Raw genomic sequence first — 57,027 nt, forward strand, 5'->3', positions numbered from 1 at the left:
GTCTTCCTCGTGGTTCGGAAGACGGAAGATATCGGCGGGCGTTTTCAGAAGTCCGTCCGCGTGGAATTCGGTGATCGTGCGTTCGCCCAGGCCGTCGATGTCGAAGGCGTCGCGGGAGACGAAATGGATCAGCCGTTCCACGACCTGCGCTGGGCAGGTCAGGCCGCCGGTGCAGCGCCAGACGACCTCGCCGGGCGGGCGCTCGGCATGGGCGTGGCAGATGGGGCAGGTGTGGGGGAAAGCGAAGGGCTCGCCGCGCGGCGGGTCGCCCTCCTTGCGCGGGACCACGCCGAGGATCTGAGGGATGACGTCGCCCGCGCGCTGGATCTGCACCAGGTCGCCCGCGCGGACATCCTTGCGCTGGATTTCGTCTTCGTTATGCAGCGTGGCGCGGGTGACGATGACGCCGCCGACATTCACCGGCTCCAGGATCGCGACCGGGGTGAGGGCGCCGGTGCGGCCCACCTGGATGTCGATATGGGTGAGGCGGGTGATGGCCTGTTCGGCGGGGAATTTCCACGCGATGGCCCAGCGGGGGGCGCGGCCGACGAAGCCCAGGCGATCCTGCAAGGCGAGATCGTCGATTTTATAGACTACGCCGTCGATGTCGTATTCCAGGCCCGAGCGTTCGCGGGCGATGTCGTCCATGAAGGCTTCGGCTTCGGTTGCGCTTTCGACGATCTTCGACAGCGGGTTGACCGTGAAGCCCCAGTCGCGGAGCCGGTCGAGATACCGGGCGTGCGTATCGGCCACGCGCTCCGACGAGAAGCCCTGGGCGTAGGCGAACAGCGAGAGCGGGCGGCGGGCGGTGATGGTGGGGTCGAGCTGGCGCAGCGAGCCGGCTGCCGCGTTGCGCGGGTTGGCGAACAGTTTCTGGCCCGCGCTGGCCTGGGCCTCGTTGATCGCCAGGAAGGCGGGTTTGGAGAGGAAGACTTCGCCCCGGATTTCGATCAGGGCGGGGGCCGGGCCCTTGAGGGTGTGGGGCAGGTCCTTCAGCGTGCGCAGGTTGGCGGTCACGTCCTCGCCCTCGGTGCCGTCGCCGCGTGTGGTGCCGCGCACGAAGCGGCCATGTTCGTAGGTGAGGCTGATCGACAGGCCGTCGATCTTGGGTTCGGCGACGAAGCGCAGGGCGCGCGTCCTGTCCTCGTCCAGGCCGAGGAAACGGGCTGCGCGGGTCACGAAGGATTCGAATTCCTCGCGGTCGAACGCATTGTCCAGCGACAGCATGGGCACCAGATGGCGGTGCCGGCTAAAGGTGGGGGCGGGGGTGACGCCGACTTGCAGCGAGGGGCTGTCGGGGCGGCGCAGTCTGGGGAAGCGCGCCTCGATCGCGAGGTTGCGGCGGCGCAGCGAATCATATTCGGCGTCGGTGACGGCGGGGGCGTCGTGTTCGTAATAGGCGCGGTCGAGCCTGGGGAGCAGGTGGGCCAGGCGTTCCAGTTCGGCGGCGGCCTGGGCTGCTGTCAGGTCTGTGGGGTCGATTGCTGCGGAAACGGGGGTGTCGGCGCCGGGAGCGGGGGACATGGGGGCAATTACCCTTGCAGGAGGCTGTCGGCCGCCGCCCGCGCGGCCTCGGTGATGGTGTCGCCAGCCAGCATGCGGGCGATTTCCTCGCGGCGTTGCTCGGTCGATAACGGTTCGGCTCTTGTCTCGGTTCGGCCCTTGGCCACCGATTTGCTGATGCGCAGATGGGCGTTGCCACGGGCCGCGACCTGCGGGCTGTGGGTGACGACCAGCACCTGGACATCCTGCCCCACGCGCGACAGGCGCTCGCCAATGGCTGACGCGGTGGCGCCGCCGACGCCGGAATCGACTTCGTCGAACACCAGGGTGGGGACGGCGGAGCGGCCGGCCAGTACCACTTTCAGCGCCAGCATCAGGCGGGACAGTTCGCCGCCTGATGCGACCTTGGCCAACGGGCCGGGGGGCTGGCCGGGGTTGGCGGCGATCTGGAAGGCGGCCTGTTCGCGTCCGCGCGCGTTCCATGCCTCCGGCGGCAGGGCGGGCAGGGTGACGAAGAAGCGGGCGCGTTCCAGCCGCAGGGGCTTGAGTTCGGCGGTGACGGCGGTTTCCAGCCGGCGGGCGGTCTTCTCGCGCGCCGCCGACAGCAGGCCGGCGGCGCCTTCGAAGCGGGCGCGGCGTTCGCGGACCAGTTGTTCCAGCGCGCCGATGCGGACATTGCCGGAATCCAGCGCCGCCAGCCGGTCGCCCAGCGCCGTGAGCAGGCCCGGCAGTTCGGGCACCGAGACGCCGTGCTTGCGGGCCGCCGCGCGCAGGGCGAACAGGCGTTCCTCGGTCTGTTCCAGCAGGCGGGGGTCGGAATCGGCTTCGGCGGCGAGGCGGGAGAGCAGGGTTTCGGCCTCGCCCAGGGCTTCTTCGGCGCGTTCGAGTGCCGACAGGGCCTCGTGCGCCAGTCGATCGGCGCCGTCGGGCGTGCTGGTGTCGCCGGGTGCGGGGAGCAGGCGTTGCAGGGTGCGGCTGGCGCCGCGCAATGCGGCGGCGGGGCCGGAGGAGCGGCGGTCACGCGGCGAGAGTTCGGACAGGGCGGCGGCGATGGCCTCGCCGCGCCGTTCGCCCTGTTGCAGGCTCTGGCGCATGCCGGCCAGTTGGGTTTCCTCGTCCTCCTGCGGGGCGAGGGTGGAGAGGTCTTCGACCGACTGGCGCAGCCATTCTTCCTCGCGCGCAGCACTTTCCATCGTGGCGCGGGCGGCGGCCAGTTCGGCCGTGGCGGCCATCCACGCACGGTAGGCGGCGGCGGTGTCGGCCCGCAGGTCGGCGGGGACGCCGAAGGAGTCCAGCAGGTCGAGATGGGTGCCCTGATCGGCCAGGCCCATCTGTTCGTGCTGGCCCTGGATTTCGACCAGCAGGGAGGCCGCGCGGCGCAGCAGGCTTACGCCCACGGGCTGGTCGTTGATATAGGCGCGCGACCGGCCGTCCACGGTGACGATCCGGCGGACGACCAGGGGTTCGCGCGGGTCGTCGATGACGATTCCCTGTTCGGCCAGTTGGGCGGGGAGCGGGTGGTCGGCCGCCAGTTCGAAACAGGCGGTGACGCTGGCCTGCTCGGCGCCGGCCCGCACCAGCCCGGCGCTGGCGCGTTCGCCCAGCGTCAGGCCCAGGCTGTCGAGGAGGATCGACTTGCCGGCCCCGGTCTCGCCCGTCAGCACGGTGAGGCCGGGGGCGAACGGCAGGTCCAGCCGTTCGATCAGTACGACGTCGCGGATCGAGAGATGGGTCAGCATCGGGTTGCCCCGTATGGCGCGAGGAAGGCCCCCGCGCCCGTCAGAAGACGGAGTGCCATACGCGCGAGAAGAAACCGCGTCGGGCACGGACCTCGGATGGCGGCGGCGGGGCCTTGGCCAGCGGACTGGCACCGTCGGCATCGGCCGACTTCGCGGATGCTTTGCCGGAGCCGGTATGCGGCGCCGGGGTGTCGGCGGAGAGCAGGTGCTTGCTGCGCAGCGTATCGTATGCGTAGCGGTACCATTTGCTGCCCGGATAATTGTAGGACAGCACGGAGGCGGTGCGGCGTGCCTGGTCGGTCAGGCCCAGGTCGAGATAGACTTCGACCAGCCGTTCCAGCGCTTCGGGTACATGGTTGGTCGTCTGGAAGTCCTGCACCACGCGCTGGTAGCGGTTGACCGCAGAGTGATAGGACCGCTGCTGCTGGTAATAGCGGCCGACCAGCATTTCCTTGCCGGCCAGATGGTCGCGGCAGAGATCGACCTTGAGCTGGGCGTCACGCGCGTAGGGCGATTGCGGAAAGCGGGTGATGACCTCTTCCAGCGCGTTCATCGCCTCGATCGTGCCTTGCTGGTCGCGCTGCACCTCGGCGACCTGCTCGTAATAGCAGAGCGCGCGCAGGTAGAACGCGTAGGCGGCATCGGGGCTGGTGGGGTGCAGTTCGAGGAAGCGGTCGAGCTGCTGCACGGCCTCGGGGTATTTGTCTTGCAGGTAATAGGCGTAGCCCGCCATCAACTGCGCGTTCGCGACGTAGGCGGAATAGGGGTAGTTCTGTTGCAGAACGTCGAATTCCGCCGCCGACAGGGCGTAGCGCTGGTCGCGCAGGGCGTCGATGCCGTTATTGTAGAGCGTATCGACCGGAGGCACGTGCGATTCCAGGTCGTTGATCGTCTTCTTGTCGCCACTGCATGCCGCGAGCGACAGGATGACGGCGATCGAGGCGTATCGGGCGGCGCGACGGCCGGCCGAAGGGTCAACGGAATGGTTTCGAATGCTGCGCAGGGACATGCCGGCTCTTCCAGTTCGGTCTGCCTTATATCATGCGGCGGGCCGGGGTGAAGGCCACGGCGTCGTTTTCAATGCGATCCGGCCTGAATTTGGTCGATTGAGGGAGGGAGCGGCCTTGATGGCCGCACGCATGGCGGCATGGAAAATGCGCGCCGAATCGCCGCCGGCGCGCATTTTCCGATAGGGGTAGGGGGATCAGGCCGCGACGCGGAGGGGCTGGGGACGGAGCGTGCGCGTCTGAAAACGCCAATTGCCGGCCTCGGCGAACAGCGCCCGGAGCAGCCGGTTGTTCAGCGCGTGGCCGGATTTGTGGCCGGTGAAGACGCCGTTGATGGTGGCGCCGGCCAGATAGAGGTCGCCGACCGCATCGACCATCTTGTGGCGCACGAATTCGTCGGGGCGGCGCAGGCCGGCGGGGTTGAGGATCGCGGCGCCATCGACGACGACGGCATTGTCGAGCGAGCCGCCGCGCGCCAGGCCGGCGGCGTGCAGGGCCTCGATTTCCTGCCGCAGGGTGAACGTACGGCAATTCGCGATCTCGTCGCGGAAGCTCCGGCGGTCGAGCCGGGCGGTGAAGCTCTGTTCGCCGATGGCGGCGGCGGGGAAGGCGATGGACATGGCCAGAGCCAGTCCGGGCTCGCGCGCGGGCCGCAACTCGGCGAAGGCGTCGCCGTCGGTCACGCGGACGGGGCGCAGCACGTCGATCGCCGCGCGGGGGGCGGCCTGTTCGGCCAGCCCGGCGCAATCGAGCAGGAAGACGAAATCGGCCGCCGAACCGTCGAGCACCGGCAGTTCCGGCCCGTCGACGTCGATCAGCACATTGTCGACACCGGTGGCCGACAATGCGGCCATCAGGTGCTCGATGGTGGCGACGCGCAGGGCGGGGTTCGTCGGATCGCCGATGACGGTGGACAGCCGCGTGTCGACGACATGATCGAAGCGGCCGGGAATGGCGCGGCCGTCGAGATCGACGCGACGAAAGAGGATTCCGCTGTTTTCGGCCGCCGGATGAAGGGCCAGCCTGATCCGCAGGCCGGTATGCAGGCCGACGCCGACGCAGGAAATGCTCTGGCGGAGCGTGTGCTGGCGGGCGGCGCGCGTGGGGAGGGGACGGGCGGAAACGGTTTCGCCAGTCCGTGACGATTCCTGTTCCGACATCATCAGCATTCCGTCCATTCCAGTCCCCTGCCGTTATTTCCGCTGCTTCTTGCTTGGTCGTTACAGAACCGACAGCACGACAGCATGATCTGTAATCGTATGAAAGCGGGAGAGCGAGTCACTGTTTATTGCCGACTATTACGGCTTAACAAGTTGAAACAAAAAGAAAAAATAAAGTCACAAAATCGACGCGGTGGGAACCGGGACCGGTGATTCGAGTTACCGGCGGCCGGTTCGGAAGTTGGGGCGGGGAATGGGGAGGCGTGGCCGGAAAGGTGGGCTGGCGAGCGCGAGTTGTCCGTGAGGGTCGTGCGTGCCCGGCGTGTATTTGCGGGCCTTGTGGCGGAGCGGCCTTGATGGCCGTGGGCAACGACGCGCGGAAAGGTCGGGTCCGGAACGGGGGACCATGGCCGGAAATGTGGGCTGGTGAGCGAGAGCGGCCCGTCAGGGCCGCGGCCGGCGTTGTATTTTGAGCATCGCAGCGGAGCGGCCTTGATGGCTGTGAGCAGCGAAGCGCGGAAAGGTCGGGTCCGGAACGGGGGGACCATGGCCGGAAATGTGGGCTGGTGAGCGAGAGCGGCCCGTCAGGGCCGCGGCCGGCGTGTATTTTTGAGCATCGCAGCGGAGCGGCCTTGATGGCCGTGAGCAGCGAAGCGCAGAAAATGCGCGCCGGATCGCCACCAGCGCGCATTTCCGGCCATGGTCAGGGTTGGCGGCGTAGGAAGGCGGGAATATCCAGCCCGACTTCCTCACCCGAGGCCGGGCGGACCGTGGCGGCGGGTTCCTGTTCCGGCAGGGCGGGTTCGGCGCGCTGGGCATCCGCTGCCGGGGCGGGACGCCCGCCGCGCAGGACGCCGGTGACGATGTTGAACAGGCTGCCGCGCTGGGCTGCCGGCTGGGGCTCGGGCGCGCGGGGCTGCTCGGAGAACAGGGACGAGCGCGGGGACGGACGGGCGCCCTGATGCAGCGTCTGCTGCGGCATCGAATGGGGCGAGGGAGCCGCGACCGGCGGCGTGTTCATGAAATTCGGCGCCGGGTGACGGGCGGCGGCTTCGGCCTGGGCTTGCGCATGGGCCTGGGCTTCGGCGGCGGTGGGCTGTGCGGCGGCCGGGGCGGCGGCCTCGGCGGGCTGCGGGGGGGCGGCTTCGGTGGGCAGCGGCTCGGCCACGCGCGGCGGCGGGCTGTCGATACCCGTGGCGACGACCGAGACGCGGATGCGGCCGTTCAGCGTCTCGTCGATCGCCGAGCCGAAGATGATGTTCGCGTCGTCGGCCACTTCCTCGCGGATGCGGTTGGCGGCTTGATCGACCTCGTACAGCGTCATGTCGTCGCCGCCGGTGATGTTGATCAGCAGCCCGCGCGCGCCGGCCATGGAAGTATCTTCCAGCAGCGGGTTGGAGATCGCGTCCTCGGCGGCGGAAATGGCGCGGTTGTCGCCCTCGGCCTCGCCGGTGCCCATCATCGCCTTGCCCATTTCGGCCATGACGGTGCGGATATCGGCGAAATCGAGATTGACCAGGCCGGGGGCCATCATGAGGTCGGTGACGCCGCGCACGCCCATATACAGGACGTTGTCGGCCATCTTGAACGCATCCTTCCAGCTCGTCCGTTCGGTGGCGAGGCGGAACAGGTTCTGGTTGGGGATGACGATGAGCGTATCGACATATTGCTGAAGCTCGGCGATGCCGGCATCGGCCGATTTGGTGCGGCGGCCGCCTTCGAAGGTGAAGGGCTTGGTGACGACGCCCACGGTGAGGATGCCGCGCTCGCGCGCCATGCGCGCGATGACCGGCGCCGCGCCCGTGCCCGTGCCGCCGCCCATGCCGGCGGTGATGAACACCATGTGCGCGCCTTCGAGATGGCGCGCCAGTTCGTCGGCGGCTTCCTCGGCGGCGGCGCGGCCGATTTCAGGCTTGGCGCCGGCGCCAAGGCCCTGGGTGAGGTGCGGGCCAAGCTGGACGCGGCGATCGGCCTTGCTGTGGGACAATTGCTGCGCGTCGGTGTTGGCGACGACGAATTCCACCCCCTGGAGTTGCAGGTGGATCATGTTGTCGACAGCGTTGGTCCCGCCGCCGCCGACGCCGATCACGGTAATCCGCGGCGTGAAATCGGAGTGGCTCTGCTGCGGAATGCTGAGATTCAGGGTCATGGACGTCTCCCAGGACGAGTCGTTAGTGTCTCGATGCCGATTCGCGTGTAACATTTTAGGGGATATTCTGAATTATCTTCCTATACCCTGTCTCGTATGAATTCCACGACGCGGCGAACGAAACCGCGTGGCCGGGGCTCGGAAAAATCCATGTCGCCCAGTGCGCCGCCGCCGCCCGCCGCCCAGGCCAGCAGGCCGGCCGACGTTGCGAAGGAGGGCCAGGCCGCCGGGTCCTCGGGCAGCCCGCGAATGCCGTTCGGCCGGCCCAGTCGCACCTGGCGGTTGAGGATGCGCGCGGCCATGTTGCCCACGCCGTCGAGCAGCGACGCGCCGCCCGTGAGCACCACGCGCCCGTCGGTGGCGCGGCCGACGCCCGCCGATTCCAGCCGGTCGCGGACCATCTCCAGCGTTTCCTCGATTCGTGGCCGGATGATGGAAACCACCTTGGAGCGGGAAATCGTGACGAATTGATGTTCGTTGTCGCCGATGAGCTGCACCGGCAGGAGGTCCATGTCGTCGTCGGCCGAGAGTTCGGCCGAGCCATACATGGTCTTCAGCCATTCCGCGCTGTCGATCGAGGTGGACAGCACATGGGCGATGTCGCGGGTGACGTGCATGCCGCCGACTGGCAGGCAGGCGGTGTGCAGCAGGTGGCCCTCGCCGAAAATGGCGATCGAGGTGGTGCCGCCGCCCATGTCGACCACGGTGACGCCCAGTTCGCGCTCGTCTTCGTCCAGCACCGCCAGGCCCGAGGCGAGGGGGGCGGAGACCAGTTCCTCGATCTTGAGTTCGGCCCGTGAAAGCACGGTTTCCAGATTGCGCAGGGCGGTGGTCGAGGCGTCGATGACGTGCAGCCGCGAGGTGAGCTGGTCGCACAGATGGCCGCGCGGATCGGGGACGCCGGCGGTTTCGTCCACCGAGAAATCCAGCGGGATGGTGTGGATGGTCGAACGGCCTTCGGACATTGCCCGCATCTGGCCTTCGGTGACCACGCGCCGGACGTCCGAAGCCGTGATCTCGCGCCCGCCGACCGGCCAGCGGACATTGAACAGCCGGCTTTCCGGGTGGCCGCAGGACAGGTTGACATAGACGCGGTCCAGCCGGCGCTCGGCGGCGTCCTCGGCCTGGCCGACGGCGGCGCGGATCGCGGCCTCGGCCTCGTGCAGGTTGACGATGCCGCCGCTGCGCACGCCGTGCGAGCGGCGCCAGCCATGGCCCAGCACGCGCAGCGAGCCGTCGGCCTCGCCGCGCCCGATCAGGCACATGATCTTGGTCGAGCCGATATCCAGCACCCCGAACGTGCCCTGCCGCCAGGCGCGCGGCGGCGTGGGGTCGTCGGGTGGCGGCAGGGCCACGCTGCGGCCGGAGTGGGTGGCCGGCACCAGGGCCTGTTCGCGCCGGCGGGCACGGCGGCGGCGCGCCGGGCGCGGGGCGGGTTCGGTACCCTGCGGGACAACGACCAGATCGTTCATGTGCGCCTCCTCGCTTCGGGCTCGCCATTCGGTGGCAGGTTGGGGACTGGGGGAGGCAGGGCCTTGCGGGGCTGGGCCTGTCCGGATGGGAACGGTGGGATGGCGGCTGGCGGGGTCGGGGGTGGGACGTGCGGCCCGGCGGTCGGCGGGTGGGTGGAGGCCCGTTCCTCGGCCGGCGGGGCGTTGGGCGGTGCTTTGGGGGCGGGCCTTGGCGGCGCGGCGCCCTGCGGGCCGTCATGGGCGGCGGTCGGTTTCGACGCGCCCGGATTGGCCGGGGATTGCGGGTTTGCCGCCGGCTGGCCCTCGGGAGCGGGGGCGGCCGGAGGAGGCTGTTCCACGACCATCCGGTCGGGCAGGCGCAGGTCGATGCTGATGACCGGGCGGTCGAGCAGTTTCATGGCGGCCTGGAGCTCGGCCAGCCGTTTGAGGGCCGGGAGGTCCTCGCCTTCGGGGAGCAGGACGGTGGTGCCGTCGTGCAGCGTCAGGTTCCAGCGGCGCAGGCCGACGCGGACGGCGGCGGCCACATGGTCGCGCACCACGGGCTGGGTCGCCAGCGCGTCGACCAGCGATGCGGCGGCGGTGTTGGCGCCCAGCCCGACCACCAGCGGCAATTGGATGAACGCCTGCGCGTCCTTGCCCGTCATGCCCTGGTCGCGCACCTGGTTGCCGGCGCGGTCGATCAGCATGAAGCGGCCCTGGTTCTGCCACACCGCGAAGGGGCTGCGTTCGGTCAGGCGCACGACGATGGTGCCCGGCAGGTGGCGTTCGACCACCGAATGATCGACGAAGGGCAGGGCGTCGATCCGCTCGCGCGCGCCCTCGACCGAAAAGCCGAGGACCGGATCGCCCACGCGCACGCCCAGGGCCTCGCGCAGCGAATCCTCGTTGGTGAGGACGCGGCCGCTGATCTGGATATCGGTGATACGCAGTGGCAACATGCTGACCAGCCGGGCGCGGATCGGGGCGAACCGTTCCTCGGACTTCATGTCGTGCACCACCACCGCGCCGCCGGCCGCGACGGCGAGCAGGACGATCGCCAGCCCGAGCGGGCGCACCATGCGCCGCTGCCGCCGCAGGAAGATCGACAGCCGTGAAGGGCGATCGTCGCGGTTTTCGCCTGGCCGTCTCATCGAGGGGGCATGGGGGGGGTCATGGGAGCGTCAGTTGCCCGGCCGCGTGGTCATGTGCGGCATGTGGCGTGCTCGACCATCCAGCGGCAGAGCGGGCCGTAGCCGATTCCCTGCGTCTGGGCCTGTTCGGGCAGCAGGGAGGTGGGCGTCATGCCGGGTTGGGTGTTCACCTCCAGGATCACGAGGCGGCCGGGACCGTCGCCGCATTGCGTGTCGTCGTAGCGGAAATCGGTGCGGGTGGCGCCGGTGCAGCCGAGCGCGCGGTGAGCGGCGGCGGCGAGGTCCAGCGCCTGGGCGAAGGCGTCGGGATGAATGCGCGCGGGCAGGACGTGCTGCGATCCGCCGGCCTGGTATTTGGCGGCGTAGTCGTAGAATTCGTGCCCCGTGGCCGGGTTGGGGGTGATGTCGGTGACCGTCAGGGCGCGGTCGTCCATCACGCCGACCGTCAGTTCGCGGCCGGGGATGAATTCCTCGACCAGGGCGTGCGGGCCGTAGGTCCAGGCAGCGGTGATGGCGGCGCGGCGGTTGGAGCCGGTGCGCACGATCTCGACCCCCACGGACGAGCCCTCGTTCAGCGGCTTGATGACGTAGGGCGTGGGCAGGGGATCGGCGGCGGGGAAATCGGCGATGTCGATCACCGTGCCGCCGGCCACCGGCAGGCCGGCGGCGAGGAAGACCGCGCGGGCGGCCGCCTTGTCCATCGCCGTTGCCGAGGCGCGGACGCCGGAATGGGTGTAGGGGATGTCCATCCAGTCCAGCACGCCCTGGATCGCGCCGTCCTCGCCCAGGCGGCCATGCAGGGCGTTGAACACCACGTCCGGCCGGTGGGTGGTGAGGTCGGCCACGATCGCGCCCAGGTCTGGGCCGGCATCGAGCACGTGGACCTCGTACCCTTCCTCGCGCAATGCGGCGCTGATGCCGGCCCCGCTGGAGAGGCTGACCGTGCGCTCGGCGGAGATGCCGCCCATCAGGACGGTGACGCGCCGTGCCGGAGTGCGGGTGGTCATGGTGTGTCTCCCGTGTCGGGCGATGCGGCGTCGGCGGGTGGGGTGGCGCGGCCGATGCGCTTGATTTCCCATTCCAGCAGGATGCCGGTGCGGGCCTGCACCCGCGCGCGGACCGTCTCGCCCAGTTCTTCCAGGTCGGCGGCGCTGGCGTGGCCGGTGTTGAGCATGAAATTGCAGTGTTTTTCGCTGATCTGCGCGTCGTGCAGGGCGAGGCCCCGGCAGCCGGCGGCGTCGATCAGTTCCCACGCCTTGCCGTGCTCGGGATTGCGGAAGGTGGAGCCGCCGGTGCGCGCCCGCGTGGGCTGCGACTCTTCGCGCGACTGGCGGATGGTGGCGATGGCCTGGCGGATTTCGGCCGGGTCGGCCGGGGTGGCGCGCAGGCGGGCGCGGGTGACGACGGCGCCGGCCGGCAGGCGCGAGCGACGGTAGCCGAAGCCCAGCGCCGGGCCGGACAGGCGGGCGGTGCTGCCGTCGCGGGTGACGATGTCCGCCCAGTCGAGAACGGTGGCGATGTCCGAGCCGTAGGCGCCGGCATTCATCGCCACCGCGCCGCCGATGGAGCCGGGGATGCCGGCGAGGAATTCCAGCCCCTTGAGGCCGGCGCCGGCCGCATGTTCGGCCACCACCATGTCCAGGGACGCGGCGCCGACGACCAGTCCATCGGGCTCGACCGTGATGTCGGCGAAGCCGCCGCCGAGGCGGATGACCAGCCCGTCGATGCCGCCGTCGCGCACGATGACGTTGGAGCAGGCGCCCAGGATCGTGACCGGCAGGTCCGGCGGCAGGAGGCGCAGCGCGTCTGCCAGGTCGTCGGCGTCGGCCGGTTGCAGCAGCAGGTCCGCCGGGCCGCCGACGCGGAACCAGGTGCGCGGGCCCAGCGGCGCGTCCGCGTTCAGCCGGCCGCGCAGGCCGGCGAGGCTGGCGCGTACGCTGTCGGTCCAGCTCTGCTCCGTGGTGGCGGCCGGCGTGGTCATGCCGCGCAGTCTCCCTTGCGGGCATTGGGGTTCTGCAGGGCGGCGAGCTGGGCGGGGAGGGCCTGTGCCCAGTTGGTGATGTTGCCCGCGCCGAGGCAGACCACGAAATCGCCCGGCTTGGCGATGGCGTGGACCATCTCCGCCAGATGTTCCGGGTCGGGTAGCGGCACCACCGAACGGTGGCCGCGCTCGCGCAGGCCGTCGACCAGCGTGTCGCGGTTGATGCCGTCGATCGGGGCTTCGCCGGCCGCGTAGACATCGGCCACGATGACGGTGCCGGCGTCGTTCATGCAGGTGCAGAATTCGCCGAACAGGGTTTGCAGGCGCGAATAGCGGTGGGGCTGCACGATGGCGATGACGTCGCGGGCGCCGGCCTGACGGGCGGCCTTGAGCACGGCGGCGATTTCCACCGGGTGGTGGCCGTAATCGTCGATGACCGTGATGCCGCCGGTTTCGCCCGTGCGGGTGAAGCGGCGCTTGACGCCCCTGAAGCCGGCGAAGGCCGAGCGGATGGTGGCGTCGTCGATATCCATCTCCACTGCCACGGCGATCGCGGCCAGCGCGTTCTGCACGTTGTGGTGGCCCAGCATGGGCAGGCGGAACGGCCCCGCGCGGCGGGTGCGGTTGCGGTTGCGGTTGGTGACCACGACCTCGAACGTCGCGCCCAGCTTGTCGGTGATGACTTTCTCGGCCCGGATGTCGGCCTGCGGCGAGAAGCCGTAGGTGACGATGCGGTGGTCGGACAGGCGGGGGATCATCTGCTGCACCGCCGGATGGTCGATGCACAGGACCGCGAAGCCGTAGAAGGGGATGTTCGACACGAACTGGTCGTAGGCCGCCTGCATGGCTTCCGCCGTGCCCCAATGGTCGAGATGTTCCGGGTCCATGTTGGTGACCACGGTGATGACCGAGGGCAGGTGCAGGAACGAGCCGTCGCTCTCATCGGCCTCGACGACCATCCAGTCGCCCGAGCCCATGCGGGTGTTGGTGCCGTAGGCCTCGATGATGCCGCCATTGATGACGGTGGGGTCGAGCTTCGCGGCTTCCAGCACCGCCGCGACCAGGCTGGTGGTCGTGGTCTTGCCGTGGGTGCCGCCGACGGCGACCGACCAGCGCAGGCGCATCAGTTCGGCCAGCATTTCGGCCCGGCGCACGACGGGGATGAGGCGGGCACGGGCGGCCACGACTTCCGGATTGTCGCGCTTGACGGCGGTGGAGGTGACGACGACCTGCGCCTGGCCCAGATTGGCGGCATCATGCCCGATGGCGACCGGGATGCCGGCCGCGCGCAGGCGCAGCACGTTGGCGCTCTCGGCGATGTCCGACCCCTGCACGGCATAGCCCAGCATGTGCAGCACCTCGGCGATGCCGGACATGCCGATGCCGCCGATCCCGACGAAATGAATGGTGCCGATGGAAAGGGGCAGGGCTCTCATGAGGTGGTCTCCGTCTTGGCGGCTGTCGTCGATGCTGGCTGGGCGGCTGTCGGATAGGCGGGGTCGGGGCGGTGATGCAAGAGTCCTTCGACCAGATCGGCCAGGCGTTGTGCGGCATCGGGTCGGCCCAGGGATCGGGCGGCGGCTGCCGCGCCGGCCAGGATCGTGGGGTCGGACAGCAGGGATTCCAGTTGCTTCGCCAGGGATGGGGCGGTGAAATCGGGCTGGCGGATCATCCACGCGGCGCCGGCGGCGACCAGGGATGCCGCGTTGGCGCCCTGTTCGTCGCTGGCGGCGATGGGCAGGGGGACCAGGATCGCCGGGCGGCCGGCGTCGGTCAGTTCCGCCACCGAGGAGCCGCCGGCGCGGCCGATGACCAGATGGGCTGCCTTCAGCAGGTTGGGCACGTCGGCGAAGAAGGGGGAGATTTCGGCGGGGATGCCCAGCGCCGCGTAGGCGGCGCGCACGCGCTCGATGTCCTCGGCGCGGGCCTGCTGGGTGATGCGCAGGCGCGCGCGCAGGGCGTCGGGCAGGCGGGCGATGGCGTCCGGCATCACGTCGCTGAAGACGCGGGCGCCCAGGGAGCCGCCCCAGACCAGCAGGCGGATTTCGGCCTCCGGCGGGGTGTAGGGTTGGTCGTGCAGGGCGGCGATGGCGTCGCGCACCGGCATGCCGGTCAGGGTTGTTCGGGCACCGTTGGGCAAGCGGGCGACCTGCGGGAACGAGGTGGCGATGCCGTCGGCGAAGCGGGCGAGTTGGGCGTTGGCCTGGCCCAGCACGGCGTTGCCCTCATGCAGGACGATCAGCGGGCGGTGGCGGCCGAGCAGGCGGGCGCCCAGCAGCGGCGGCACGGAGGGGTAGCCGCCGAAGCCGACCACCGCCGCCGCGTCGAGCCGGCGCAGGATCGTGCGGGCCTGGAGTGTGCCCTGTGCCAGGGCCAGCGCGGCGCGGGCGGCGCGGGCCAGGCCGTGGCCGGCGATGCCCGCGCCGGGCAGGACGAATTGCTGCCCCTGCGCGAAGATGCCGTGGTCGCGGGTGCCGGCGCGGCGGTCGGTCATGAGCGCGATCGGGTGGCCACGGTCGGCCAGCGCGCGGGCGAGGGCTTCGGCGGGAATGAAATGGCCGCCGGTGCCGCCGGCGGCGATGACGATGGGGCGGCGCGCGGTCGGGAGAGGCATGTTCATGCGGTGGCCTTTCGTGCCGCGAAGCTGGACCGGCCGCGTGGAATCCGGCTTTCGCCCATGCGGTGCCGCGTCAGGGCCAGCACCATGCCGATGGTCAGCGCCACCGACATGGCCGAGGAGCCGCCATAGGAAATGAACGGGAGCGTCATGCCCTTGGTCGGGATCAGATGCAGGGTCGAGCCCATGTTGACGAAGGCCTGCAGGCCGAAACCCGTGATGAGTCCCACGGTTGCCACCACGATGAACGGGTCGTCCTCGCGCAGCAGTTTCAGCAGGGTGCGGACCACGATCAGGCAGAAGACGCCGATGATGAACAGGCAGACCAGCATGCCGAATTCCTCGCCCGCGACGGCGAAGACGAAATCGGCGTGGGCGTCGGGCAGCAGGTCCTTCACCCGGCCCTCGCCGGGGCCGCGGCCCATCAGGCCGCCATTGCCGAAGGCGCGGAGTGCGGTGTCGATCTGGTAATGGTCGCCGACATTGGGGTGCAGGAAGCGTTCGACGCGCGAGCGGACATGGGGGAAGGCCACGTAGGCGCCTAGGAAGGCGGCCACCATGCAGCCGGCCCCGGCGCCGACGAAGAAGATGTTCAGCCCGTCGATGAAGAGTTGGGCCATGAACACCGTGGTGATGACGCTGAGCATGCCGATATCGGGCTGCGATTTGAGCAGCAGCAGAATGACCGCGAACAGGCCCAGCGCGATGGGCATGCCCGGCAGCATGCGGCGGTAGCGGCGTTCGGTCAGCAGCCACGCGGTGACGACGGCGAAACAGGGCTTGAGAAATTCGGAGGGCTGGACCGACATCATCGGCAGGGCGATCCAGCGCCGGGCGCCCTTGATCTCGATGCCGTGGACCAGGGTGAGCGCGGTTGCGGCGGTGGCCAGGACGAAGCCCGCCAGCGCCAGGCGCCGGATGCCGCGCGGCGAGAGCAGGGAGGTTGCCACCACGATCAGCCCGGCCAGGGTGAGGAAAACCACCTGCTTGAGGATGAACATGTCGCGCGAGGCGCCGATGCGCGTGGCCACGGCCGGGCTGGCGGCCAGCATCAGCACATAGCCGAAGCCGATCAGGATACAGACGCACGACAGCGTCACCCGGTCGACATTGCGCCACCAGCGGGCCAGGAAAGAGGTATCGACGCGCGAGATGGCGGGCATCAGCCTTCTCCCTTCGTTCCGGCCAGTCCGTGGACGAGGTCGGCGAAATGCCGGCCGCGATGTTCGAAGCTCTTGTACTGGTCGAAGCTGGCGCAGGCTGGGGAGAGCAGGACGGTGTTCGCGCCTGTCTGGCGGGCCAGGTCGTGCGCCAGGGGGACCGCGGCCTCCATTGTGCCCGCCAGCGTGTACGGGACGTGATGCGCGGCCAGCGTTTCCGCCAGGGCCGGGGCGTCCTGCCCGATCAGCACGGCGTGGGTGATGCGGGGGAAATGGGGCGCCAGATCCGCGATGCCGCCGGCCTTGGCGACGCCGCCGGCGATCCAGACCAGCCGGTCGTAGCAGTTCAGGGCACGGGACGAGGAATCGGCGTTCGTGGCCTTGCTGTCGTCGATGAACAGGACGCCCGTAATGGTGGCAACCGGCTTCTGACGGTGGGGCAGGCCGACGAAGGAGCGCAAGGCGGGGGCGATGGCGGTGCGGGGCACGCCCAGCGCCAGGGCCATGGCGGTTGCCGCCGCCGCGTTTTCGGCATTGTGCGCGCCGGGCAGGGCCGGGGCTTCGGCGAGATTGGCGATTTCGCCTGCCGCGTCGCGCAGGATGCCGCCTGCACCGGACAGGTCGGCATCCGGGGATTGGCCCGAGACGGTCAGCACCCGGTCGCCGCTGGCGGCCAGCTTGTCGACCATGCGGGGGACGGACGCGCCCGGTGTTTCGCCGAAGCCGATCACAGCGACGTCGCCGCTGCGCTGGCTGTCGAAGATGTGCCATTTGGCGTGCAGGTAGCCGTCCATGTCGCCGTGGCGGTCCAGATGGTCCGGCGTGAGGTTGAGCAGGCAGGCGACTTTGAAATGCAGGTCCTGCAGCCGTTCCAGCATATAGGACGACATTTCCAGTACATACACGCCGTTGTCCGGCAGGCAGGGCAGGGAGAGCGAGGCCGGCCCCAGATTGCCGCCCGCCGCCACCGGGATGCCGGCCGTGGCCAGCATGTGCGTCAGCAGGGCGGTGGTGGTCGATTTGCCGTTGGTGCCGGTGATGCCGGCGAAGCGTGCCTGTGAGCCGGCACGGCGCACCGCCTGATAGAGCAGGTCGGCGTCGGACAGGATGGGGATGCCGGCTTCGCGCGCCATCAGGGCCACCGGATGGGGCCGGGGCAGCATATGCGGGATGCCCGGCGACAGCACCAGCGCATCCATCCCTTCAAGGGATTCGAACGGGGCCAGGGTGACGCCGGGGATGTTGTCGAGAGCCTGGCGGGCGGCCGCGTTGTCATCCCACGCCCGGACCGAGGCGCCCATGGCGGCCAGCGCGCGGACCGCCGGCGCGCCATTATTGCCCAGGCCCAGGACGGCGTAGCGCCGCCCGGCGAACAGGAGGGCGGGAAAGGCGCTCATCGCAGTTTCAGCGTGGCGAGGCCACACAGGCCCAGCACGATGGAGACGATCCAGAAGCGGATCACGATCTTGGGCTCCTGCCAGCCTTTCTTTTCGAAATGATGGTGCAGCGGTGCCATCAGGAACACCCGCCGCCCGGTGCGGCGGAACCAGAAGACCTGGATGATCACCGAAAAGGTCTCGACCACGAACAGGCCGCCGACGATGCACAGCACCAGCTCGTGCTTGACCGCGACCGCGACCGCCCCCAGCGCGCCGCCGAGCGAGAGCGAGCCGGTATCGCCCATGAACACCGCCGCCGGCGGGGCGTTGAACCACAGGAAGCCCAGCCCCGCGCCCACCAGCGCCGAGCAGAAGACGCAGAGTTCGCCCGTGCCGGGCACCGCGTGCAGTTGCAGGTAGTCAGCGAAGACATGGTTGCCGACCAGATAGGCGATCAGCCCGAAGACCAGGGCGGCGATGATCACCGGCACGATCGCCAGCCCATCCAGCCCGTCGGTGAAATTGACGGCGTTGCCGAAGCCGCTGATCGTGATCATGGCGAAGATCGGGAAGGCGTAGCCCAGCGGCAGCAGCCAGTCCTTCATGAACGGGAAGGCCAGGTGGTTTGCCAGGTCCGCCGGCATCAGGCTTTGCAGCCAGTAGCCGCCGATCAGCGAGATGGCGAATTCGCTGCCCAGCCGGGCGCGCTTGGACACGCCGGCCGTGTTGCGGCGGGAGAGTTTGAGATAGTCGTCGGCGAAGCCCACGGCGCCGAAGCCGAGCGTGATCAGCAGCACCGCCCAGACGAAGCCGTTGGTGAGGTCCGCCCACAGCAGGGTGGAGGCGAACAGGGCGATGAGGATCAGCACGCCGCCCATGGTGGGCGTGCCGGCTTTCTCCAGGATATGGCGTTCCGGGCCCAGGGCGCGGATCGGCTGGCCGCCGCGCTGGATGCGGCGCAGTTGCGCGATCAGCGGTTGGCCCAGCAGCAGCGAGATGACCAGAGCCGTCAGGCAGGCCGCGCCGGCGCGGAACGTGATGTAGCGAAACAGGTTGAGCGCCGAGATATGCGCGCCCGCGTGATGCTGGACCAGATCGTAGAGCATCAGTGCGCTTCCGTCTCGCCGGCGGTCAGGACCGAGATCACGTCGCGCATGCGGCTGCCGAGGCTGCCCTTCACGAGGACGGTGTCGCCGGGGGCCAGGGCAGCCCGCACCGTGGGGGCCAGGCTGGCCGCGTCGGGCGCCCATGCGCCGCGTCGGGAAGAGGGAAGCAGGTCGAAGAGATATTGCATGTTCGGGCCGGAGCAGAAGACGAGGTCCGCATGTGCCAGGGCGGCGGACAGGAGGGATTCATGCTCGGCGCGCGCGAAGGCGCCGAGTTCGCGGATATCGCCCAGCACGGCTACGCGCCGGCCGGAGGCCAGAAGGTCGAGCACCGCGAGCGAGGAGCGGATGGAGAGCGTGGAGGCGTTGTAGCTCTCGTCGAGCAGCGCCGCCTGTCCGTTCAGGATGGGGGCCAGTTGGCCGCGCCCGGCGCCGGGGCGGAAGGCGGCCAGAGCTGCGGCGGCTGCCGGGATATCGGCGCCGAGAGCCGCCACGGCCGCCAGGACGGTGGTGGCGTTGCGTGCCAGATGGCGGCCGGGGGCGTTGAGGCGCAGCGGGAACGGCTGGCCGGCGATAGTGATGATGCAATCGCTGCCGTCGGCTGCGAGCGTGAGGCGGGACAGGGCGGCCATGCTGTCGGGCGCTTCGCCCACGCGCCACAGGCGGGCGCCGGCCCCGGCGGCCTGTTCGGCGAAGATCGGCTGGCCTTCGGCATCGTCGGGCACGATGGCGGTGCCGCCGGGGGGCAGGGCGGCGATCAGGCCGGATTTTTCGCGTGCGATGGCCGCAAGGCTACCCATATGGCCCAGATGCGCGCCGGCGATGGTGGTGATGAGCGCGATTTCGGGGCGGACGAGGGCCGCCAGCGGGGCGATTTCGCCCGGATGGTTCATGCCCACCTCGCACACGCAGAACGCGGCGTCTTCCGGCAGGCGGGCCAGTGTCAGGGGCACGCCCCAATGGTTGTTGTAGGACGCGGCGGCGACATGGGTGGGGCCGAGGGCGCCCAGCGCCAGGCCGAGCATGTCCTTGGTCGTCGTCTTGCCCACGCTGCCGGTGACGGCGAGCATGCGGCCGGTGAAGCGGGCGCGGGCGTATCGGGCCAGGGCATTCAGCGCCGCCAGCGTGTCGGGGACGGCCAGCATGCGCGGGTCGGCCGGGTCGAGGCCGGTTGCCGCCGGGTCGTGGACCAGCACGGCCGCAGCACCGCGCTCGAGCGCCGTGCGGGCATGGGCGTGGCCGTCGCTGCTGTCGCCGACCAGGGCGACGAACAGGTCGCCGGGGGCGAGCGTGCGGGTGTCGATGGAAACACCGGTTACGCTAACGGGGGCGTGGCCGGCGAAATGGCCGCCGGTCGCGGCTTCCAGTGCGTCGCGGGTCCAGAGTGCGCTCATGCGGCCACTCCGGCCATGTGGCGGATGACCGATACGTCGTCGAAGGGGTGGGTGGTGGTGCCGATGGTCTGGCCCTGCTCGTGGCCCTTGCCGGCCACCACCAGCACGTCGCCGGATTGCAGCATCGACAGGCCCTCGGCGATGGCGCGGGCGCGGTCGCCGATCTCGATCGCGCCCGGCGCGCCGGCCAGGACCTCGCCACGGATCGCGGCCGGGTCTTCGGTGCGGGGATTGTCGTCGGTGACGATGGCGATGTCGGCGCGGTTGGCGGCTTCCCGGCCCATCAGCGGGCGCTTGCCGCGATCGCGGTCGCCGCCGGCACCGAAGACGGCGATCAGCCGGCCGGTTGCGTGGGGGCGCAGGGCGTCCAGCAGGCGGGCCAGGGCGTCTGGCGTGTGGGCGTAATCGACATAGGCGGCGGCGCCGTTGGGCAGCAGGGCCGCGCGCTCCATGCGGCCGCGCACGCCGGTGAGGGTGGGGAGAAGGGCGATGGCCTGGGCCAGTCCGTTGGCGCCCGGTGCGGCCAGGGCCGCGGCCAGCAGGGCGTTGTCGGCCTGGAAGCGGCCGGGGAGCGCCAGGGTGACCTCGTGGATGGTGCCGCCGGCTTCCAGCCGCAGGTGCTGGCCCTCGGGCAGCGGCGTGCTGTCCAGCAGGCGGATGGGGTCGCCTTGCGTGCCGACCAGCCGCAGGTCGAACCGGCGGCGGATGGCGATGGCGCGCAGGGCGGCGAGGGTTTCCGGCTCCATGTCGGCATTGGCCGCCGCCAGCGCGCCCTCGGGCAGCAGTCGGTCGAACAGGGCCAGTTTGGCGGTGCGGTAGGCCTCCAGCGTGCCGTGATAATCGAGATGGTCGCGGGTGAGGTTGGTGAAGCCGGCGGCGGTGAGGCGCAGCCCGTCCAGCCGGTGCTGTTCCAGCCCGTGGGACGAGGCTTCGATGGCGACGTCCGTCACGCCGCCGCGCGCCATGGCGGCGAGCGTGTCGGCCAGGCCAACGCTGTCGGGTGTGGTCAGGATGGGGCCGGTGGGGGGCAGGGCGACGGGGGCGATGACGCCGAGCGTGCCGATGCTGGCGGCCCGGTGGCCCTGATAAGCCCAGATCTGACGCAGGAAATCGACCGTGCTGGTCTTGCCGTTGGTGCCGGTGACGGCGACGATCCGGCCCGGTTGCGCGCCCGCGAAGGCGGCGGCCAGCAGGGCCAGCGCCTGGCGTGGCTCGTCGGCATGGATCAGCGGGATGCCGGGTGCCGCCTCGGGCGGAACGTCGCGCGGGGCGACGATGGCAGCGGCGCCCGCCGCGATGGCGGCGGGGATGAAGGCGCGGCCGTCGGCCCGCGTGCCGGGGATGGCGACGAACAGCGTGCCGGGGCGCACCTTGCGGCTGTCGGCGGTGACCAGGCCGATCGCAGGGTCGCTGGCCAGGGGAGCGGACAGGCCGGCGGCGGCCAGCAGATGGGACAGGATGTGCGTCATCCCCGGACCTCCGGATGCGTGGGCCGTCCGGAGGCGGCCTGTTCGGCCCGCGCGGCGTGCAGACGCGCGCGCGGCGGCAGGGCAGCGGTGTGCGCGGCGTCATGGGCCGGCGTTTTCGGCGCTTTCGGCTGGTTGCGCGGGTCGCCGGGGTCGTTGCCCGGTCCCAGCGGGCGGTAGCCGCGCGGCACCGCCGGTTCCAGCGGGATCGCCATGGCGTCGTCGATCGCCTGCGCGTTGGTCGTGTTGGGGAACAGGCCGAGCATCGGGCCGATGCGCGTCACGATCTTCGACACGGTGGGCGCGGAGTTCCACGCGGCCGTGGTCCAGCCGTGGGTCTGCGGGGTGGGCTTAGGACTGTCGAGCATGACATAGACGGCGTAGCGCGGGGCGTTCATCGGAAAAATGCTGGTGAACGCGGCGATGTTGACATGCTTGAGGTAGCCGCCGTGCGGGCCGATCTTCTCTGCGGTGCCGGTCTTGCCGCCGACGAAATAACCGGGGGATTCCGCTGTCTTGCCGGTGCCCCTGGTGACGTCCAGACGCAGGATGCGGCGCAGCAGGGCCGAGGTTTCGGGCGAGATGACGCGCGTGGCCCCCGGCATGGTGGCGGCGTCCGCCTTGTCCTCGGCGGACGCCGCGGTGATGACGGCGGGCGTGAGGGTGGGGGCGGCGCCTTCAGCGACGGCCGGCGTGAGACCGGCGGGATCGTTTGCGTGGTCGGCGTCCCGGGCCATCAGGGTGGGATGGAGCAGGATGCCGCCGTTAACCGTGGCGGCGGTGCCGCGCACGATGGCCAGCGGGGGTTCGGCGACGCCATGGCCGAAGCCGACGGTCATGACCGTGGAAATGCCCCAGGTGCGGGGCACGATCGGCCGGCCGGCCTCGGGCAGTTCGATCGGTACCGGGGCGAAGAAGCCCATGTCGCGCAGCCAGGTCTGCTGACGCTGGGCGCCGACATCCAGCGCCATGTGGGCGGCGGCGGGGTTGGATGAATAGGCCATGACTTCGTTCAGCGTCAGCCATGGGGCGAAATGATCTGTCCTCATGTCCGAAATGGTGAAGCGGCCGATATGGATGGGGATGGAGGAAAACCGGTCCCACGGATGGGCGACGCCCAGTTGCAGCGCCATGGCGGCCGTCTGGAGCTTGAAGGTCGATCCCGGCTCGTACATGCCGGTGACGGCTCGGTTGAACCGGGCGTCGGGGTCGGCGCGGCCGAAATCGTTGGCGTCGTAGTCCGGCAGGCTGACCATGGCGATGATCTCGCCGGTATTGACGTCCATGACGATCGCGCAGGCGCCGATGGCCTGGAACAGGTCCTTGGCCGCCGCCAGTTCCTCGCGCACCACCGCCTGGATACGCACGTCGAGCGACAGGCGCAGAGGGGTGCGGTCGCTGTCCAGGCGCTTGTCCATCGAGCGTTCGATGCCGGCCACGCCGTGGTCGTCGATATCGACCGCGCCCAGGATGTGGGAGGCGACGCGGCCCAGCGGATAATGACGGCGCTCGCCGGGTTCGAAATAGATGCCTGGGATGCCCAGATTGTTGATCGCGATTTCCTGCATCGGCGAGATATCGCGCGCCAGGTAGACGAACTGCTTCTTGGTCGACAGCCGGCGGATCAGCTCGGCCTCGTCCAGTTTTGGCAGGACGGTGCGCAGTTTTTTGGCCGTGTCCTGAGCGTCGATCATTTCCTGCGGGTTGGCGTAGACCTGCGCCACGGGCAGCGAGATGGCCAGGACCTGGCCGTTGCGGTCGGTGACCGTGGCGCGGTGGACCTGCGGCAATGCGAAATCCCCGGCCATCATGCCCTTGGGATCGCTATGGGGAATCGGGGGGACCTGGGGGGCGATCTGCCGTTGTTCCGGCGCCATCGGCGCGATGACGGTGGCGAGCGACAGTTTGAGCGCCACCGCACCGAACAGGCCGAAGAAGCCGGCCGACATGATGAGCAGGCGCGACTGCGTGCGCTCGCGCGCCGTGCGGGTGCGCAGATCGTCGCCGGTGACCCGGACATCCATTCGCGCGGGCCGGGAAGGCCCGTCCCGCATATCGTCTGGTGTGTCGGTCGGGCCTTGGGTCATGTCACCTGTGGGGGGTCGTCAGTTGCTGACTGGAACGGGGGGAGGAAGTGCGCCGGAACGCGAGAAGCCGAGAGAGGAGCCTCTGCCGTATCCCCTTGCCTCCTCATACGGCTTGGGGGGCGCCGCCGGTCTCCAGGCCGCGACTGCGACCGGGAGCGGACGGACCGGTCTGGCCGATGCGTAACGAGGTTCGGAAGCGGCCGCTGGCGGTAGCACGGGGCGCGCGGCATGGGCAACGGAGACGGCGGCATGGCGATCGGCATTATGCGGCAAATCGGGCGAAACCGGGGCGGGGTGCGCCCTGGGGGCCGTGACATGGGCCGGGACCGCCGGAAGCGTGGCCTGGGCCATCACGATCGGGCGTTCGACCAGCCGCTCGGGGTGCGGCGCGGGCGGAGTCGAAGCGGCGACAAGGATTCGGTGCGTCGTGACCGGAGGCGGCTCGGCAGCCGGCGTCGCGGGGCGCTGCGCCGCAGCCACAACCATCGGAGCCTGGGTGACATGGGCCGGCGGGGCCGCCGCCGCCATCGGGGCGGGGGGAGCGGCCGGGCGCTCGGCGGGGGCCGGCGCATGGGAGGCCAGGCTGGCATCGATATGCGCGCGGGGATCGACCGCCGCCAGCGGACGCGAGCCGGGAGCGGGCAGGCGTTCGGCCAGCGAGGCCATCTGGATGAACTGGGTGGGCGCCATCGGGTGCATGTCGGGCAGGAAGCGCGCCGACAGGCTGCCCAGCCGGTCGGGCTGGTTCAGCAGCGCCCATTCCGCGCGCAGCATCGCCGTCTGCTCGCGGATGTGCTGCGTGTCGCCGACGATCTGCGCGATCTGGTGGTCGAGCAGCGTCGTCTGATGCTTCTTGGAATAGAGGAACAATCCGGACAGGCCGGCCATCACGGCGCAAAGAAAGGTAAAGGATCGCATCATGGGCGACGCTCCGTGGGGCTGGTGGCTGGGATGTCCACGAGGGGAAGGCGTTCGATCGCGCGCAGGCGGGCGCTGCGGGCGCGGGAATTGGCGCGGCATTCGGCCTCGCCGGGGCGCAGGGTGCGCCCGGTGAGCAGCCGGAAGGAGGGGGCCTCGTCCCGCGCCTGGATCGAGCGGGGATCGTAGCGCGAGGGACCGGGCAGGCGGCCCGCCGCGCGGTGCATGGCCTGCTTGACCAGCCGGTCCTCCAGCGAATGGAAGGACACGACGACCAGCCGGCCGCCGGGGGCCAGCAGGTCCAGCGCCTGTTCCAGGCCCGAGCGGATCTGCCCCAGCTCGTCATTGACGTGGATGCGCAGGCCCTGGAACGAGCGGGTGGCGGGGTCGATGCCCGAGCGGTCGCCCGGCACGACCGAGCGGATGATCTCGGCCAGGCGGAACGTCGTCAGGATCGGCGCTTCGGCGCGGGCGGCGACGATAGCGCGGGCGACCCGGCGGGACAGCCGCTCTTCGCCATATTGATAGAGAATATCGGCGAGGTCGGATTCGGCCGTCCGGTTCACGATATCGGCCGCCGTGGGGCCGGTGTCGCCCATGCGCATGTCCAGCGGCCCGTCGTGACGGAAGGAGAAGCCGCGCGCGCCTTCGTCGATCTGGAAGGACGACACGCCGAGATCGAGCACCACGCCGTCCAGCGCCGGGGCGTCGCGTTCTTCGAGCAGGGCGCGCATGTCGCCGAATCCGCCCTCGACCATGTGCAGGCGGCTGGTACCCTCGGCAGCGCGCAGTTCGGCCTGCAAGGCCTCGCCGCGCCGGATGGCGGCGGGGTCGCGGTCGATGGCCCAGAGGGTGCAGCGGGCGGCGGCCAGGATGGCGCGGGCATAGCCGCCGCCGCCGAACGTGCCGTCGAGATAGGTCGCGCCGTCCCTGGGAGCCAGCATCTGCAACACTTCCGCCAGCATGACGGGGACGTGGCCGGGAGGGGGCGTGGTGGTGAAGGGCGTTGTCATGGCGTTCATGCGTCGGCTTCCGGGCGCGGGGCGGGGCGGGCGCCGGAGAGTGCGCGCGAACGGGTGCGGGCTTCCGCGCGCCGACGTTCGGCGGCGGCTGGTTCCCAGATCTGGAACGTCTTTCCCACGCCCATGAAGGCCACTGCTTCGGTCAGGCCGGCATGCTCCTTCAACGGCTCGGGCAGGATGATCCGGCCTTCGCGGTCGGCATCCATCGGGTAGGCGTCGGCATAGAGGGCGGCGGCCAGGTCGTCATGGTCGTCGGAGAAGATGTCCATGCGGTCCAGGGGCTGGCTGAGGGCGGCGAAGGCGGCGGGCGGCCAGGCTTCGATGCAGGGATGCAGGTGCGAGGGGCGCAGGATCACCAGCGATTCTCCGGCGGCGGCCTGGCTGCGCAGCGCGGTGCGGAAGGCGGCCGGAATCGAGACGCGGCCCTTGGCGTCCAGGCGATTCTGATGGGTGCCGAGGAACACACTCACGCTCTGCGATGCTCCCTCGGTTGGAATGGTTAGTGGACGCAGGCGCGCCGGCGCCGGATGGGTGCCGTGCTGGGTCTGCATGGGATATCATGGGATTTTATGGGACGTCAAATTAAACGCGCGGAAATTCTGGCGGAAAACCGCTGTTTTTTGAGAATTGTTCCAGTCGAGACATTGCAGGGCGCCAGTCTTCGCCCACGTTTGGGAGAGCAATGTCAATCAATGATGAATGTTTATGTTCTGTTCTAGTTTTGGTGAGATCAAAACGAGAACAGATATTGTTCGCAGGACTGCCGGCCGCGTGACGCGGACTCCGGCATGCGATGCGATGGATACGCGGGGGAAACGAGGCCAGACGGTCTGTAAGCCGGGTTCTGTCCACCTTCGAAGAAGGATGGGCGACCATTCCTCTGGGACGCGCCTCGCGGCACGCCTCACGCGACCAACCCGAACGACGGGGCGGAGGAGCCCCCGACGGTGCCGCGAGCGACCCGTCTGCCGTTCCTATTCGGTCTTGCTCCCGGTGGGGTTTGCCCTGCCGCCCGCGTTGCCGCGGGCGCGGTGCGCTCTTACCGCACCGTTTCACCCTTACCCGCACCATCTCCGGCGAACCGGAATGCCGTGTGGGCGGTCTGTTTTCTGTGGCACTTTCCCTGGGGTCGCCCCCGCCGGCCGTTAGCCGGCACCGTTCCTCCGTGGAGCCCGGACTTTCCTCCATCGCATGGAAACCCATGCGACAGCGGTCGCCCGACCGTCTGGCTGGCGGAAACTGACCGCGACGACGGGTTGCGTCAAGGGCGAATGCGCCGCATCAGAAATAAGAGGGTCTGGTGGCGGAGGAACGCGCATGAATCGCTCGGGGACGGGGCGGGAGCAGCCCGGCGTGATGGCGCGCCTGCTGATGCGGCATCTGGGTGGCCGTGGCCGGTCCCGGCGGCAGGCGGGCCGGCCGCGTACGCTCGATACGCTGCGCCGGGTGCTGGACAAGCCCTGTTTTCCGCAGGCGCTTTCCAGCCTGCCGCTGCGGCAGGTGCTGGCCCTGCGGGTGCCGGGGGCGACGGAATTGCGGCCGGCCCGGCTGTATGTGCCCCGTGGGCGGGTGCGGGGTGCGGTGCTGTTCATGCATGGCGGCGGCTTCGTGCATTGCGGGCTTAATTCCCATCATGGGATCTGCTGCCGGCTGGCGCGGGAATCGGGGGCGGTGGTGCTGTCCTACGACTACCGTCTGGCGCCCGAGCATCGGTTTCCCGCCGCGATCGAGGATTGTCTGGCGGCGCTGGACTGGCTGGCGGGCGAGGCCTGGCGCTGGGGCGGCAAGGTGGCGGTGGCCGGGGACAGTGCCGGTGGCAATCTGGCGGCGGTGCTGGCACTGCTGGCGCGCGACCGGGGCGGCCCGGACCTGGCGATGCAGTTGCTGTATTACCCGTCGCTCTACGGGGCGCGGGATGTGCCGTCGCGCGAGCGGTATGCCGAGGGTTACATGCTCACGGCCCGGCTGATGGAATGGTATGGCGAGCAATATGCCCGCACGCCGGAAGACCTGACCCATCCGCTGCTGGCGCCGATCTTTGCCGATTCGCTGTCCGGACTGCCGCCGGCGGTGATCGTGCCCGCGCAGTTCGATCCGCTTTGCGACGAGGCCACGGGTTATGCCGAGGCGCTGCGTGCGGCGGGCGGGCAAGCGGAGGTTCGCTGCTTTCCCGGCACCATCCATGGCTACCTGAACATGTATTCGTTCATGCCGTGGGGGAAGGCGGCGATCCGCTTTGGTGGGCGGCGCCTGCGGGCGGCCTTCGCCGGGTCGGTCAGATCTGCTGGATAGTCGAGAAGTCGAAATCCTTGCCCGGCGGGTTCTCGCCGATGCGGATCGTGGTGGGGGTGGGCATCGCGTACGGAGGCACCGGCAGGTTGTAGGGGGCCGGCGCGCCGATGAAGACCCGGCCGGCGAGGTCGAATTTCGAGCCGTGGCAGGGGCAGGCATAGCCGCCCGGCCAGTTGGCGACCGGCGTGGTGGGGTCGGGTGCTGGGGAATAGGTCGGCACGCAGCCCAGATGGGTGCAGATTCCAACCACCACGCCATAGGCGGGGACGATCGAGCGGTGCCAGTTGGCGGCATAAGGTGGTTGCTGCACCGTGCCCGAGGTCGGGTCGCGCAGGCGCGCCGTCAGCGCCGCCTGTTGCAGCCGCGCGAGGGCTTCGGGCGTGCGGTGGGTGATGAAGACCGGGCTGCCGTGCCAGACCACGGTGATCTGCTGGCCGGGGGGGAGTTTCGACACGTCGACATCGATCGGCGGGCGGGCCGAGCCGGCGTCGCCGGGGCGCAGGCTGTCGAGGAACGGCCATGAGAAGGCCGCCACGCATGCGCCGCCCGCCGCCACCGTCAGCAGGGTGAGGAAATCGCGCCGTTTGCCGCTGGCCGGGGTGCCGGTCGCGGGGCTGTCGGTTTCGATGGGGCCGGTCGTGGTCATGCGGTGTCTGTCGGGTTGCGGTCGGTAGGGCGTATTACTTCGGCATCGGGTGGTATGTGCCGGGCGATCCCCAGTCGGTCTGCACGGTCTGGTCGATGCGGTTGACCTTGAGCGTGAACAGCTTGGGCAGCGTCTTGCTGTCGCCGGCGCAGGAGCCGGAATGTTTTTCCATTACGTCGAAACGCGCGGCATCCGGCGGATCGTTGCCGTTGACGATGAACAGCAGGCAGCGGCCGGGGGTGTCGGTCATGCCGTTATGCGTCACGACCGTGCGGAAATGCTCGACCAGGGCGGTGTCGTCGAACCAGTTCGCGTGACGGAAGGTGATCTGGTCCGCCGCCTGGTCCAGCCAGCCCATGCGGGCGGCGAGCGTGGCCAGCAGCACCAGCGGCACCACCATGGCCACCCGGCGGATGATGCGCTGGCGCATGGTGCGCCGGGGGCGGCGCGGCGGCGTTGTCCCGGGCGTGGCGGAGGTTATGGAGATTGGTGTCTTCATGCCATGTCCTCATGCCACGCGTGGCCGTCCTGGGCCAGCAGGGCGCGTGCGGCTTCGGGACCCCAGCTACCGGCCGGGTAGGTGTGGAGCGGGGCTTTGTTCTCAGCCCAGCCGCGCAGGATCGGATCGATCCAACGCCATGCGGCCTCGACCTCGTCGCGGCGGATGAACAGGATCGGGTCGCCGCGCACCACATCCAGCAGCAGGCGTTCGTAGGCGTCGGGGTAGCGGGTGCCGAAAGCCTTTTCGAAGGCGATGTTGATGTCGGCCGGGCGCAGGGCGAGGCTGTCGGTCAGGGTCGGGTCCTTGGTCGAGACCGACAGGGTGACGCCTTCATCGGGCTGGATGCGGATCAGCAGCCGGTTGGCGCGCGGCTTGCCGGGGAAGATCGACCAGGGCGCCGCCTTGAACTGGATGACGATCTCGCTGCATTTCTCGGCCAGGCGCTTGCCCGAGCGCAGGTAGAACGGCACGTTGCCCCAGCGCCAGGAGTGGATCTCGGCCCGGATGGCGACGTAGGTCTCGGTGTCGCTGGTCGCGTCCTCGCCGAGGTCTTCCAGATAGCTCGGCAGGGTGGTGCCGTCCGCGGTGCGGCCGCGCGCGTACTGGCCGCGCACCGTGAAGGTCGCCACGTCGTCGGGGGCGATCGGGCGCAGGGCGCGCAGCACCTTCAGCTTCTCGTTGCGCAGGCTGTCGGCCTCCAGCGAGCCGGGTGGGTCCATCGCCACCAGGCACAGCACCTGAAGCAGATGGTTCTGGATCATGTCGCGCAGGGCGCCGGACTTGTCGTAATACGGACCCCGGCTTTCGACGCCCACCGTCTCGGCGGCGGTGATCTGGACATAGTCGATCGCGTCGCTGGACCACAGCCGCTCGAATACCGGGTTGGCGAAGCGCAGGGCGATCAGGTTCTGGACCGTTTCCTTGCCCAGGTAGTGGTCGATGCGGAAAATATGGTTTTCGGGGAAGTAGCGGCCGACATGGTCGTTGATCGCGTCCGCGCTTTCCAGGTCGGTGCCGATCGGCTTTTCCAGCACGACGCGCGACTGCTCCGTGACCAGCCCGTGGCTGCTGAGATTTTCGCAGATCTGGCCGTACAGGCCGGGGGCGGTGGCCAGGTAGTAGACGCGGATGCGGTCTTCCGGCGCCTCGGTCAGCAGGCTTTGCAGTGCCGGCCAGGTGCTGTCGGCTTCGGCGCCGTTCAGGCTGACATAATGGATCAGGTCGAGAAAGCGGCGCGCGGTTGCCTCGTCGAAATCGGCCGGCTTGACGAATTCGGTCAGGGCCTTTTCAGCGCGGCCCTGATAGTCGGCGCGGGACAGGGGCGAGCGGGCGGTGCCGACGATGCGGGACTGATCGGGGATCTGCCCGTCGCGGTAGCGATAATACAGTGCCGGCAGCAGCTTGCGCATCGTCAGGTCGCCGGTGGCGCCGAAGACGATATAGTCGAAAACATCGACGGGGGGGAGTTGGGGCATCGATTACGGCCTCCTTGCATCGGATCGGAGCATTATTGGGGCGCTGTGGCCCTGCGGGGACCGGCACCGTTGGGATGGGGACGACCTGCCTGGAACGGGTTTGGGCCGAGGCGCCGCGACCTGTCAAGTTGCCATTGACCGGCCGGCAACGTCACGATAAGCCCCCCGTTCCCTGACCGGTTGCGGCCCGGTCCCCTGATCGGGGGCGGACCGGAGGGCGAGATTTCATCCCCATGCTGGAGGCAGGCCGTTCCATGGACGCGGAAAATTTCGGTGATGACGACAAGGCGGCGGCGGTCGGCGGGATTGCGGCGGATCGGCTGCGCAGCATTATCGAGCGCGTCGAGCGCCTGGAAGAAGAGCGCAAGGCGCTGGCCGGCGATATCAAGGACATCTTCACCGAGGCGAAATCCGCCGGTTTCGATGTGAAGGTCATTCGCCAGATCATCCGTCTGCGCAAGCAGGAGCCGGCCGAGGTGGAAGAGCAGGAGACGCTGCTCGATATCTACCGCCGCGCCCTCGGTATGTAAAAAATCTGCCTTGAAAGCCGCCCTGCTGGCGATCCGACGCGTATTTTCTGCGCTTCGGTGCTCACGGCCATTGAGGCCGCTCCGCTCCGATGCTCGAAAATACACGCCGGGCGCGCCGCCATGCGGCGCTCTCGCTCAGCAGGCCAGCTTTCAAGGCAGATTTTGAGCTCCAGAAAGGTAGGGTCCTGGGCCTGGTTATTCGTGGGGTTGTAGGCGTTCACGCGATCCTTGCGCTGGTGGTGGCTGATCTGGTCACATGGGCGGTGGGGTTCGTACTTTCCGTGGTCGTGCGCAGATGCCGTTTCCGTTTTCCGACTGGATGCCCTGGTGGTTGCAGCTTGCGCTGCTGATTCTGGGGATGCTGTTCATTTTCCTCTGGATGCTGGTGCCGTTCGCGGTATTCGGCGTGAAGGGGCGGCTGGATGCCCTGGCGTTGCAGATCGAGGATCTGCAGGCCGAATTGCGGGTGCTGGCCGTTCGGCCCGAGGAGCGGGCGCCGGTTTCGCCGGCGGCCCCACGCCCCGCGCTCACTGCGGCACCGGTGGTCGAGCCCGTGGCGCCGCCGCCGCCGCCGGTACGCGCGCCGGGGCCTGTGGTGGCCAGCGACGCCTATGCGGCGCGGCCTGAGCGCCCGGTCTCGCCCCCCCCGTCCGACCCGTTTCGACCCGCCGCCTGCCGCCTCGGCCAGCGTGCGCGCCGCGCCGCCGGTCGAGCCGCCGGCTTATGCTCCGCGTTCGGGCGCGCCGGTTTCACATGATACTGCGCGGCCCATGCCCTGGCATGACCGGCCGGCCGCCGCGCCGCGCGACCCGGCTTACGTGGCGCCTGAAGCGGCGCGGCCGCCCGTCATGCCGCCGCCGGTTGCGCCCGTCGCGCCCGAAGCCGTGGACGAGGTGCCCGTGCGGCCGGTCTATCGCATGCCCGCCGGGCGTGAGGTGCGGGCGTCGCGTGAGGACGATTGGAGCGATCGGCCGCGATCCGAACCCTCTCTGCGCTGGCCGCCGCGTACCTGAGCCGGGTTACGGCTCAGGCTGTGAAGACGAGGTCGTCGCGATGGATCATTTCGTCGCGTCCGCGCCAGCCTAGCAGGGTTTCGATGTCGTCCGAGCGGTGGCCGGCGATCTGGCGGGCGTCGGTGGCGCCGTAGGCTGACAGGCCGCGTGCGATCTCGTTGCCGTCCATGTCGGTGACCAGTACGAGATCGCCGCGTTCGAACGTGCCTTCGACCATGCGTACGCCGGCCGGGAGAAGGGATGAGCCTGCCGCCAGCGCCCGCCGCGCGCCATCGTCGATCGCTATCTGTCCGGCGGGGGCCAGGCCGCCGGCGATCCAGCGCTTGCGGGCCGACCGCCCCTCGGGGAGCGGCAGGAACCACGAACAGCGTGCTCCGTCGCGCAGGCGCGCCAGCGGGTGCGGGTCCTTGCCCAGCGTGATGGCCATGGCGCAGCCTGCCTGGGTGGCGATGCGGGCCGCCATCAGTTTGGTACGCATGCCGCCGGAGGAATAGCCCGGTGGCGGGGCACCGCCCATGGCCTCGATATCGGCCGTCAGCGCGGTGATGACGGGCAGGTGGCGGGCGGTCGGGTCGATCCGAGGGTCGGCGGTGTAGAGGCCGTCGATGTCCGACAACAGCACGAGCTGGTCGGCGCCCGTCATTTCCGCGACTCGTGCGGCCAGGCGGTCATTGTCGCCGAAGCGGATCTCGGTGGTGGCGATGGCGTCGTTTTCGTTGATCACGGGCACGCAGCCCAGCCCCAGCAGGGTGTCGAGCGTGGCGCGGGCGTTCAGGTAACGGCGGCGGTCTTCGGTGTCGCCCGGCGTCAGCAGCAATTGCGCCGCGACCAGCCCGTGGGCCGACAGGGCATCGGTCCACGCCTGGGCGAGGCGGATCTGCCCGACCGAGGCGGCGGCCTGCTTCTCCTCCAGCCGCAGGGTGCGGCGGGTCATGCCTAGGCTATGCCGGGCCAGCGCGATGGCGCCGGAGGAGACGAGGATGATTTCGGCGCCGGTGCGCCGCAGAGCGGCGACATCGGCTGCCACGCTGTCCAGCCAGTCGGTGCGCGGCGTGGCGTTCTGCGAATCCACCACCAGCGCGCTGCCGATCTTGACGACCAGGCGGCGGGCTGTGCCCAGGCTGGGCAGTTCGGCGAAGGTCACGGCGTGGGCTCGGGCCACTGGGTGGCGGCCGGCGGAGCCTCGTCGCGTTCGGCTTCGCGGATCGCGGTGACTTCGTCCTGCAACAGCCGCAGCACGTCGTCCAGCCCCTGGCGGGTGACGCCGGAGAGGGTGACGACCTTTGCTCCGCTGGCCTTTTCCAGCGCGCGGCGGCGGCTGGAAATCTGCTGCGGGGTCATGGCGTCGATCTTGTTGAGGGCGATGATCTCCGGCTTGGCGGCCAGGCCGGGATCGTAGGCTTCCAACTCGTGGCGGATGGTGCGCCATGCCTTGACCACGTCGCCGGCCGCGCCGTCGATCAGGTGCAGCAGGACCGCGCAGCGTTCGACATGGCCGAGGAAACGGTCGCCCAGGCCCGCGCCCTCGTGCGCGCCGGCGATCAGGCCGGGGATGTCGGCAATGACGAATTCCTCGGACACCGACAGGCGCACGACGCCGAGTTGCGGATGCAGCGTGGTGAAGGGGTAGTCCGCGATCTTGGGCCGGGCGGCCGAGACGACGGAGAGGAAGGTGGATTTGCCGGCGTTGGGCAGGCCGAGCAGCCCGACATCGGCGATCAGCTTGAGCCGCAGCCAGATCCAGCGTTCCTCGCCCGGCCAGCCCTTGTCGGCGCGGCGGGGGGCGCGGTTGGTGCTGGTTTTATAATGCGCGTTGCCGTGGCCGCCATCGCCGCCATGGCACAGCACGATGCGCTTACCGGGTTCGTCGAGGTCGGCCAGCATCGTCTCGCGGTCTTCGTCGAAGATCTGGGTGCCGATCGGCACCTGGATCACGACAGGTGCGGCGGCCGCGCCCGTGCGGTCGGAGCCGGCGCCGTTGCCGCCCTTGCGGGCGCGGAAATGCTGGGTGTAGCGGAAATCGATCAGCGTGTTCAGGTTGCTGGCCGCGACGAACACGATGTCGCCGCCGCGCCCGCCCTTGCCGCCGTCCGGACCGCCGAATTCGATGTATTTCTCGCGCCGGAAGGCCACGACGCCGTCGCCGCCGTCACCGGACTTTACGTAGATCTTGGCTTGGTCGAGGAATTTCATCGTACTGGTCCGGTGGCAGCTTGTGGTCGCAGCGGGAGTATATCCCACCATGACGCAAAAAGGGCCGGTCCCGAGGACCGGCCCTTTGCGGGTCGAAAACGGTCCCGAGAAGCGGGGTGCTTACTCGGCCGCGATCGGCAGCGCCTCGACCGACACGTGCACGCGGCCTTCGGCGCGGCGCTCGAACTTCACGTGGCCATCGACCAGCGCGAAGATGGTGTGGTCGCGGCCGAGGCCGACATTGGTGCCCGGCTTCATCTTGGTGCCGCGCTGACGGAGGATGATGTTGCCGGCGATGACGCTCTCGCCGCCGAACTTCTTGACGCCGAGACGACGTCCGGCGCTATCGCGCCCGTTGCGGGATGAACCGCCTGCCTTTTTTTGTGCCATTGCCTGAACTCCTGACTCTGAACTGACCTGATAAGCCTGCCGGCGGCGCTGTTAGGCCGCCTGGCGGGTTCAGGCGGCGTTGATCTCGGCGATGCGCAGCACGGTGACGGGCTGGCGATGGCCGTTCTTGCGGCGGCTGTTCTGCCGGCGGCGCTTCTTGAAGATGATGACCGTGTCCAGACGGTCCTGCGCGATGACCGTGGCGGTCACGGTGGCGCCGGGGACCAGCGGGGCGCCGATCGTCGTGCCGCTCTCGCCGCCGACGGCGAGGACGTCGGTGAAGGTGATGGTGGAGCCGGCTTCGGCCTCCAGCTTCTCGACCTTCAGGACGGTGTTGGGGGAAACGCGATACTGCTTTCCACCGGTGCGAATGACTGCAAACATGTTCTAACCTGTCTTTCCGATCTCTTGGCGCGTGCGGCCCCGTGGTGGGACAGGCGACGCGACCCAGTCGCTTTTTTTTATTGGCCGTGCGGGCACGGCTACCCCTCGTCAGCGCGGGGGCGAGGTGCGGCTTTTACTGCCGGCTGCCGCGCGCCGTCAACCGCCGATTGATGGGCTGGCGGGGGGAGGGGCGAATATTATGTCGGAAAAACGCATCAAGGTCTCTTGCACGCCCTGCGGCACCACCCTATAAGCCCGATCCATCGCCGCTAGCGAAGACGGAGAGGTGCCGGAGCGGTCGATCGGGGCGGTCTCGAAAACCGTTGTGCGTGCAAGCGTACCGTGGGTTCGAATCCCACCCTCTCCGCCATGATCTCAACGAGTTGGATGATGGTTCTGGTGTCGTCCCAGATGTTGTCATCGGCTTTTGCGACAATCGCCAGGATGATCCTTGAACCCGGCGCATGATGTTGCGCATGGGCAGGATTGCTCCTCGCCGGCCGCGGCGCAGGAGCGTCGGCGGCGGGCGATGCCTCCGAAGCTGGCATTGCCAGGCGGGCAAGGGCGCGGCAGGGTCGCAACTCCGACGCAGGGATGCGGTGATCGGTCGAACGTTTGAAGCAGCCTCTGCGACCTCTGGCGAGACGGCCAGGGTCGAGACGGCGCACGTCAGCAAGTCGATGGTGGTAAGGCCGTGGACAGGTCGCATGAAAGGCGGGCGAAACGGCAAGTTTGACCGGGCGTCTTGTCTGGCGAACGAAAGCTTTCGGAGTCAAAGTTCCTGCCGCATGCGTTCGCGCAATTCATTGCATCTTTTGGCGTAACGCGAGGCTTTCGAGGCGGTGAAGAGATTGACGCACAATGCGCCCGCCAAGGAAATAAAAGAGAGGCTCGTCAGACTCTCGCCGAATGTGGAAAGCGTGTCGTCATAATGCGTGGCTGAATACCACAAGAGAGCAAGGCTCAATACGGCACCGAAGAAGCCGAATACCCCGGTCGAGCGCAGGAGAGAGTCTTCAGTGCTCTCAAACGCGGCTGTTTCCCGCCATAAATCGAATAACTGCCGATCTATGGCTCCGACGGCTTCGGTGTGCTTGCTCTCTTCTTCCGGTGTGCGCTTGTGGGGGTTCTTTCTGTGGATCTCCAGTTCTTCCCTCGCCTTGGCGAAGACGCGCCGTCGCTCCTTGATCGCGGGCAGGCTGATGTCTACGAAGCTGAATATAGCCACATTGAGGCCCGCGGATAATTGCGCGATCGCCTGAAAATCTCCCCAAGTCGTCATCTGGGTTGAGTCCTCTTTCCCTGTATCGGTACTGGACAGAGTTAATGAACGATGCCCGCGACAGGTAGTAAGAGGAACGCGCATCTGCCCTTATAAGGATCAATTACCTACGCGCCGGTCCGAAAGGGAGCAGTTGCCAATGTGTATTTCCAGATTAGCTCTGACCGTCGAGGCCAGCCGCCATTCATGATGGTTCGACAACGCCGGAAAGATGAAGATCCGAGCTGGTGATTTGGAAATAGGATGAATTTTTCTGGCGATTTGGCGATCGCGCACGCAGGGGGGTGATTGGACCGAACAGTGAGAACGGGAAGGCAGGATTGTGAGCCGGAACGGAGGCTATCCTGACCCCGTTTGCATCGCCCGGCGCGACGCTGGCAGATCGACGTTGGCAAACCCATGAGGCAACCGCACGATCGATCCAGCCGACAAGGCGGGCTCGCAGCAGGGAGTGTGGCCCAGAGCAGGCGCATCTGGCGCGGGCGAGGAGCGACAACCGCATATGCCTGTCAGCACGGCAGCCCGCCGATGGGGGCATGGAGCCATTTTTCAATGGCCGCTATGCACGCCAGGATCTGCCCCGACCTTAGTGGCCGGGGCGGTTCCAGGGGAGGTGGTTTTATTGCGTCTTGATGTGTTCGATCACGTCGAGCCAGAAGCCCTGTTCCTTGAGGTCCAGCATTTCCAGCGCCACGCCATAGCGCTTCTCGGCTTCCGGCAGAGCCTGGGCCCCGAGTTCCTTTACCATCTGTTCGGCTTTCTCTTTTGGATGCAACGCCATTGAGTTCGTCCTTCAGATTTGAAATTGGCCATCAGATCGTGCGATCCGAGGACCGGGAGCGAGTTAAGCCTTAAATTCGGGCGGAGCCAATATGGTCGGTATCCGGGTGCCCGGCGGCGTCGGAATGTGCCCACGAATCGCGACCGATCATTAAGGGCAGGTGTGCGTTCCCCTGACTACCTTTGGGGGGGATTTTTCATTATGAATTCCGCTTCATAAGGTAAAGTGGGTAAAAAGGGCGCAACCTGAATGACGACTTGGGGAGATTTTCAGGCGATCACGCAATTATCTGCGGGTCTCAACGTGGCTATATTGAGTTTTGTGGATATCAGCCTGCCCGCGATCAAGGAACGGCGGCGCGTCTTTGCCAAGGCGAGAGACGAACTGGAGATCCACAGGAAGAATCCCCATAAGCGGACGGCGGTTGAAAAGAGCGATCACGCCGAAGCCGTTGGGGCCGTGGATCGACAATTATTCGATTTGTGGCGGGAGACCGCCGCGTTTGAGAGTGTTGAAGATTCTCTCATGCGCTCGACCGGGGTGTTCGGCTTTTTTGGCGCTATATTGAGCCTTGGTCTGCTGTGGTATTCGGCTATTCACTATAACGATACGCTTTCCCTGTCTGGCGAAATGCTGACGAGCCTTTCCTTTATTTCTTTGGCGGGGGCGTTGGGTGTCAATCTCTTCACCGCCTCGAAAGCCTCGCATTACGCTAAAAAGTGCAACGAGTTACGTGAGCACATGAGGCAGAAACTCTGACATCGTGTCTCCGGGCTTGCTCCTCTTCAGGCTCTGAGAGCCTGACCGTCTCCATGCTGTGTGGTGGCGGTCCGACGCGCGGGAAAACGCCGCCACGTTGCTGACAGGGTGCCTCTGACGCCGCCTCCATAAGGCATGGCGATGGACCGTTAGACCGATTCTTCGACCGCGATTTGAGGTTGAACGGACGGCCTGGCGTCGTTTGCGTGCCGGAGGGGATGCAGGGGAGTGATCTCCCTGTGGCGTGGATGAGGCGCCGGCTGTGATGCTCCTGCCCTCGCGCGACGCGCCTGACAACGGACCGGCGCCATGAGCGGCGTGCGCGGGCGGATGTTGTCGTCAACCATGATCTGCAAGTGGACGTGCTGGCGAGCCCCTGAATGTTGCGGCGTTGATTCTGTGTAGGCGGAATCTTTTGCAGAAGATGGCTTGGTTTATGACAGTTCAATGAAGAAGAACCCGTTTCGTTGAGGGTTCCCTGTATGGGCGGTGTCTCTCTGGCGACCGATCCGGATCGATAGATCGACGCTGGTCGTTCTGCGGATGTCGGAGCGGTGGCGGCAGCATGGTACCAGGGGACTCAAGTGAAGAAATATCTTCTTTTTTCGGCATGTGTCATATGTTGTTACGGCACGGCCGCCGACGCGGCGGGCAAGAATCAGAAGACTGATTCCAATGACGGCACGGCGCATTGGACGCCGGGCGGGAACGGTACATCCGCTGCTGCCGGGAAGGACAGGAAATCTTCCAGATCGGTCGAGAAATCGAAAGCTGAGAAGCTGGATGTTCTGGGATACCGGACCATGGCGGGGGGCGGTATGATGGTGAAGCATACGACGCCGAAGACCGTCAGTACGCTGACCCATGACTATATCGATATGCAGTCGCCGACCTCGACGATCGAGTCCCTTATCCAGACGGTGCCTGGTGTCGTCTCCGCCAGTGAAGGCCCGCTGACGACCTCGTTCTCGACGCTTCATATCCGGGGCATGGCCCAGGCGGAAATTGGCGTGACGCTGGAGGGAATGCCGGCCGCGAATCCCTTTACCTACAGCACATATACCCCGTCGCTGGTCGATAGCGAGAATATCAGCCATATCAATGTGATGCAGGGATCGGTGGATATCAATTCGCCTACCTACAATGCGACTGGCGCCGAGATTTCCGCTTCGATCCGCCGGCCCTCCGACAAGCAGAATTTCTATGTTGCCGCGTCGGGTGGCTCTTATGGGACCAACAAGGATTTCATTCGCTACGATACCGGCGAGATCGGGCATACGGGCGTTCGTGGTTTCATTTCCGGGTCCTACGCGCGTTCTGACATGTGGCGCGGGACGGGTGATATCAGGAAATGGCATGTTGACGCGGCACTGACGAAGAGCTGGACGGCCAACAGCAATTCCGAAATCATTTTCGGCTTTACGCAGGCCGCGCAGAATGAATGGCTGTATCCATCACTCGCGAACTGGAAAACCTATGGGATGAACTATGGTCTGGATGACCATTATTCGCCCGGAGATACGCATTACCAGGACCTGAACGGCAAGAATACCGGATCGTATTACGGCGCGCTGAAGAACCATTTCAGTTTCGGTCATGGGCTGAGCCTCGACGCGGAAGCCTACTCGGTCGAGTTTCATGGACCGTACTATTATGGGGAGACGATCCCGGTCAAGAATGGCTATGTCGGTGCGGTTCCCTATAAATATCTCGATAATTACAAGAATCTTCCGGGATATGATCCGACCAGCAGTAAGCTGACGGGAGCGGAGATTTCGGACTGGTACACCCTGTCGTCAGGCGTGAACCTGGTCGGACACTGGCAGCATAAATTCAATACGCTGAGCGTGTCGTACTGGTATTCCTACGCCCAGGAAGCGGCGAGCGAGCGGTTCTATCCTGTCAGCAGCACCGGGCAATGGAGTTCCAAGGTGCCGCTGACGGCGAACGGCGGGGTTCCTCTGAACGAAGATAACGAAAATGCCTTGCAGCAATTGAACAGCTTTGCCGTTGACGACAAGATGTCGTTTTTCAACCATCGTCTGACGATCGATGGCGGCATCAGGATGGCGATGGCGAACCGGCAATATACCCAGGATCTGCCAGGGGTTGTCGGGAACAATTACAAGTCGATCAAGAATGTCTTCGTGCCGTCACCTCAGGTCCTGATCAATTATCAGTTCAATCCGCATCATCAGATCTATATCAACGGCACGACCGGCTATCATCTCCCGGCGGGATTGAGCTCCCAGCTTGCGACGTATAGCCGTTCTACCGGCAAGCCCGCGTCCATACCGATGTCGGATTACAAGCCGGAATATATGATCACCGAGGAAATCGGGTATCGCTATAGTGGCGCCGTGATGGCCAATGTGGCTGGATTCCATTACAACGTCACCAACCATCAGATTTCCGCCCTGAGCTATCAGCCCGGATCGACCTCCACGATTTCGCAGTTGATCAATGCCGGTGGGCTGGAGGCCTATGGCATTCAGGCGGAAGTGGCCACGCATCCCTGGCACCATGTGAGCGTCTATGCCTCCGGCCAGTATATGCATACCCGCAATGGCAACAATATTGCCTATGCCGGCGACTATCTGGCGACCAAGGGCAAGCAGGAAGTCGGGGCGCCGAAATTCTCGGGCTCGCTGGGCCTGACCTATAACGATGGGACCTGGTTCGGGAACTTCAATCTGCAATATACGGATTCCCAGTACTCGACCCTGATGAACGACCAGAGCATTCCCCATTACATCACCGCCAACCTTGGCTTTGGGCGGCGTCTGCCGAAGATCGGGAATATCTCGCCCAAGCTGAAGATCAATCTGGTCAATATCGGGGACGCGCATTACCTGTCGTCGATGTATGGTTATACGACCAACGCGACGACGCAGACGGGCCTCGTCACCGGGAAGAAGCTCAGCGGTTCTCAGCCGACCTATGTTATCGGCTCTCCGTTTGTCGTCATGGCGACGCTTTCGGCGACCTTCCCGTAAGGGCGGGCGGAGACAGCGAAGGGGTTTTCCTGGCCTGCGGGCTGCCGGGCGGTGTGTCTGTCCGGCAACGGTCTGATGGGACAGAATGGGGCAGGTTCGGTTGAGCATGCCTGGAAATGCGCGCTGGCTCGCTGCCGGCGCGCATTTTCTTTTTGGCGCGCATGGAGCGCACGGCTGCCATGCTGTCGCCTCTTCGTGTCTGGATGATTGCTGCCTGATCATTCCGGGTGGGTGCCTGCCAGCCGGAAACCGCGCGCCCCGTGACGATGCGTCATCGTCGGAATTTTCGCGCACGAAGACTTTTACCCATGCAGGCGGTGAAACGCGCATAAGGGGTTCGGTGTTACTGCCATCACACGCAGACTGCTTCGTCGTCCGGTGCGGGAAATCGTGCCGCTTAGTACGGGGCCGCTGTCTGGCGCCGGTCGGAAGAGAGGAACTCCAGACGTGTCATTACTGAACCCGCGCGCGTTTCGCAGGCATGTATCCGGGCGCCGAGTCGGGGTGCTCGGGGTTACATTGGGGATGGCCCTGGCGAGCCTTGCTCGGCCGGCCGTTGCCGACGATGCCCCGTTCGTTGCGGCGGTGCCCTCTGTGGCGCACATGCCGGGAAAGCTGCTTTACGCCGAACTCGCGACGCCGGACCTGGACGCGGCAAAAGCCTTCTATGGCGCGTTGCTTGGGTGGACGTACCGCGATGCGACCAGCCCACGGGGGCGGGCGGTCGTGGCCCTGGTTCATGATCAGCCAGTCGCCAGTCTGATCGAACGGTCGCATCCCCCACGGCATGGGAGTCCGGCGTGGTTGCCTGTGCTCTCGGTGGTCGATCCGGCCGATGCGGTGGCCAAGACGACATATTGGGGTGGCAGGGTGATCATGCCGCCTGTTGCCGTCGCCGAGAGCGGTCTTGCGCAAGGGGAGGAAACGATTCTGGCTGATCCGCAGGGCGCGCCTTTTGCCGCCTTCCATGCCCGGACGGGGGACGCGCCGGACGACGACGTGCCGCCTGCGCAGGGCGAATGGATCTGGAGCGCCCTGCTGACGCGCGACCCGTTCACGGCTGCCGGATTCTATCAGAAGGTCTTCGGCTATCAGGTGCAGGCCGCGCCGGATGCGACCAAGGACACCGCGTATCTGCTGCTGTCTCAATCCGTCACGCGGGGGACCGTCAACCCGCTGCCGGCGCGCGTGTTGCCCAGCGCACGGGGGCGCTGGGTTACCTTCGTTCAGGTGGATGGTGTTGGCGCCTCGGCCGAAGCGGTCGAGCGGTTGGGTGGAAAGGTGCTGGTCCAGCCGCATCCAGACCGCCGGAACGTGATGATCGCAATCGTGTCGGACCCCGCCGGAACGGTGTTCGGGCTTATGGAATGGCACGGGGCCGACCCGACGCCGGCAGAGCAGACGGAGAACGCGAAATGAAGCGCGGTTTCTTTCGCGTCCGCATCATGATCGGCGCGCTTTCCCTCATCGGGCTCCTTGGCGGTTGTGCCGATTATGGTGGGTATGGCGGTGGATATGGCGGCTATTATGACTACGGCCCCGGCTGGGGTGGTGGCTGGGGCGGCGGCTGGGGCCCCGGATATCGGGTCGGCCCCTATGTCGGCGGTCGCTGGCGTGGTGGACCACATGGTGGTGGCGGTTTTGGCGGACGCGGGGGCGGAGGGCGCGGGGATGGTCGCCCCGGTGGCGGTGGACCCGGCGGCCCCGGCGGCGGCGGACATGGTGGCGGTGGACCCGGTGGTCCCGGCGGTGGCGGACATGGTGGTGGTCCCGGGGGCGGCCATGGGGGCGGTGGCGGTGGTCGCGGCGGCCCCGGCGGTGGTGGGGGGCATCACTGACGCGGCGTGATCGGACGACCGTTTATATCAGTGATCTCCCGGCGGCCCGTTTTCGGGCCGCTAGGACGCGCTGATGTGCGGTGCGGGCGGTCCCCGACCTGATCGTCGCGACGCGGCCACCTTATCCGGTGCCGGTAACCCGGCCTCGATTCCTGTGGCGGGGCTGTGGCTGTCAGATCGGGATGCTGCCGTCTATCTTTACTGAAAGTCTGCGGGCAGATCGCGTCAGATATTCGCGCACTGGCTGACTTGCCGGCAGAACCATGTAGCCCGAACATCGATCGCCAAGGAGCAAGGACGCTTCACGATGGCGTAGCCGCCAATGGAGCGCGATCAGCACACAGAGTGCCGCGTCCAGCTTGTCCTGATCCGGCTTGCGGGGGCTGGCCGTTTCACCCGCGACGCGGCACCATTCCGCCAGTTCCGTGCAGCCCAGAAGCCGGGCCTGTTGCGCGGCGCATGTCGCGACGTGGATCCAGTCGGCCATGCGAAAGGTCTTTGCGCGCGCCGGATTATATCGGGGCGCGTTTAGCCGCCCGTAGAACTCGTCACGTAGTGATGCCAGCGCGAGAGCCGGGAAGACCTCCATCAGATAGAGTCCGCTGGTCGCCTGCCGCGCTTCCTCGGGATGCTCCTTGGCGTTCAATGCCGTCAGGAAACGCCAGATTGGCGAGGCGTTGCAGAACATGCCCGATCGCCCCCGATTGGCCGGCTGCACGCCGCCGCCGAGCCAACTGACGAGGGTGGCGGCGACCCGCTCTACCGGCCGCATGCCGGTGGCATTGGGCACGATCGTCGGTTGATCCAGCGCGACAAGTGTGGTGCCGTGTCGGGAGCGGACGGTCTGGATGAAGGCGAGAGCCTGGTCGAAGGAAACCGGTCGCGGTGGGTGGAAGCATGCTGGATGGCCGTTCTCGATACCGACGGCGCAGATGGCACCGGGTGCCTTCGGGCTGTCGGTCCATGCGGAATCGAAGCCGATATACATGTCCATGCCTGTTTCCCTGGGGCGAGTTTCTCGCGCGAGAGCATAGGGACGGGGTGTAAATATATTGCTCATCGTCAGTCGTGGCGCACGATTGATGGGATGCGCAACGACGTGCGCGGTGGGCCTGGTGGGCAGGGCATTCTGCATTCAGGCGCACCGGACGAATGGGCTTTTTCCGCTATGACTCCGGTTGCAATGGCGGCGGGTCGAAGGGCTGGGCGCCGGTGCGCCAGCGCTCGGGTGCATCGGGCGTGGTGAGAAGCGTCCGGGCTGCGGTGTTGAGAAAGACGGGCTCGTTCCGGAGGCCGATTTCGGCTTCGATGCTTTCCAGGCGTTTTTCCAGGGCAAACAAAAAGATCATGAACTGGTGCGCGGCGTGCGCCTGATCGCCCTGGTAGCCGAGATGCTTTTCGCAGAAATCTCCCTGCCTGCATAAATCGACATTCAGGCTGTAGTAGCCCCTGCATACCATGGGGCGGGCAGCGTAGATCGAGCAACTTTCCTCGAAGAGGAACGGGCAGAACGGGACGCCGGCCTCGGTGCGGTCTTTCAGGGCCTGAAGGCGATCTGGCGGGAAGGTCTGCCGTGCCTCATGGACGGCAAGAAGCGCGAACAGCGGATTGACCTGCACCAGGCTGCGGCAGCACGTATCGCAGCCCTTTGTGCAGGCCAGTGACGCGGTGGGGCTGATCTGCCGGAGTGTCTCCGCGACATCCTCGCAGAGGTCGAGCGTGCGCCGCGCGAGACGAAGGAGATCGGCTTCGTTGGTGGCGGCTGGCAGGTCGCGTCGGAATGCGGCGTCGGCCTGATTCATCTTCTGGCGCATGGCGGCGAGGGGCTAGGCATCGCGGGAGGCGGGCTCGTCAGTATTCATAAAACGGTTTGGTCCGAATTGACTGGAGGCTCTGCTGGGAGCGCCTTTTGAGGTTTGTGGTCGGGCCTGATCGAGAGACGGATTTCTATTGTGTTCAGAGGGGCTTGGAGAGGAAATGGGAGATATGTCGATCAGTTGCCGCGGGTTGGTTTGTGTCTGAATTTCTTTTCGTGGTGTCATGAATGGCGGGGATGGTCAAAGGAAAATGCCTGTCAATAGAGAAGATTTCTGAACGTTGGCTTCCGTCTGTTTTGTCCGGTGGAGAGACGGGTGGGTGTCGATTCCATTTGGCATGTGCGTAGATTTATTTGGATTGAATGAAAAATATTGATGGAATACCGGAGAATTTTTGGTTTTGAGGTGCGGTTTTGTACGCGGTGGACGCGCTGTGCGTCAGGTTCGTACGGTCGGTGAACCGGTCGGGGCGGGATGCGGTGGTGGCGCGCCGATCTGGCGTGCGATCTTGTGCCGGCGGCGGATGGGGCGGCTGGCTTACGCCATGACCGGGCGCCGTTGAGGGATGGATGCGGGCGCCCGGCGGGGAAGAGTGTTCAGGTGACGGGGATGCGCTTGCTCAGTTCGTCGATCAGCACGCGGATATTGTCGGAATAGTCGATCGGGATGGCGATGATCTGCACGCCGCCCTCGACGAAGGCGCGTTCGAGCGTTGCTTCGAAATCTTCGATCTTTTCGACGAAATGACCTTTGGCACCGTAGGATTCGGCATATTTGACGAAATCGGGGTTGCCGAACGTCATGCCGTAATCGGGGAAATGATCGACAGCCTGCTTCCAGCGGATCATGCCGAAGGCGCCATCGTCGATGATCAGGGACACGAGGTTGAGCTTGAGGCGGACGGCGGTTTCGATTTCCTGGCTGTTCATCATGAAGCCGCCGTCGCCCGAGACGGCCAGAACGCGCCGCTCGGGGTAGAGGAGGGCCGCCGCGATGGCCGATGGCAGACCCGCGCCCATGGTCGCCAGCGCGTTGTCGAGCAGGAGCGTGTTCGCGACGGTGGTGCGGTAGTTGCGGGCGAACCAGATCTTGTACATCCCGTTATCCAGCGCGACGATGCCGTCCTGCGGCATGACCTTGCGGATATCGGCGACGACCCGCTGTGGCGTCCAGCGATTGTCGGTGGAGCCCTCCATGATATGCGCCAGGATGCCGTCGCGCAGGCCGAGAAGGGCATCGGCGTTGGTGAGGCGACCCTCGACCTGATCGGCCAGGCGCGACAGCGAGACGCCGATATCGCCGATGACTTCGGCCTGCGGGAAATAGACCTGCTCGACCTGGGCGGGTTCGTAGCCGAAATGCACGACGTCCGGCCCGTTGGCGCCCATGATGAAGGGGGGCTTTTCTGCGGTGTCGTGGCCGATCGACAGGATCAGGTCCGCGCGTTCGATGGCCTCGTGGACGTAATCGCGTTCGCTCAGCGCGGCGGTGCCCATGTAGAGTTCGCTGCATCCGCCCACAGCGCCCTTGCCCATCTGGGTGGTGAAGTAGGGCAGGCGCGTGCGCGAGAAGAATTCGTACAGTTTGCCGGCCAGGCGGGGGCGGGAGGCCGCGGCCCCCAGCATGACCAGCGGGCGTTTGGCGGAGAGCAGCAGATTGGCCGCGATGCGCAGCGCCTCGTCACCGGCGACGGGGGCGTCGACGGGGTGCGGATGGATCGGCGCCAGGTTGCCGCATTCCTCGCGCGCGATGTCTTCGGGCAGTTCGAGATGGACCGGGCCGGGACGTTCTTCCGCCGCCACGCGGAAGGCGTCGCGGATCAGCGTCGGGATCATGTGGGCGGAGACGATCTGGCGCGCCATCTTGGTAAGCGGGCGCATCGTCGCCACGACGTCGACGATCTGGAAGCGGGCCTGGCGTTCTGACAGGATCGGCTTCTGGCCGGTCAGCATCACCATCGGCATCGCGCCCAGATGGGCGTAGGCGGCGCCGGTGGCGAGATTGAGCGCGCCCGGCCCGAGTGTTGCGAGGCACACGCCCGGCTTGCCCGTGAGGCGGCCATGGGTCGCGGCCATGAAGGCCGCCGCCTGTTCGTGGCGCGTGATCGTGAGTTTGATCGAGGACGTGCGCAGAGACTCCACGATATCGAGATTCTCTTCGCCGGGAATGCCGAAAATTCGATCGACGCCCTCGTTTTCCAGGGCGGCGACGAGGAGGTCTGATGCTTTTGTCATATGATCCTCTCCGGACAGATTCTTGAACCTGTCATGCATCGTTGTCCGGAAAGAACAGGGAAGAAAGAGTTCGGGCTCTTCACATCCCGATCAGGCCCGTCACGATGCAAGGATGGTTCCCCGTGGCGAAATCCGTCCGGATGAGTGGTATCCGAACAGATCCGGGGAAAAGGCTCAATCGGCAATTCGTGGCCGTCAGATCTCCGGAATGCGCATGCGCTGCCATTGTCGCGCAGGCAGAGGGATGGAGACGCGCACGTTACCCGTGCGCATTTCCGGTCAGGCGCGTTTGAAGCGGATCAGGCTGCGGGAGGCACCGCGATCGGCCCAGTTGGGCATTTCGCGCCAGGGCGTGACGACGGTGGCATAGGGGCCCTCGACGCTGACGGTCCGCCGTTGTTCCGTGCCGACCCATTCGGGCGCCCAGGCGGTTTCTACACTGGTGATCCATTGATCCTGCTCGATGCGGTAGCGGCCGATATAGGCAACCAGCGTCTTCATGAGCTGCGCGCGGTCCCAGTCCGTCACGGCCGGCTGGCGGTCGCTGCCTTCCAGGTTGAAGGCAACCCATCCGTCGGCGGTGAAAACGACCCGTCCGCGTGGGCATTCGCCCATGGCCTCGATCATCTCGCCGGTCTTCTTGTCCTCGACCTGATAGGAGACGAGCTTCCAGGTGCCGATCAATTGCTGTGCCAGATCGTCGGAATGGGCGTGTTTTAACTGCGTCACTTTTGGAATGACTCCTCTTGAAACAAAGGCCAAGTAAGTGAAGCCTTCTGGCTTCGGGCAGTATTTTTGTTGTTCTTGTTTTGACTGTTACGTTGGATGTTTCGTGTATAAGTATTCATTTATACGAGAGGAATGTAGGATATTTGATCGGTTTTTTCTATTCAAAATGGGACAAAAGATTTATGCTCAGGCGACAAAAATGGGAGCCGTCCAAAAATGATCTACGATGAAGTAGGCGATCTGAGGTTCTTCGTGATGCTGGCCGAGGCGCAGAGCATGACCAAGGCGGCGCGCGGCATGGGGACGTCGCCGGCCGTGGTGTCGCGGCGGCTTGCCCGGCTGGAGGGCAGGCTGGGCAGTTGCCTGGTGAACCGGAGCACGCGGCGCTTCAAGCTGAGCGAGACGGGGCAGATCCTGTATGATCGCGCGCTGCGGATCGTGACCGATATCACCGATCTGGAAGCCGAGATTTCCTCGGCCGAGCGGATGCCGCAGGGCAGCCTGAATATCGGCGCGCCGCTGGAACTGGGGCGGCGCTTGATCGCGCCCTTCGTAGAGGCGTTCAACGAACGGTATCCGGAGCTGAAAATCGGGCTGGCGCTGGTCAGCGAGGGGCGGCACGAATTCGGCGACTGTCTGGACCTGATCGTGCGGCTGGGCATGCCCGACATGCCGACCGCCATCGTGACGCATCTGGCCTCGACGACGCGCATTCTGTGTGCCTCGCCGACCTATCTGGCCCGCGCGGCGGCGCCTGCGACGCTTCAGGATCTGGCGGCGCATGACTGTCTTTGCCTGCGGCGCAGCAAATCCATGACGCTGGTCAACCGTTGGGCGTTCGGCGAGGAGGAGAACAGGGAAGTGGTGACGGTGCAGCCGCGCCTGTCCTCGACGAGTTGCGAGGTGATCCATGACTGGGCGTTGTCGGGGCAGGGGATCGCCTACAAACTGATGTGCGACGTTCATGACGACCTGAAATCGGGCAAGCTGGTGCATGTTCTGCCGGAGCTTTCCGGGGAGAGCATCGATTTCTATGCGTTGCGGCCGCACCGGCAGGGGGGGCGGGCGAATGTGGATGTGTTTCTGCGGGAATTGCGGGCTTATCTGCGGCGGTGCGGCGGGTTTTCCTACCGCGCATGAGTGCCTGACCGAAAAACGTCCCGCATAAATACGGAGGGTTTCCATGACGCGATCGAGATTGTTTCAACCGGTGGGGATCGGCAGGCTGACGCTGGCCAATCGGATCGTCATCGCGCCGATGTGCCAGTATTCGGCGGCCGAGGGCCATATGACGGACTGGCATCTGATCCATCTGGGGACTTTGGCGCTGTCGGGGGCGGGGCTGCTGACGATCGAAGCGACCGCTGTGCTGCCGGAAGGCCGCATTACCTATGGCGATGTCGGGCTGTGGGATGACGGCACGGAAGCGGCGCTGCGCCGCGTGCTGGACGGTGTGCGGGCGTGGTCGGACATGCCGGTGGGCATCCAGCTTGCGCATGCCGGGCGCAAGGCGTCGTGCGAGGTGCCGTGGAAAGGCGGGCGGCAGATCGCGCCTGACGCCGCGAACGGATGGCAGACGGTTGCCCCTTCGGCCGTGGCGTTTACGCAGGAGGCGCATGCGCCGGTGGCCCTGGATCGCGCAGGCATGCGGCAGGTGCGCGAGGCTTTCGCGGCGTCCGCGAAGCGGGCGGCGCGACTGGGGCTGGACCTGGTGCAGGTGCATGCCGCGCATGGCTATCTGCTGCATCAGTTCCTCTCGCCACTGTCCAACCTTCGGGACGATGACTATGGCGGCTCGCTGGAAAACCGGATGCGCTTTCCGCTGGAGGTCTTCGATGCCGTGCGTCAGGCCTTTCCGGACAGGCCGGTTTCGGTCCGCGTTTCGGGCACCGACTGGGTGGAAGGGGGATGGACGATCGACCAGACCGTGGCCTTTGCGCAGCGCCTGAAGGAACGGGGGTGCGATGCCGTTCATGTCTCCAGTGCGGGATTGAGCCCGTTGCAGGAGATTCCCGTGTCGCCCAGCTATCAGGTTCCGCTGGCCCGTGCCGTTCGGCAGCAGGTGGACCTGCCCGTGGTGGCGGTGGGATTGATTACCGATTTCGACCAAGCGGAAGGGATCGTTGCCACCGGCGATGCGGACATGGTGGGGCTGGCGCGGACGATCCTGTACGATCCCCGCTGGCCGTGGCACGCGGCGGCCCATCTGGGGGCACGGGTAAAAGCGCCGGACCAATATCTGCGCTGCCAGCCTTCGCGCTATCGGGATCTGTTCGCGGTCTGACGACCGGGTGGCGGGAGATGAAAAAACGGCACCGCCATCGGAGGATGGCGATGCCGCTTGAGGTTTCACGGCGCGAGGGTTGGGAAATCGACGGTTGGGAAACTGCCGGAACGCCGTGAGTTCCTTCTCAATAATGAGAATGAATATTAATTGCAACACAAAACGGAGCCGCGTGTCCGTTTCCGGAGGGACGGGTTGGGAGGTTATTGATTTATCTCAGGTCCCTGGCAGCCGGGACGCACGCGCATGCCGGATATGATTGTTCCATGACGGCGGGGCGGCGGGGTTGCCGATGCCGGCATCGCTCCCCACATGGCCTGTCGAACGTCATGTTCATGGAGAAGACAATGTCGAACAAGTCCAAGGGTCTGACCGCTGGCGAGGCCCATGTTCACACCTATCTCGGGACACCGACCGACCTGAAGAAAGAGGCGGTCGAGGGCATTTCCGCCGGTCTGCGGTCCGTTCTGGCCGATGTGTTCGCGCTCTACATCAAGACCAAGAATTTCCACTGGCACATGAGCGGTCGCCATTTCCGTGATTTCCATCTGCTGCTGGACGAGCAGAGCGACCAGATCTTCGCCATGACCGATCCGCTGGCCGAGCGCGCGCGCAAGCTGGGGGGCACGACCCTGCATTCGATCGGCGAGATCAGCCGCCTGACCAAGGTTGCCGATAACGACGCGCTTTATGTGACGCCGGAAGACATGCTGGCCGAACTGCGTGAGGATAACCTGGCGCTGACGGGCCGGTTGCGCGCGGTGCATGCGATCTGCGACGAGGGCGGCGACGTGGCGACGGCGAGCCTGCTGGAAAACTGGATCGACGAAACCGAGCGCCGGACCTGGTTCCTGTTTGAATCCACCCGCCCGTCTTTCGGCGGCAATGACTGACAGAGGCTGGCGTGCCTCACGCGCGCTGACTGGCGTCTTGTGCCCCGTCACGGCCGATGGCCGTGGCGGGGTTTATTGTCTGATCGGGGCTATGGAACCCGCTGCGGCGCTGCCTGGATCAGAATGTCAGGAATGTCGCCAGATTGGCGAGCGAGAGCGCGAGCCGGAACAGCAAGGTGGCGGCGCCGGCGGTTTCGGCCTGCCTGTGTGCGGGAGACCACGCCGCCACGGCTGCCCAGAAGCCGACGACATTCATGCCGTGGCCAAGGCCGATGACGAAGGCGAAGGAAAGCGGGATGTCCATGCCCGCAATGGACCCGGCCGAGGCATGTATCGCCATGGCGGACAGCAGGATGGCCGCTGGAATGCCGAGCATGCCGACCACGCGGCCCCGGGTCCATCTGTCGACCAGAACGGTGGCCGCGATTCCGCAGAATTCACCCGCCATGCGAAGGATGTAGGCGTTGCTGGCGCCAGCATCGACGGCGTGGCGAATGATGCCCTGGGTGGCCGCATTGTCCATGATGGCCAGAAGGAACAGGACGAACAGCCCCTTCCAGGGCACAGGCAGAACGGTCGCGGACGCGGACTGCATGGCGGGGGCGGTCATGAGCGCGGGCCCGTGCGGCAGCCAGCAGAACCCGGCCATGCCCGCAAGGGCCGTCGCGGCCAGTCCGACCGCTGTCACCATGAGCGGCCAGCGGAGCGTATCGTCGTGGCTGGCCATGAACTGCATGAGCACGAACGTCACACCGATATTGGCCAGCAATCCGCTGGCCGACCGCCAGCGGGACAGGCTGTGCCGGTCGGTTTCGCTGGTCGACAGGCGGGAGATCAGGCTGTTGGCTTGGGCATCGAGCCACGCATAGACCAGATGCAGAAGAAGGCCCGTCGCCAGCAGAAGACCGATCGGCGCATGCGACAGGGCTTCGAGGAACAGGGCGCAGAACAGGATCGTGAGGCCGAGCGCGCGGACGAACAGGGGAACCGGGGCCTGCCTGCGGTCGTCGAAGCGCCCGAAGCCGTAGCCGGCGAACGCGCCCACCGCGAACCATATGGCGAAAACGATGGCGGCCGCGTGTGCGGACAGGCCGGCTATGGCCGTCAGGAGGGGAAAGGTCAGCACTTCGTCAGCGTGCCAGATCAGGCTTTTGCCGCCATGGGCGGCGGCATAGGCGATCCGGGTACGGCGGCTGACCGCCATGTCAGGGCAGAAACTGACTCAGGGGCAGTGAAGCGGCGCCGAGCGCCACGGGGCCGTTCAGGGACGAGGCATGAATGGCGGGTCTGCTCAGTCCGTTTTCCAGGGATTCAAGCGGCGCATCCTGCAGGACGGCTGCCAGTTTTCGGCGCACATCCAGCGGAAGAGTGCCCCCGATGACGAACTGTGCCGGGTCCATTACCCAGATCAGGGTGTCGAGCAGGCGCGCGAGTTGTCGGCCGGCCCGTTCGACCCATTGATCGACCAGGGTTTCGGGAGGCGCCAGACTGTCGAGAGTGGCGGTCGATCCGTCTCCATGCCCATGTTCCGCCAGGAAAATCGCGAAATCCTCGGCAGAGGGGCGTGAGCGGTTGCGCGGGAAGCACATGCCGAATTCGCCGGCATTGCCGTTATGCCCCTGCCGGACCCGCCCGCCTTCGACCAGGGCGCCGCCGACACCATTGGTGAGGTAGACATAGGCGAAGCCGTCCGCCGACAGGTCTCGGTTGAACAGAGCTTCGGCCAATGCCGCGGCATTCGCGTCATTGTCATGATAGATCGGCAGGTTGCTGATGGCCGCGAATTGTCTGGTGATGTCGAGCGTGCCCCATTGCTCGATGCCCGGTACGGGCAGGCGCCGCCTGCCACCTTCGGTGAAGGCGCCTGGCAGCGCGATCCCCAGCCCCAGGACGCGGGCATATCGTTCCGCCACCGGCCGGTGAGCCGCCAGCATCGAACGGGCATGCGTGACGACGACCTGCGGATCGTCGGAGCGGGTGGGTTCCACACGGTCGAGAATGATCCGGCCGGTGAAGTCGAGAGCCATGAGATGAAGGTGATTGTAGCCGATCGACAGCCCGTAGGTCATCGCGCCTTGCGGATCGAGTTCCAGCAACTGCTCGGGCACGCCCTTGCGCCCATCATTGTGGCGGGCGCCCTCGCGTACCAGGCCCAGAGTGAGCAGGGAACCGGCGACGCGGGTCAGCGTGGAGGGTGTGACTTGGGCCAGGGGAGACAAGCGGGCACGCGAAATGGCACCGTGGCGCCTGACCAGTTCGAGAACGCGGCGTTCCGATGGAATCAAGTCTGGAATCGGAGCTGTCATGATTGGCGCGGTAGCGGAAAAAGCGGCGTAAAGGCAAGCATGTCGTCATAGGTGCAGAAGCGCGGGGCACCGAGGGGAAGGGCGCGCCGTTCTGTCGGCATTTCTGCCAGCAGGGCATCGATGCGTGCCTGTGTCCGGGCTCTCGCGTCCGGGTCCAGCGGGGCGATCGTGTAGGCCAGCGACATGTGGAAGCCGTACCGGACGTGACTGGGCCGGTGGATTGCCAGGCGGGCGGCGATTTCGTCGCGCAGGTGACGGATGGCGCTTTCCTGTGTGTCGTCGAAGCCCGTGACGTTCAGTCGGACACCGCGATCGGTGATGCTCAGGTCCCTGGCGCGCATGACGATGGGTTGCGGATAGTCGAACGGGGTGGCGGTCAGCGCACGGGCTGCGTACTGCGTCACGGTGGCGATCGGTGCATCGATCGGTAGGGCGGCGGGCCAGTTCTGCGGGGTGCGGTCGTGGTCGTTCACGCCTTCGAAGACCGTCATGTGGAATGACGAGACGGGAAGCAGGGCGAGCTGGCGTGCAATAGGACTGTCGGCCAGGGCGTCATGCAGTGTTGCCATCAGCGTGGCGGCTGCCGAGCCGTGATCGAGCGGGATGATGATCGTGTTGCCGTGGAACGGCAGTGCCGTGCCGCTGGCGTCGAACTTGCGTCCGACCTCGGGGATCGTGGCGGCGCGGCCGCTGCATGCTGGCAGGAGGCTGCCGGCGATGGCCGAGAGGACAAGGCGGCGGGTCGTCGGAGCGGTGTAGGCCATGGTTCAGAATTCTGCCGAGAAGGTTGCGGAGACGGCGCGGGGCGAGCCCAGCGTGTAGGTGGGGGTGGACGCCCCCGGCCCGGATGCGGCCAGGTTGTAGGAATTGGGGTTCGCGCCGCCGGTCGGGGTCAGATAGCCCTTATTGAAGATATTGGTGACGTTGATCTGCAGTTTCGGCGCGCTCATGGCGATGCCCTCGGCCAGTGTGACGGTGGGGAAATGATAGCCTACGGACAGGTCGACCGTCGCGTAAGGGGCGGCGGACTGATCGTTCGTCAGGGTCGTGTTGCTTCGGCCGACATAGCGCACGCGGAGCGAACCGCTGACCGGTCCGTTGCGGTACGTCATCTGCGCGACGCCGATCCATGGCGGTGTATTGTAGAATTGCTTGCCTTTCGTGGGCAGGTAGACCGTGGTGCCGCCGGACGGATAGGGAATGTCGGCGGCCATTTTCGCGCTGGTATAGGTGGCCGAACCGTAGAAGCTGAAACCGCGCCACGGTGTCGTGCCGATTTCCAGTTCCGCCCCCCGGTTGTGTGTGCCCCCGAGATTGGCGTAGGTCGCGGCGGCCAGCGGATCGAACGGATTGGCGAACAGGCCGATGCGGTTGTAGAATTCGATATCGAATCCGGTCACCTGCACGTTGAACCATCTATGCTGGAATCGATATCCCCAGTCCATGCTGACGCTGGTTTCGGCGCTGATATCGGGTGCGGCCCCGATCGCGCCGGTCTTCTTGTCCACCAGCTGCTGATCCACGAAATTGGGCGGTAGCCTCTGGCCCGTGCTGATGCTGGCGAAGGCCTGGTGGTTGGGCGTTATGAAATAGCGGGCGCCGGCACTGGGCATCATGCGCGTGAAGTCGCGCTCCACCGCATACCATTTATAGGATTGAGCCTGGTCGCTGGGCAGGTTTTCGAAGCGGCGCGCGTTCTGCTGCCAGCGTGTTCCGAGCGTGACCAGAAGGCGGTCGTGGAAAAAGCGCCCGGTCGCACCGATGGAAAGCTGATGCGTTGTCATGTCGGTTTTCCACAGGCGGTTCTGCAGGACCCTGCCGGTGGCATCCTGAAGCAGGTTGGCGGCGCTGGAGAACAGGATGTCATCCACCGTACCGTCTTCATTGATGGACTGGAACGGGTTGGATTGATGCTGGAACAGGCGTTCGAACCAGTATCCCCCCTCGATCGTCACCGGGCCGATATCCTGCTCAAGGCGCAGGAGGTTGCCGATCCGGTCGAAGGAGCTTTGGCTGAAGCTGTTGACGACCACGGCATCTTTCGTGTCGCCGTCGCCGTTGAGGTCGACGGCCTGGTGCAGGCTGCTCGCCTCCTTCAGCAATGTTTCCGCGGTGCTTCCGCCATATTGGTGATGATAATAAGGCTGAACCGTCAGGCGGGTGTGCGGCGTAGGCGCGAAATGGCCGGCAAGGGTGATCAGCCAACGGTCGCCGACGGTATTCACCATGCCGTAATAAGGCAGGTTATGAGCTGTATAGGGGACCGCGGCCCCGGTGTTGGCATAGACCGCAGTTTGTGCCTTGCCGGCCACCGGCGTGGGATTGAGGCCGAGGAAAGAGTCCAGATCGGTGCCGTATCCGTTGTCGTAGCCATAGGCCCGGTATTGAGCCAGCGTCACATTCCGGTTCTTGCTGCCATATTTGTAGTCGCGGAATGCCATCAGGTCGATCGTGTTTCCCGCGCCGAGATCGAGATGCGAGCGCAGATCGCCGTGATATTTCAGGATGCCGCCCTTGTCCTGGTCATAGACGCTGGCGGTGGAACGGGAAAAACTGATGTAGTTCGTCAGGCGCCCGTCCAGCATCGCGCCGGTATTGTAGCGGGCGAAGGTTCTGACCAGGTCGTAGCTGCCGCCGGTCTGCTCGATGAACGCCTTGCGTGCCTTCGTCGGTGCGCAGGTATGGTAGGCCATCGAGCCGCCGATTTCGCCACGCTGGGGCGAGAGCGGGTCGGAGCCCGCCTGGGTGACGACAACGTTGCAGTAATTTTCTGAATCGTTGTTGGCTGTCAGCACGAAATCGTAGGTGCTGGCGTCGTTCATCGGCACACCGTCGACGGTGAAGCCGATCAGGTTCCGGTCGAACCCGCGAATGGAGATCGACCCGCCGTCGAACAACCCCGTTGGATCGCCCGTCGTTGCGATCACGCCCGGTACCGTCTCGACCAGGGTCGCGGCATTGGCCGAGGGGCGCAGCAGATCGAATGCTTCTTTTGTGACGGTGCTTTGCGCGGTCGTGCCGGTGTGACCGGTCATCAGGCCGCCGCCGACAGGCTTGCGCGTGGCGCGGACTTCCAGTCGTTCCTCGGCAGATGATGGTCGGAACGGCGCTTTTTCCCGATGTGGCGAGGTACGGTGTGCTGTCTGATCGTCCGGGGCGGCGATCGCGGATGCGAAGGGGATCGGGGACAGGGCGGTTATGACCATCGGGCCGCCGCGAATGAGACCGTGCGGATACGATCTGAACATATGAGGATTTCCCAAGGGCGAGAGCGAATGGCTGCTCTATATCGCTGGCCTGTCGGGACTGTCATGTTATAGTTTTGTTGCGGTAGTAAATAAAATTGGGGCGGAACCGTGATACATCGTGCCGCACCGTGTGGCGGCTTTGGCGGCCGTTGCCGTGTGCGCCACTGTCGCAGGTCCGCGACAGGTGTTGCGCCGGCTTGTCACGAGGGCGCGAGAGGGCGTTACATGCCTCTTCCACGCTCAATCGGCCTATGGCGATCTCATGCCCGGCAGCCTGCGTTCCGCATGGCTCGATGGGAGAGGATTGCATGGCAATCACGGGAAAGGTCGCGCTGGTTACGGGAGCGGCCCAGGGCATCGGCCGGGGCATTGCCCTGCGGCTGGCACAGGATGGCGCCGATGTGGCGTTGGTCGATCTGAAACCCGAGCCGCTGCATGCGGTGGCGGCCGAGATCGCGGCCCTTGGGCGCCGGGCCACGACCTTTGTTGCCGATGTGGGCGACCGCGAACAGGTGCGGGCGGCGGTCGATCATGCCGCGCGGGAACTGGGCGGCTTTGACATCATGGTCAACAACGCCGGCATCGCGCAGGTCAAGGCGCTGGCCTCGGTAATGCCCGAGGATGTGGAGCGCATTTTCCGGATCAATGTCCAGGGTGTGCTATGGGGGATCCAGGCGGCGGCCGACCGGTTTGTCGCCAGCGGACAGAAGGGCAAGATCATCAATGCCTGTTCGATCGCCGGGCATGACGGTTTTGCGCTGCTGGGCGTCTATTCGGCGACGAAATTCGCCGTGCGCGGGCTGACCCAGGCGGCGGCGAAGGAATATGCCAGCAAGGGCATTACCGTGAACGCCTATTGCCCCGGCGTGGTGGGGACCAGCATGTGGGTCGAGATCGACCAGCTCTTCTCGGAAATCACGGGGGCGGAGAAGGGGGAGACCTTCCGCAAATATGTCGATGGCATCGCCCTGGGCCGGGCGGAGACGCCCGAGGATGTGGCGGGGCTGGTGTCGTACCTCTCCGGCCCGGATTCCGATTACATGACGGGGCAGTCGGTCCTGATCGACGGTGGGCTGGTTTATCGCTGATCGCGTTCGGAACTGTTCAGGGCTGGCGGGAGAGGATGTCCTGCCAGGTTTCCTCGG

Annotated in this window: 49 protein-coding genes, 1 tRNA gene, 1 other RNA gene and 1 pseudogene (2 of these 52 cut by a window edge); 13 read left to right on the forward strand and 39 right to left on the reverse strand. The window is 66.6% G+C overall.

All coding sequences use genetic code 11. The annotated features are described in order from the left end of the window. From ligA to rnpB, 21 genes and pseudogenes are all read right to left on the reverse strand, one after another. Positions 1 to 1,524: the 5' portion of an NAD-dependent DNA ligase LigA gene (gene ligA / locus C7453_RS10835; RefSeq protein WP_114727551.1), read on the reverse strand. Its footprint begins 600 nt before the window's first position; only the first 1,524 of its 2,124 coding nucleotides appear in the window; it begins with the start codon at positions 1,522 to 1,524; its stop codon lies beyond the left edge, outside the window. Between the two features lie 8 nt (positions 1,525 to 1,532). Then, on the reverse strand, positions 1,533 to 3,242 hold the full coding sequence (gene recN, locus C7453_RS10840) for a DNA repair protein RecN (protein WP_114727552.1): 1,710 nt from the start codon (positions 3,240 to 3,242) through the stop codon (positions 1,533 to 1,535). Positions 3,243 to 3,282: 40 nt separating this feature from the next. After that, positions 3,283 to 4,251 carry an outer membrane protein assembly factor BamD gene (locus tag C7453_RS10845; protein ID WP_114727553.1) on the reverse strand — a complete coding sequence of 323 codons (969 nt, stop codon included), beginning with the start codon at positions 4,249 to 4,251 and terminating at the stop codon, positions 3,283 to 3,285. Positions 4,252 to 4,446: 195 nt separating this feature from the next. Then, a complete protein-coding gene (gene lpxC / locus C7453_RS10850) occupies positions 4,447 to 5,427 on the reverse strand; it encodes a UDP-3-O-acyl-N-acetylglucosamine deacetylase (RefSeq protein WP_114727554.1) in 981 nt (326 codons plus the stop codon). A 685-nt stretch (positions 5,428 to 6,112) separates the two neighbouring features. After that, entirely contained in the window at positions 6,113 to 7,558 is a 1,446-nt protein-coding gene (gene ftsZ / locus C7453_RS10855) for a cell division protein FtsZ (RefSeq protein ID WP_114727555.1), read from the reverse strand. Between the two features lie 80 nt (positions 7,559 to 7,638). Next, entirely contained in the window at positions 7,639 to 9,030 is a 1,392-nt protein-coding gene (gene ftsA, locus C7453_RS10860) for a cell division protein FtsA (protein ID WP_114727556.1), read from the reverse strand. Between the two features lie 167 nt (positions 9,031 to 9,197). Then, positions 9,198 to 10,160 (reverse strand): annotated as a pseudogene (locus tag C7453_RS10865) (cell division protein FtsQ/DivIB); the annotation flags it as partial. A gap of 50 nt (positions 10,161 to 10,210) precedes the next feature. Beyond that, complete coding sequence (locus tag C7453_RS10870; RefSeq protein WP_114727558.1) at positions 10,211 to 11,167, reverse strand: D-alanine--D-alanine ligase; 957 nt, start codon at positions 11,165 to 11,167, stop codon at positions 10,211 to 10,213. Further along, entirely contained in the window at positions 11,164 to 12,141 is a 978-nt protein-coding gene (murB, locus tag C7453_RS10875) for a UDP-N-acetylmuramate dehydrogenase (RefSeq protein ID WP_114727559.1), read from the reverse strand. Before murB ends, C7453_RS10870 begins: the two co-directional genes overlap by 4 nt. Beyond that, positions 12,138 to 13,577 carry a UDP-N-acetylmuramate--L-alanine ligase gene (gene murC / locus C7453_RS10880; protein ID WP_114727560.1) on the reverse strand — a complete coding sequence of 480 codons (1,440 nt, stop codon included), beginning with the start codon at positions 13,575 to 13,577 and terminating at the stop codon, positions 12,138 to 12,140. Before murC ends, murB begins: the two co-directional genes overlap by 4 nt. Further along, positions 13,574 to 14,755 (reverse strand): undecaprenyldiphospho-muramoylpentapeptide beta-N-acetylglucosaminyltransferase, encoded by a 1,182-nt coding sequence (gene murG, locus C7453_RS10885; RefSeq protein ID WP_114727561.1) that lies wholly within the window; start codon positions 14,753 to 14,755, stop codon positions 13,574 to 13,576. Before murG ends, murC begins: the two co-directional genes overlap by 4 nt. A gap of 2 nt (positions 14,756 to 14,757) precedes the next feature. Next, entirely contained in the window at positions 14,758 to 15,921 is a 1,164-nt protein-coding gene (locus tag C7453_RS10890; RefSeq protein WP_114727562.1) for an FtsW/RodA/SpoVE family cell cycle protein, read from the reverse strand. After that, the gene (murD, locus tag C7453_RS10895; protein WP_114727563.1) at positions 15,921 to 17,315 is read right to left on the reverse strand and encodes a UDP-N-acetylmuramoyl-L-alanine--D-glutamate ligase; all 1,395 of its coding nucleotides are present in this window, start codon (positions 17,313 to 17,315) and stop codon (positions 15,921 to 15,923) included. The genes C7453_RS10890 and murD overlap by 1 nt, the downstream gene beginning before the upstream one ends. Then, the gene (mraY, locus tag C7453_RS10900) at positions 17,312 to 18,403 is read right to left on the reverse strand and encodes a phospho-N-acetylmuramoyl-pentapeptide-transferase (protein ID WP_114727564.1); all 1,092 of its coding nucleotides are present in this window, start codon (positions 18,401 to 18,403) and stop codon (positions 17,312 to 17,314) included. The genes murD and mraY overlap by 4 nt, the downstream gene beginning before the upstream one ends. Continuing rightward, the gene (locus C7453_RS10905; RefSeq protein WP_114727565.1) at positions 18,403 to 19,797 is read right to left on the reverse strand and encodes a UDP-N-acetylmuramoyl-tripeptide--D-alanyl-D-alanine ligase; all 1,395 of its coding nucleotides are present in this window, start codon (positions 19,795 to 19,797) and stop codon (positions 18,403 to 18,405) included. The genes mraY and C7453_RS10905 overlap by 1 nt, the downstream gene beginning before the upstream one ends. Next, positions 19,794 to 21,266, reverse strand: coding sequence for a UDP-N-acetylmuramoyl-L-alanyl-D-glutamate--2,6-diaminopimelate ligase (locus C7453_RS10910; protein WP_114727566.1), 1,473 nt, complete (start codon positions 21,264 to 21,266; stop codon positions 19,794 to 19,796). Before C7453_RS10910 ends, C7453_RS10905 begins: the two co-directional genes overlap by 4 nt. Then, entirely contained in the window at positions 21,263 to 23,287 is a 2,025-nt protein-coding gene (locus tag C7453_RS10915; RefSeq protein WP_245948976.1) for a peptidoglycan D,D-transpeptidase FtsI family protein, read from the reverse strand. Before C7453_RS10915 ends, C7453_RS10910 begins: the two co-directional genes overlap by 4 nt. Positions 23,288 to 23,368: 81 nt before the next feature. Beyond that, positions 23,369 to 24,271 (reverse strand): cell division protein FtsL, encoded by a 903-nt coding sequence (gene ftsL, locus C7453_RS10920; RefSeq protein ID WP_114727568.1) that lies wholly within the window; start codon positions 24,269 to 24,271, stop codon positions 23,369 to 23,371. Next, the gene (gene rsmH, locus C7453_RS10925) at positions 24,268 to 25,281 is read right to left on the reverse strand and encodes a 16S rRNA (cytosine(1402)-N(4))-methyltransferase RsmH (protein WP_114727653.1); all 1,014 of its coding nucleotides are present in this window, start codon (positions 25,279 to 25,281) and stop codon (positions 24,268 to 24,270) included. The genes ftsL and rsmH overlap by 4 nt, the downstream gene beginning before the upstream one ends. Positions 25,282 to 25,286: 5 nt before the next feature. Then, complete coding sequence (mraZ, locus tag C7453_RS10930) at positions 25,287 to 25,760, reverse strand: division/cell wall cluster transcriptional repressor MraZ (protein ID WP_114727654.1); 474 nt, start codon at positions 25,758 to 25,760, stop codon at positions 25,287 to 25,289. 347 nt (positions 25,761 to 26,107) lie between these two features. Next, positions 26,108 to 26,519, reverse strand: an RNA gene (gene rnpB / locus C7453_RS10935) — RNase P RNA component class A. Between the two features lie 88 nt (positions 26,520 to 26,607). On the opposite strand from rnpB, the gene C7453_RS10940 reads away from it, so the two are divergent. Continuing rightward, the gene (locus tag C7453_RS10940) at positions 26,608 to 27,582 is read left to right on the forward strand and encodes an alpha/beta hydrolase (RefSeq protein ID WP_114727569.1); all 975 of its coding nucleotides are present in this window, start codon (positions 26,608 to 26,610) and stop codon (positions 27,580 to 27,582) included. Here C7453_RS10940 and petA read toward each other — a convergent pair. From petA to zwf, 3 genes are read right to left on the reverse strand one after another with little or no spacing between them, the layout of a single operon-like run. Next, on the reverse strand, positions 27,566 to 28,228 hold the full coding sequence (petA, locus tag C7453_RS10945; protein ID WP_114727570.1) for a ubiquinol-cytochrome c reductase iron-sulfur subunit: 663 nt from the start codon (positions 28,226 to 28,228) through the stop codon (positions 27,566 to 27,568). The two genes, C7453_RS10940 and petA, sit on opposite strands and share 17 nt — an antisense overlap. Before the next feature lie 34 nt (positions 28,229 to 28,262). Beyond that, the gene (locus C7453_RS10950) at positions 28,263 to 28,727 is read right to left on the reverse strand and encodes a hypothetical protein (RefSeq protein WP_114727571.1); all 465 of its coding nucleotides are present in this window, start codon (positions 28,725 to 28,727) and stop codon (positions 28,263 to 28,265) included. Then, positions 28,724 to 30,205, reverse strand: a complete 1,482-nt coding sequence (gene zwf, locus C7453_RS10955; protein WP_114727572.1) for a glucose-6-phosphate dehydrogenase — start codon at positions 30,203 to 30,205, stop codon at positions 28,724 to 28,726. The genes C7453_RS10950 and zwf overlap by 4 nt, the downstream gene beginning before the upstream one ends. A gap of 254 nt (positions 30,206 to 30,459) precedes the next feature. On the opposite strand from zwf, the gene C7453_RS10960 reads away from it, so the two are divergent. The 3 genes from C7453_RS10960 to C7453_RS19390 all read left to right on the forward strand — a co-directional run bounded on the left by C7453_RS10960 (position 30,460) and on the right by C7453_RS19390 (position 31,748). Further along, a complete protein-coding gene (locus C7453_RS10960) occupies positions 30,460 to 30,735 on the forward strand; it encodes a DUF2312 domain-containing protein (protein WP_114727655.1) in 276 nt (91 codons plus the stop codon). 295 nt (positions 30,736 to 31,030) lie between these two features. Further along, a complete protein-coding gene (locus tag C7453_RS19385) occupies positions 31,031 to 31,492 on the forward strand; it encodes a hypothetical protein (RefSeq protein WP_245948977.1) in 462 nt (153 codons plus the stop codon). Between the two features lie 13 nt (positions 31,493 to 31,505). Further along, positions 31,506 to 31,748 carry a hypothetical protein gene (locus C7453_RS19390; RefSeq protein WP_245948978.1) on the forward strand — a complete coding sequence of 81 codons (243 nt, stop codon included), beginning with the start codon at positions 31,506 to 31,508 and terminating at the stop codon, positions 31,746 to 31,748. A gap of 13 nt (positions 31,749 to 31,761) precedes the next feature. Here C7453_RS19390 and proB read toward each other — a convergent pair whose 3' ends face one another. The 4 genes from proB to rplU all read right to left on the reverse strand — a co-directional run bounded on the left by proB (position 31,762) and on the right by rplU (position 34,715). Further along, positions 31,762 to 32,892, reverse strand: coding sequence for a glutamate 5-kinase (gene proB / locus C7453_RS10975; RefSeq protein WP_114727656.1), 1,131 nt, complete (start codon positions 32,890 to 32,892; stop codon positions 31,762 to 31,764). After that, positions 32,889 to 33,941 (reverse strand): GTPase ObgE, encoded by a 1,053-nt coding sequence (obgE, locus tag C7453_RS10980; protein WP_114727574.1) that lies wholly within the window; start codon positions 33,939 to 33,941, stop codon positions 32,889 to 32,891. The genes proB and obgE overlap by 4 nt, the downstream gene beginning before the upstream one ends. A 120-nt stretch (positions 33,942 to 34,061) precedes the next feature. Further along, positions 34,062 to 34,331, reverse strand: a complete 270-nt coding sequence (gene rpmA, locus C7453_RS10985; protein ID WP_114727575.1) for a 50S ribosomal protein L27 — start codon at positions 34,329 to 34,331, stop codon at positions 34,062 to 34,064. A 69-nt stretch (positions 34,332 to 34,400) separates the two neighbouring features. Beyond that, positions 34,401 to 34,715: a 50S ribosomal protein L21 gene (gene rplU / locus C7453_RS10990; RefSeq protein ID WP_114727576.1), complete on the reverse strand. Its 315-nt coding sequence runs from the start codon at positions 34,713 to 34,715 to the stop codon at positions 34,401 to 34,403. Positions 34,716 to 34,995: 280 nt separating this feature from the next. Here rplU and C7453_RS10995 point away from each other — a divergent pair. Continuing rightward, positions 34,996 to 35,085, forward strand: a tRNA-Ser gene (locus tag C7453_RS10995). Positions 35,086 to 35,487: 402 nt separating this feature from the next. Here C7453_RS10995 and C7453_RS11000 read toward each other — a convergent pair. Next, positions 35,488 to 35,997 (reverse strand): hypothetical protein, encoded by a 510-nt coding sequence (locus C7453_RS11000; protein ID WP_114727577.1) that lies wholly within the window; start codon positions 35,995 to 35,997, stop codon positions 35,488 to 35,490. 619 nt (positions 35,998 to 36,616) lie between these two features. After that, complete coding sequence (locus C7453_RS19645) at positions 36,617 to 36,745, reverse strand: hypothetical protein (protein ID WP_255318195.1); 129 nt, start codon at positions 36,743 to 36,745, stop codon at positions 36,617 to 36,619. Between the two features lie 282 nt (positions 36,746 to 37,027). Between C7453_RS19645 and C7453_RS11005 the strand changes: the two genes are divergently transcribed. The 4 genes from C7453_RS11005 to C7453_RS18965 all read left to right on the forward strand — a co-directional run bounded on the left by C7453_RS11005 (position 37,028) and on the right by C7453_RS18965 (position 42,381). Beyond that, positions 37,028 to 37,537, forward strand: coding sequence for a hypothetical protein (locus tag C7453_RS11005; protein WP_114727578.1), 510 nt, complete (start codon positions 37,028 to 37,030; stop codon positions 37,535 to 37,537). Positions 37,538 to 38,121: 584 nt separating this feature from the next. Beyond that, positions 38,122 to 40,533, forward strand: coding sequence for a TonB-dependent receptor (locus tag C7453_RS11010; RefSeq protein ID WP_371858492.1), 2,412 nt, complete (start codon positions 38,122 to 38,124; stop codon positions 40,531 to 40,533). Between the two features lie 447 nt (positions 40,534 to 40,980). Next, on the forward strand, positions 40,981 to 41,952 hold the full coding sequence (locus C7453_RS11015) for a VOC family protein (protein ID WP_245948979.1): 972 nt from the start codon (positions 40,981 to 40,983) through the stop codon (positions 41,950 to 41,952). A 108-nt stretch (positions 41,953 to 42,060) separates the two neighbouring features. After that, entirely contained in the window at positions 42,061 to 42,381 is a 321-nt protein-coding gene (locus tag C7453_RS18965) for a hypothetical protein (RefSeq protein WP_170143199.1), read from the forward strand. Positions 42,382 to 42,543: 162 nt separating this feature from the next. Here C7453_RS18965 and C7453_RS11025 read toward each other — a convergent pair whose 3' ends face one another. The 4 genes from C7453_RS11025 to C7453_RS11040 form a co-directional block, all read right to left on the reverse strand. Then, positions 42,544 to 43,365 (reverse strand): DUF429 domain-containing protein, encoded by an 822-nt coding sequence (locus C7453_RS11025; protein WP_114727581.1) that lies wholly within the window; start codon positions 43,363 to 43,365, stop codon positions 42,544 to 42,546. 172 nt (positions 43,366 to 43,537) lie between these two features. After that, a complete protein-coding gene (locus tag C7453_RS11030; RefSeq protein WP_245948980.1) occupies positions 43,538 to 44,173 on the reverse strand; it encodes a YkgJ family cysteine cluster protein in 636 nt (211 codons plus the stop codon). Between the two features lie 611 nt (positions 44,174 to 44,784). After that, a complete protein-coding gene (locus C7453_RS11035; protein ID WP_114727657.1) occupies positions 44,785 to 46,422 on the reverse strand; it encodes an acetolactate synthase large subunit in 1,638 nt (545 codons plus the stop codon). 279 nt (positions 46,423 to 46,701) lie between these two features. Continuing rightward, complete coding sequence (locus tag C7453_RS11040; RefSeq protein WP_245948981.1) at positions 46,702 to 47,151, reverse strand: lipocalin-like domain-containing protein; 450 nt, start codon at positions 47,149 to 47,151, stop codon at positions 46,702 to 46,704. Between the two features lie 216 nt (positions 47,152 to 47,367). On the opposite strand from C7453_RS11040, the gene C7453_RS11045 reads away from it, so the two are divergent. The 3 genes from C7453_RS11045 (at position 47,368) to C7453_RS11055 (ending at position 50,328) form a co-directional block, all read left to right on the forward strand. Further along, entirely contained in the window at positions 47,368 to 48,291 is a 924-nt protein-coding gene (locus tag C7453_RS11045) for a LysR substrate-binding domain-containing protein (RefSeq protein WP_114727583.1), read from the forward strand. Between the two features lie 43 nt (positions 48,292 to 48,334). Further along, positions 48,335 to 49,435 carry an NADH:flavin oxidoreductase/NADH oxidase gene (locus C7453_RS11050; protein ID WP_114727584.1) on the forward strand — a complete coding sequence of 367 codons (1,101 nt, stop codon included), beginning with the start codon at positions 48,335 to 48,337 and terminating at the stop codon, positions 49,433 to 49,435. Between the two features lie 347 nt (positions 49,436 to 49,782). Further along, positions 49,783 to 50,328, forward strand: a complete 546-nt coding sequence (locus tag C7453_RS11055; protein WP_114727658.1) for a Dps family protein — start codon at positions 49,783 to 49,785, stop codon at positions 50,326 to 50,328. Positions 50,329 to 50,446: 118 nt separating this feature from the next. Here C7453_RS11055 and C7453_RS11060 read toward each other — a convergent pair whose 3' ends face one another. From C7453_RS11060 to C7453_RS11075, 4 genes are read right to left on the reverse strand one after another with little or no spacing between them, the layout of a single operon-like run. After that, a complete protein-coding gene (locus tag C7453_RS11060) occupies positions 50,447 to 51,532 on the reverse strand; it encodes an MFS transporter (RefSeq protein ID WP_114727585.1) in 1,086 nt (361 codons plus the stop codon). A 1-nt stretch (position 51,533) separates the two neighbouring features. Next, complete coding sequence (locus tag C7453_RS11065; protein ID WP_170222033.1) at positions 51,534 to 52,613, reverse strand: ROK family transcriptional regulator; 1,080 nt, start codon at positions 52,611 to 52,613, stop codon at positions 51,534 to 51,536. A gap of 17 nt (positions 52,614 to 52,630) precedes the next feature. Beyond that, the gene (locus C7453_RS11070; RefSeq protein ID WP_114727587.1) at positions 52,631 to 53,398 is read right to left on the reverse strand and encodes a DUF1868 domain-containing protein; all 768 of its coding nucleotides are present in this window, start codon (positions 53,396 to 53,398) and stop codon (positions 52,631 to 52,633) included. Between the two features lie 3 nt (positions 53,399 to 53,401). After that, the gene (locus C7453_RS11075) at positions 53,402 to 55,882 is read right to left on the reverse strand and encodes a TonB-dependent receptor (protein ID WP_114727588.1); all 2,481 of its coding nucleotides are present in this window, start codon (positions 55,880 to 55,882) and stop codon (positions 53,402 to 53,404) included. Between the two features lie 308 nt (positions 55,883 to 56,190). On the opposite strand from C7453_RS11075, the gene C7453_RS11080 reads away from it, so the two are divergent. Beyond that, positions 56,191 to 56,970 (forward strand): acetoin reductase, encoded by a 780-nt coding sequence (locus tag C7453_RS11080; RefSeq protein WP_114727589.1) that lies wholly within the window; start codon positions 56,191 to 56,193, stop codon positions 56,968 to 56,970. Positions 56,971 to 56,986: 16 nt separating this feature from the next. Here the strand turns inward: C7453_RS11080 and C7453_RS11085 are convergent, their stop codons facing one another. Continuing rightward, positions 56,987 to 57,027, reverse strand: partial view of a flavin reductase family protein gene (locus tag C7453_RS11085; RefSeq protein WP_114727590.1) — the final stretch only. Its footprint extends 628 nt past the window's final position; only the last 41 of its 669 coding nucleotides appear in the window; its start codon lies off the right edge, out of view; it ends in the stop codon at positions 56,987 to 56,989.

Origin of the sequence: Gluconacetobacter liquefaciens (assembly GCF_003350405.1) — a bacterium.
GTDB lineage: Bacteria > Pseudomonadota > Alphaproteobacteria > Acetobacterales > Acetobacteraceae > Gluconacetobacter > Gluconacetobacter liquefaciens.

Coding starts and splice junctions, on each gene's coding strand:
- C7453_RS11055 (WP_114727658.1), top strand. CDS start 49,783: ATGTCGAACAAGTCCAAGGGTCTGACCGCTGGCGAGGCCCATGTTCAC.
- rplU (WP_114727576.1), bottom strand. CDS start 34,715: ATGTTTGCAGTCATTCGCACCGGTGGAAAGCAGTATCGCGTTTCCCCC.
- obgE (WP_114727574.1), bottom strand. CDS start 33,941: ATGAAATTCCTCGACCAAGCCAAGATCTACGTAAAGTCCGGTGACGGC.
- C7453_RS10905 (WP_114727565.1), bottom strand. CDS start 19,797: ATGAGCGCACTCTGGACCCGCGACGCACTGGAAGCCGCGACCGGCGGC.
- ftsZ (WP_114727555.1), bottom strand. CDS start 7,558: ATGACCCTGAATCTCAGCATTCCGCAGCAGAGCCACTCCGATTTCACG.
- recN (WP_114727552.1), bottom strand. CDS start 3,242: ATGCTGACCCATCTCTCGATCCGCGACGTCGTACTGATCGAACGGCTG.
- C7453_RS18965 (WP_170143199.1), top strand. CDS start 42,061: ATGACTACGGCCCCGGCTGGGGTGGTGGCTGGGGCGGCGGCTGGGGCC.
- C7453_RS10890 (WP_114727562.1), bottom strand. CDS start 15,921: ATGCCCGCCATCTCGCGCGTCGATACCTCTTTCCTGGCCCGCTGGTGG.
- murC (WP_114727560.1), bottom strand. CDS start 13,577: ATGAGAGCCCTGCCCCTTTCCATCGGCACCATTCATTTCGTCGGGATC.
- C7453_RS11080 (WP_114727589.1), top strand. CDS start 56,191: ATGGCAATCACGGGAAAGGTCGCGCTGGTTACGGGAGCGGCCCAGGGC.
- C7453_RS19645 (WP_255318195.1), bottom strand. CDS start 36,745: ATGGTAAAGGAACTCGGGGCCCAGGCTCTGCCGGAAGCCGAGAAGCGC.
- C7453_RS11070 (WP_114727587.1), bottom strand. CDS start 53,398: ATGGCCTACACCGCTCCGACGACCCGCCGCCTTGTCCTCTCGGCCATC.
- C7453_RS10915 (WP_245948976.1), bottom strand. CDS start 23,287: ATGGATGTCCGGGTCACCGGCGACGATCTGCGCACCCGCACGGCGCGC.
- ftsA (WP_114727556.1), bottom strand. CDS start 9,030: ATGAACGATCTGGTCGTTGTCCCGCAGGGTACCGAACCCGCCCCGCGC.
- C7453_RS11005 (WP_114727578.1), top strand. CDS start 37,028: ATGACGACTTGGGGAGATTTTCAGGCGATCACGCAATTATCTGCGGGT.
- C7453_RS11075 (WP_114727588.1), bottom strand. CDS start 55,882: ATGTTCAGATCGTATCCGCACGGTCTCATTCGCGGCGGCCCGATGGTC.
- C7453_RS11035 (WP_114727657.1), bottom strand. CDS start 46,422: ATGACAAAAGCATCAGACCTCCTCGTCGCCGCCCTGGAAAACGAGGGC.
- murB (WP_114727559.1), bottom strand. CDS start 12,141: ATGACCACGCCGGCCGCCACCACGGAGCAGAGCTGGACCGACAGCGTA.
- C7453_RS10940 (WP_114727569.1), top strand. CDS start 26,608: ATGAATCGCTCGGGGACGGGGCGGGAGCAGCCCGGCGTGATGGCGCGC.
- C7453_RS11050 (WP_114727584.1), top strand. CDS start 48,335: ATGACGCGATCGAGATTGTTTCAACCGGTGGGGATCGGCAGGCTGACG.
- rsmH (WP_114727653.1), bottom strand. CDS start 25,281: ATGACAACGCCCTTCACCACCACGCCCCCTCCCGGCCACGTCCCCGTC.
- C7453_RS11060 (WP_114727585.1), bottom strand. CDS start 51,532: ATGGCGGTCAGCCGCCGTACCCGGATCGCCTATGCCGCCGCCCATGGC.
- petA (WP_114727570.1), bottom strand. CDS start 28,228: ATGACCACGACCGGCCCCATCGAAACCGACAGCCCCGCGACCGGCACC.
- C7453_RS19385 (WP_245948977.1), top strand. CDS start 31,031: ATGCCGTTTCCGTTTTCCGACTGGATGCCCTGGTGGTTGCAGCTTGCG.
- C7453_RS11045 (WP_114727583.1), top strand. CDS start 47,368: ATGATCTACGATGAAGTAGGCGATCTGAGGTTCTTCGTGATGCTGGCC.
- C7453_RS10910 (WP_114727566.1), bottom strand. CDS start 21,266: ATGACGCACATCCTGTCCCATCTGCTGGCCGCCGCCGGCCTGTCCGCT.
- C7453_RS10870 (WP_114727558.1), bottom strand. CDS start 11,167: ATGACCACCCGCACTCCGGCACGGCGCGTCACCGTCCTGATGGGCGGC.
- C7453_RS11030 (WP_245948980.1), bottom strand. CDS start 44,173: ATGAATCAGGCCGACGCCGCATTCCGACGCGACCTGCCAGCCGCCACC.
- C7453_RS19390 (WP_245948978.1), top strand. CDS start 31,506: ATGCCCTGGCATGACCGGCCGGCCGCCGCGCCGCGCGACCCGGCTTAC.
- ftsL (WP_114727568.1), bottom strand. CDS start 24,271: ATGATGCGATCCTTTACCTTTCTTTGCGCCGTGATGGCCGGCCTGTCC.
- C7453_RS10960 (WP_114727655.1), top strand. CDS start 30,460: ATGGACGCGGAAAATTTCGGTGATGACGACAAGGCGGCGGCGGTCGGC.
- rpmA (WP_114727575.1), bottom strand. CDS start 34,331: ATGGCACAAAAAAAGGCAGGCGGTTCATCCCGCAACGGGCGCGATAGC.
- murD (WP_114727563.1), bottom strand. CDS start 17,315: ATGAGCGCCTTTCCCGCCCTCCTGTTCGCCGGGCGGCGCTACGCCGTC.
- zwf (WP_114727572.1), bottom strand. CDS start 30,205: ATGCCCCAACTCCCCCCCGTCGATGTTTTCGACTATATCGTCTTCGGC.
- C7453_RS10845 (WP_114727553.1), bottom strand. CDS start 4,251: ATGTCCCTGCGCAGCATTCGAAACCATTCCGTTGACCCTTCGGCCGGC.
- C7453_RS11000 (WP_114727577.1), bottom strand. CDS start 35,997: ATGACGACTTGGGGAGATTTTCAGGCGATCGCGCAATTATCCGCGGGC.
- C7453_RS10950 (WP_114727571.1), bottom strand. CDS start 28,727: ATGAAGACACCAATCTCCATAACCTCCGCCACGCCCGGGACAACGCCG.
- mraY (WP_114727564.1), bottom strand. CDS start 18,403: ATGCTCTACGATCTGGTCCAGCATCACGCGGGCGCGCATATCTCGGCG.
- murG (WP_114727561.1), bottom strand. CDS start 14,755: ATGCCTCTCCCGACCGCGCGCCGCCCCATCGTCATCGCCGCCGGCGGC.
- lpxC (WP_114727554.1), bottom strand. CDS start 5,427: ATGGACGGAATGCTGATGATGTCGGAACAGGAATCGTCACGGACTGGC.
- C7453_RS11025 (WP_114727581.1), bottom strand. CDS start 43,365: ATGGACATGTATATCGGCTTCGATTCCGCATGGACCGACAGCCCGAAG.